This is a genomic window from Xanthomonas fragariae (genome assembly GCF_017603965.1).
In the GTDB taxonomy this organism is placed as follows: Bacteria; Pseudomonadota; Gammaproteobacteria; order Xanthomonadales; family Xanthomonadaceae; genus Xanthomonas; species Xanthomonas fragariae_A.
The window spans coordinates 2,183,457-2,241,127 of the sequence record NZ_CP071955.1; the positions used below are offsets into that span (position 1 = coordinate 2,183,457).

Genomic DNA, 57,671 nt, shown 5'->3' on the forward strand with positions numbered 1-57,671 from the left:
TGGCCTTGAGCACCAATACACGCACCGGATCGCCCAGACGAAACGCGCGGCCACGGCGCTCGCCGCTGAGTGTCTTGCGGATCGGATCGAACTGATAGTAGTCCTGCGGCAACTGAGTGACATGCACCAGGCCGTTGACCTTGGACTGAGTCAGCTCCACGAACAGACCGAATCCGGTTACGCCGCTGATCACGCCATCGAACTGGCCGCCGACATGCTTTTCCATCCACGCGGCGCGATAGCGCTCGTCGACTTCGCGCTCGGCTTCGTCGGCACGCCGCCCGCGCTCGGAACACTGCAGCGACAATGCCGCCATCTGGCGCGGGGTGTAGATGAACTTCTCCGGGCTGGCCCCAGTCAACGCATGCTTGATGGCACGATGCACAAGCAGATCTGGATAACGCCGGATCGGCGAGGTGAAGTGCGCATACGCCTCCAACGCCAGACCGAAGTGGCCGTTATTGTCGGGCGAATACACCGCTAGGCTCTGGCTGCGCAGCAGCACCGATTCCAGCAGCGCCGCGTCGGGACGCGCACGCACCTTCTTCAGCAGCTTGGTGTAGTCGCCGGGGCGCACCTTGCTCCACGCAGGCAGGCTCAGCTGGAATTCCTTGAGGAATTCCAGCAGGTCTTCGAACTTGCTCTCCGGCGGCCGCTCATGCACGCGGTACGGTGCAGGCACATGCATGCTCAGCAGATAGCGCGCCGCCTCGACGTTGGCGGCGATCATGCATTCTTCGATCAGCTTGTGCGCATCGTTGCGCACCAGCATGCCGGCCTGGGTGACCTCACCGGTGTTGTCGAGCACGAAGCGCACTTCGGAGGTTTCGAACTCGATCGCGCCGCGATGCGTGCGTGCCTTCGACAGCACGTTGTAAAGCTGATGCAGACGCTGTACCTGCGGCAACAATGGGCCGATGAATGCCTTGGTATCGGCGTCGTCTTCGCCGACCGCCTTCCAGACCTGGGTGTAGGTCAGCCGTGCATACGAATTCATCACCGCTTCGTAAAAGCGCGAGCCGGTCACTTCGCCATCGCGTCCCACCTGCATGTCGCAGACGAAGCACATGCGATCGACCTTGGGCATCAGCGAGCAGATACCGTTGGACAATGTCTCCGGCAGCATCGGCACCACAAAACCCGGGAAATACACCGAGGTGGCACGCTTTTGTGCTTCGTCGTCCAGCGGCGTCCCCGGGCGCACATAGTTGGACACGTCGGCAATCGCCACCACCAGACGGAAGCCGTCGGCGTTGGGTTCGCAATACACCGCGTCGTCGAAATCCTTGGCGTCTTCGCCATCGATGGTGACCAGCGGCATCTGCCGCAGATCCACGCGCCCGCCGATCATGCCGGGCTCGACTACCAACGGCACGGCGGCCGCTTCGTCCAGCACTTTCTGCGGAAATTCGTGCGGCAGCTCATGGCCGTGGATGGCCATTTCCACCACCAGCGACGGGGTCAGCTTGTCGCCGAGTACCGCGATGATCTTGCCGATAGCCGGGCGACGCGCGTCCGGTGGCGCGATCAGCTCGCAAACCACCAATTGGCCTTCGCGTGCTTCGCCGATGCCGTCCGGTGCGATCTGCACGTTGCGCTGCACACGCTTGTCGTCCGGGTCAACGTAGGCCACACCGTGCTCATAGAAAAAGCGCCCGATCATGCGCGACATGCGGCGCTCGAGCACACGCGCAATTGCGCCTTCGCGACGGCCGCGGCGGTCGATGCCGGTGACGTTGGCAAGTGCACGATCGCCATGCATGACCTTGCGCATTTCGAACGGCGGCAGGAACAGATCGTCACCACCTTCGTCCGGCTTGAGGAACCCGAAGCCCTCCGGATTGGCGATCACCACACCGGCAATCAAACTGGTCTGCTGCACCGGCGCATAGCCGCCGCGGCGGTTCTGCACCAGCTGCGCTTCACGCACCATCGCAGCCAGGCGCTTGCCCAGCGCATCGATGCGGTCGCTCAGATTCAATTGCTCGGCAATTTCCTCGGCGGTCTGCGGGCCATCGCAGGCTTCGAGCAACTGCAGAATGGCTTCACGGCTTGCGATCGGCTCGGCGTAACGCAATGCCTCGCTGTTAGCGTGCGGATCTTTGAATTGCGCAGCAGCGGGCTGCAACCCTTCCGGCGGAGGTGCAGGCGGACCGCTCTTGCGCGGATGCGGTGCGCGTGGCGCTGGCGGCAGCGGCGGTATTGCCGCAAGCTCCGGCGAGGCGGCTTTTAAAGCTTTTTCGGCAGCGCGTTTGTTCGCGGACTTGGTCGACGCGCCAGCGGCGGCACGGACCAGAAAGTCCGGCATCCAGCCCGGCAACTTCTGTTTCTCGGCGGTGGTGGACTCGCCCAGGCTGGTGGACGTGCGGCGACTGGGCCGATCGGAATCTGGAATATTTTTCTTTGTCATTGCTCCCATGGTAACCCTTGCAGCAGCGACATGGGCAGCAAGGCCTGCTCAACCGTTGACAATCGCCGGCCGCAACCCGTTGACAAGCCCGCCAGGAGCCTGCAAGATTTGCGGTTCACCTGCCCAGGTGGCGGAATTGGTAGACGCACTAGCTTCAGGTGCTAGCGGGGGTAACTTCGTGGAGGTTCGAGTCCTCTCCTGGGCACCAGCTTAAACAGACCTCCAAGCGATCGGGGGTCTTCTTGATTTCTGGGGTCTGAAATAGTTGGGCTGCATGTGTCGCCGGTCTGCTGGAGCGGCCTGATCGACCAAGAAGGCAAAGATTCGATTCCGGCTTCAACGTAAGCGCTATGGCGAGCGCCTCATGGTGGCGGGCATACCAATGGTAGGAATCCCGCTCCAGCCAATCGACCGGCAGCAGCGAGGTCGCAAAATCCCGGCCTAGTTCGGCGACCGGCTTGGCCGGCGGTTCGCCCAGCAAGCGTGCCAAGGTCGGCTCGACCGCTTCGGCCAGCATGCGTTGGCCTTGAGTGTCCGCATGCAAGGCGCCGGCTGGTGGGCGGAATCGGGTGTCGTAGAACAATCGGTGCGCAGCTTGCCGTCGCCCAAAAAGACCGACCCGACATCCAGATAGCTCACGCACGGGTTGTCGCCGTAACGCACCGCCAAGCCCTGGTTGATCTGCGCATCGCGGCGCGACTTTCGGTAGCCCACCGATTATGGTCTGCCTCTGTGCGCGGCCACAAGCGGCGGCGGTGTGCGCCGATAAGCGCATCGTACATGTGTCAATACCGCGCGCCGCCCTGGCCCCTTTGTGAGCGAGCACTTCGACGCTGATCGATTTCGGCAGGCGATCAGCCGATCACTGGATCGTCCACAACAGGTGCCTCACACCATCAAGCAGCACGCTCCAGCAACACCACCTCCGCAGGTGCGCTGGAACATGCGCATTCAACGCAGACCGGTCTCGCCACGCGCAATCACCAACCGCTGGATTTCCGACGTCCCTTCATAAATCTCGGTGATCTTGGCATCGCGGAAATAGCGCTCCAGCGGCATTTCCTTCGAGTAGCCCATGCCGCCGTGGATTTGCACCGCCTGATGAGTAATCCACATCGCCGCTTCCGAGGCAGTGAGCTTGGCCACCGCCGCTTCGGTACCGAACTTCTGCCCCTGACCCTTCAACCAAGCCGCGCGCAGCGTCAGCAGCAACGCTGCGTCCAGCTTGCACTTCATGTCGGCGATCTTGGCCTGGGTCATCTGAAAAGTGCCGATCGCCGCACCGAAGGCCTTGCGCTCCTTCACGTAGGACAATGTGGCCTCGTACGCAGCACGCGCGATCCCCACCGCCTGCGAGGCAATGCCGATACGTCCAGCATCCAGCACGCTCATTGCGGTCTTGAAACCCTCGCCTTCCACGCCCAGTACCTCATCGGGCTGGGCGATGTAATCGGCAAACTCGATTTCGCAGGTGGCCGAGGCACGGATGCCCAGCTTGGGCTCGGTCTTGCCGCGGTGAAAACCGGCGCGGTCGGTGTCGACCATAAACGCAGTGATGCCGCGCGTGCCCTTGTCCGGCTCTGTCACCGCAAACAACACGATGTACCTGGCCACCGGGCCGGAGGTGATCCAGCTCTTCTTGCCGTTGATCACGAAGCTGGCGTCGGCCTGTTTCACCGCGCGGCAACGCATGGCCGACGCATCCGAACCGGACTGCGGCTCGGTCAGGGCGAATGCGCCGATATGCGTGCCTTCGGCAATCGCGCGCACGTACAACTGCTTCTGCGCCTCGCTGCCGTTTTTGAGAATGCCGGTGCAGAAAAGCGAGTTGTTGACCGACACGATGGTGGAGTGCGCGCCATCGGCAGCGGCGATCTCGATCATCGCCAGCGCGTAGCTGATCGGGTCCATACCGGCGCCACCGTACTCAGCCGGTACTTCGATGCCCATCAGGCCGTTTCCGCCGAGTAGGCGAATGTTCTCCAGCGGAAATTCGCCACTGCGGTCGAACTGCTCGGCGCTGGGAGCAATCTTTTCCTGCGCGATGCGGCGCGCCACATCCTGGATCATCAATTGTTCTTCGGTAAAGCTGAAATCCACGGCGCACCTCTCCAGGCTTGAGCTGAGCCTCATTGTAACGCCAACCATTCGCATGCGTATGCAGTTGACCGCACCTGCTGCCGGGTCGAAAATATCTCCATATCGCGATATAGAGATATTCATGGATCTGGAAGACTGGTCGGCCCGCCTGAAAGTGTTTGCCGACGCCACCCGAGTCCGCCTGCTGACCTTGCTGGAGCAGGAAGAACTCACCGTGGCCGAGCTGTCGGCCATCACCCGTCTGGCCCAGCCACGCGTGTCCACGCATCTGGCCAAGCTCAAGGAAGCCGGACTGGTGCGCGATCGTCGCGCAGGCGTGTCGGCCTATTACCGGTTCGACGAAGTGTCGCAGGACCCGGCCCAGCGTGCCTTGTGGCTGGCGCTGAGCACCGGCAGCGACGACCCACTGCTGCGCCAGGACGCCGAGCGCGTGGCCGCGGTGCTGGCCAATCGCGCCGCCGACCAGAACTGGGCCGATTCGGTCGCCGGCGACATGGAGCGGCATTACTCCCCGGGCCGCACCTGGGAAGCGCTGGCGCGCACTGCCCTACCCTTGCTGGAAACCGGCGACGTGCTCGACATCGCCTCCGGCGACGGCGTGCTGGCGGAACTGGTGGCACCGCACGCCACCCGCTACATCTGCATCGATACCAGCGCGCGCGTTGTTGCCGCCGCCAGCGAGCGCTTGCGCAAGCTGCGCAATGTGGAAGTGCGCGAAGGCGATATGCATGCGTTGCCGTTCCCGGATACCAGCTTCGACTTGGTGGTGCTGATGCACGCGCTCACCTACGCGGCCAAACCAGCGCAGGCGGTGGCCGAATCCGCGCGCGTGCTGCGCCCCGGCGGCCGGCTGCTGTTGTGCAGCCTGGCCAAACACGAACATCGCGCGGCCGTGCATGCCTATGGCCACGTCAATCTCGGCTTTGCGGCCAAGGAATTGCGCAAGTTCGCCGAGAAAGCCGGGCTGGACGTGTCCAGCCTGGAGACGGTGACGCGCGAAAAGCGTCCACCGCATTTCGAAGTGATCTCGTTGATTGCGATGAAGCCGGCAATCGCAAATCCAGATGCGGGATTGGATGAAAGCAAGCGCATTGCCTCGCAGAGAACCCGATCATGACGCCTGCACAACTCCCTAATGCCCACTCTCCGATCTCATTCTCATTACCTTGGCTACATCCCGAGCGCGCTGCCGAGCTCAACGCTGCGCTGCGCGAACGCATCCTTATCATCGATGGCGCGATGGGAACCATGATCCAGCGCCACGATCTGCAGGAGCCCGATTACCGCGGCACCCGGTTTGCCGACGGCTACGACAGCGCGCATGTGCACGGCCCCGGTTGCGATCACGCGCATGCCCCGGAAGGCCACGATCTCAAGGGCAACAACGACCTGTTATTGCTGTCGCGCCCGGAGATCATCGCCGGCATCCATCGCGCCTATCTGGATGCAGGTGCCGATCTGCTGGAAACCAACACTTTCAATGCGACCTCGGTGAGCCAGGCCGACTATCATCTGGAACACTTGGTCTACGAATTGAATAAGGCCGGCGCACAGGTCGCGCGTGCGTGTTGCGATGAAGTCCAAGTGCTGACACCGCACAAGCCGCGCTTTGTGATTGGTGTGCTAGGTCCCACCAGCCGCACCGCCTCGATCAGCCCCGACGTCAACGACCCCGGTTACCGCAACACCAGTTTCGATGCCTTGCGCGAAACCTATCGCGAAGCCATCGACGGTTTGATCGACGGCGGCGCGGATACGCTAATGGTGGAAACCATCTTCGATACGCTCAACGCCAAGGCTGCGTTGTATGCGATCGAAGAAGTGTTCCAAGCGCGCGGCGGACGTTTGCCGGTGATGATCTCCGGCACTATCACCGATGCGTCCGGTCGTACCTTGTCCGGCCAGACTGCCGAAGCATTCTATGCATCGGTGGCACATGGACGGCCGTTATCGGTAGGCCTGAACTGCGCACTCGGCGCGAAGGATCTGCGCCCGCACGTGGAGACGCTGTCGCAGATTGCCGACGCCTACATCAGCGCGCATCCAAACGCCGGCCTGCCGAATGCATTCGGCCAGTACGACGAGACGCCGGAAGAAATGGCTGAAACCCTGCGCGAATTCGCCCAAGCCGGCTTGCTCAATTTGGTGGGCGGTTGCTGCGGCACATCGCCCGACCACATCCGCGCGATCGCCGAAGCGGTGGCCGATCTGCCGCCGCGGCAGTTGCCTGGTTTGCAGGAGGAGCTGGCGGCGTGATGCAGCACGCGCGCCAGCGTCGGCCTTGCGGGCATCTTCTCGCGCACGCCGGAGAAAAAAACGACGCGACGCCGCTTGTAGCAGGCGCGCAGCGCCGGATAAGGGCCAGCCGGCAGCGCCGATCACTCTCTGTCCCGCTGCGCGCGCGGCAGTCTTCCTGTTTGGGCATTACATGAGTACACCCCGCTACACTCGCCTGTCCGGCCTGGAACCACTGGTCATCACCCCGGACCTGTTGTTCGTCAACGTCGGCGAGCGCACCAACGTCACCGGCAGCGCGCAGTTTCGCAAGCTGATCAAGGAAGAACGCTACGAAGAAGCGGTGGACGTGGCCCGCCAGCAGGTCGCCAGTGGTGCGCAGATTCTGGACGTCAATATGGACGAGGGCCTGATCGATTCCGAAAAGGCGATGACGCGCTTTCTCAATCTGATCATGTCCGAGCCGGACATTGCGCGCATTCCGGTAATGGTGGATTCGTCCAAATGGAGCGTGATCGAAGCCGGCTTGAAGTGTCTGCAAGGCAAGAGCGTGGTCAATTCGATCTCGCTCAAGGAAGGCAAGGCGCTGTTTATCGAACAGGCGCGCAAGGTGTTGCGCTACGGTGCCGCCGCGGTGGTGATGGCCTTCGATGAAGTGGGCCAGGCCGATACCTGCGCGCGCAAGGTCGAGATCTGCACGCGCGCCTACAAGGTGCTGACCGAGCAAGTGGGCTTTCCGCCGGAAGACATCATCTTCGACCCGAATATCTTTGCCGTTGCCACTGGCATCGAGGAGCACGACAACTACGCTGTGGACTTCATCGAAGCCACGCGCGAGATCAAGCGCACGCTGCCGCATTGCCATATTTCCGGCGGCGTTTCCAACGTGTCGTTCTCGTTCCGCGGCAACGAGATGGTGCGCCAGGCGATCCATTCGGTATTCCTGTTCCACGCGATCAAGGCCGGCATGGACATGGGCATCGTCAACGCCGGCGGCATGCCGATCTACGACGAGCTGGACCCGGAACTGCGCGAACGTGTGGAGGATGTGATCCTCAACCGCCGCAAGGACGGCACCGAACGGCTGCTGGAAATCGCCGAGCGCTACAAGGGCAGCAAGGGCGCGGCGAAAGTCGAAGACCTGGCCTGGCGCGAGAAGCCGGTGCGTGCGCGGCTGGCGCATGCGCTGGTGCACGGCATCGATGCGTTCGTGGAAACCGACACCGAAGAAGCGCGGCAACAATCCACACGCCCGCTGGATGTGATCGAAGGCCCGCTGATGGATGGCATGAACGTGGTCGGCGACCTGTTCGGCGCCGGCAAGATGTTCCTGCCGCAGGTGGTCAAATCCGCGCGCGTGATGAAAAAAGCCGTGGCGTATCTGCTCCCCTTTATCGAGGCGGAAAAACTGCGCACCGGCGATGTCGGCAAGTCCAACGGCAAGATCATCATGGCCACCGTCAAGGGCGATGTGCACGACATCGGCAAGAACATCGTCGGCGTGGTGTTGGCATGCAACAACTTCGACGTGGTGGATCTGGGCGTGATGGTACCGGCGCAGGTGATCCTGGACCGTGCGCGTGCGGAAAATGCGGATTTGATTGGTCTTTCCGGCCTGATCACGCCGTCGCTGGAAGAAATGTCGCATGTGGCGCGCGAAATGCAGCGGCAAGGTTTCGAGATTCCGTTGTTGATCGGTGGTGCCACGACCTCGCGAGCGCACACCGCGTTGAAGATCGACCCGCATTACACCGCGCCGACCGTGTGGGTGAAGGACGCCTCGCGTGCGGTGGGCGTTGCGCAATCGCTGATTTCGCGCGACCTGCGCCAGGCCTTCGTCGCCGCCAATAATGCCGACTACGCGGAGATTCGCGCGCGCCACCGCAATCGCGGCGATGCAAAGCGACTGGTGTCGTTGGAGAAAGCACGTGCGCAACGTTTCGATGGCGATTGGGACACCTACACCCCGCCCACTCCGCGTCAGCCAGGCGTGCACGTGTTCGACGATTACCCGCTGCAGGAGTTGATCGAGCTGATCGACTGGACCCCGTTCTTTCAGGCTTGGGAACTTGCCGGCAAGTTCCCGGCAATCCTCAGCGATGAAGTGGTCGGCACGCAGGCGAGTGAGTTGTATCGCGATGCGCGACGCATGCTCAAGCGCATCGTCGAAGAGAAGTGGCTCACCGCCAAAGCAGTGTTCGGGCTGTGGCCGGCGAATAGTGTCGGTGATGATGTGGAGCTGTTGACCGAGCCTGCGGAATCGGGAATCGGGAATCGGGAATCGCAACGCAGTACGCAAGCGCTCGACCATTCCCGATTCTCCACTCCCCATTCCCTGCATTTCTTACGCCAGCAAGTCGACAAACCCATCGACCGCCCCGACTTCTGCCTGGCCGACTTCATCGCGCCCAAGAGCTGTGGTAAGCAGGACTGGATCGGCGCGTTTGCGGTCACCGCCGGCATCGGCATCGACCCGCATGTTGTCCGTTTCGAAGCAGCGCACGACGACTACAACTCCATCCTGCTCAAGGCGCTGGCCGACCGCTTGGCCGAAGCCTTGGCAGAGCGCCTGCACCAACGCGTGCGTACCGACTTCTGGGGTTATGTCGACGACGAAAGCCTCGACAACGAAGCGCTGATCTCCGAGCGCTATCGTGGTATCCGTCCGGCGCCGGGTTATCCCGCCTGCCCCGAGCACAGCGAGAAGCGCACATTGTTCGATTTGCTCGATGCCGAGCGCCACACCACGATGACGCTAACCGAAAGTTTCGCGATGCTGCCCACCGCAGCGGTGTCCGGTTATTACTTCAGCCATCCCAAGAGCCAGTATTTCGTGGTCGGGCGATTGGGCAAGGAACAGGTTGCCGACTACGCAAAACGCAAGGGCATCACGCTGGCATTGGCCGAACGTTGGCTGGCATCGAATCTGGACTACGACCCGGAATAATCAATCGGCTGCAGTGCGCAGACTCGCTGGTACGCGAGCCTGCCATTGATGCGCCACCCTTCCGATGCGCTGACTGCCTTTGGGACGACCGGGGGCACCGGCAAGACACCAACACAAGCGTATCCATCAACGCCTTGCAGGCATTGCGACGGTCGCTAGCAAGCTGCAAGATAACGAGCAAATTGCGTCCGTGTACGCTGACGAAAGATCGCCGAGCATAACTCGGCGATCTCAACTCCAAAGTCATCACACCTCGCCGAGCTCATCGCATTACGCAGCCGGCCGCAACACGTTCAAGACTTCGTGGCACGCGCCCATGGTGTGGTAGTCGGTCTTGCCGGCCGGGCTTTTCTCATCGCTGTACTTGCGGTTGTCTGCATCCAGGATGCGATACCAAGCGCCATAGCGGTGGTCGATCATGTGCTTCCAGGCATAACCCCAAAGCTTGTCGTACCAGTGCCAATAACGCGCTTCGCCGCTGCGCTGCGCCAATAACGCGGCAGCGGCCAGCGACTCTGCCTGCACCCAGAAATACTTATCGTCATCGCAGACATTGCCGTCAGGGTCGAAACCGTAATAGAGCCCGCCACGCTGCGCATCCCATGAACGCTCCACTGCCACATCGAACAGATGCTGCGCTGTCGGCAGCAACCAATCTGCCGGTGCGTAGCGATCCAGCAGCATCAGCAGCTTGGCCCATTCGGTCTGATGGCCCGGCTGGAAACCCCACGGGCGGAACAGATGCTTGGGATTGTCGCGATTGTAGTCCCAGTCGATGTTCCATTGCAGATCGTAGTGCTCCCATACCAGGCCATCGGCCTTGGCCGCCTGACGCCGGGTCATGTTGTCGGCCAGCAACAACGCGCGGTCGAGATAACGCTGCTCACCGCTCGCTTCGTACGCAGCAATCATCGCCTCGCACATGTGCATGTTGGCGTTCTGGCCGCGGTAGCTGGTGAAGTTGAACTGCGCATCGGCTTCGTCGCGATACAGGCCGAATTCCGGCTCCCAGAAGTGCTTTTCCAGCAGTTGCCAGGTTTCGTCCATCCACGTGGGTGCTTCATCGACGCCTGCTTTCAATCCGCACGAATACGCCAGCAGCACGAACGCAACGCCGTAGCAATGATTCATAGCGTCTTCGACCACGCCATCGCGCAAGGTCCACGCATAGCCGCCGGTGGCCGCGTTGCGATGCACGTTACGCAGATAATCCAGGCCGTGACGCACCGCTTCTAAGTACTCGGCATCGCCGAATTCGCTGTACGCCATCGCGTAGTTGAAGACGAAGCGCGTGCTGCTGACCAAATGCCGGTGCCCGGCGTCGTAGATGGAGCCGTCATCGCGGAAATACTGGAAAAATCCGCCTTTCAGGTCGATCGCGCGCGGATGGTAGAACGCCATGGTGTCGGCGATATGCTGGCGCACTACATCAGCCGAGCGGAAATCGGGTGCGGGGGTCGCAGGCAGACGATTCATGATTGTTCCTGGATCAAAGAATGGACCTCATCAACGCTCGGCATCGCGGCGAACGCGCCCTTGCGCGTCACCGCCAACGCACCGACTGCAGCGGCGAAACGAATCACCTCGGTGATCGCGACCGGATCGGCACTCAATTGCTCAAGCGTGGATGCGCGCGCAGCCAGCTGATACAGCAAACCGCCAACGAATGCATCGCCAGCTCCGGTACTATCGCGCACCTGCACGCGGAATGCCGGCACCTGGCCGGAATCGGTGCGCGTCTGCCAATGCACCGGCCCGCCACCATCGGTGACCAGCAACCAGCTGGCCTTGCCCTGCCACAGCTTTTGCGTGACCGCGCTGGCATCGCCATTGAGTGTGCCAGCCAGGTAATCAAGCTCCTCACGCGAAAGCTTGACCACATCGGCCAACGCCAACGCATCCCAGAGCAACAATGCGGGGTTCACGTCCTGCGGCCACAGCATCGGGCGCAGATTCAAATCCAGGCTGACGATGGCGCCAGAGGCGCGCGCGCGGCGCATGCCATCGAGCGTGCACTGCGCAATCTTCGGCTCGGTCATGCTGTTGGAGCACACATGCAGCACGGCTGCCTGCGCAAAACCATCCGCCGCGAAATGCTCGGGGCGGAACAATAGATCCGCTGCCGGCGGGCGATAGAAGCTGAAGCTGCGCTCGCCCGCCTCGTCCAACGCAACGAAGGCCAGTGCGGTCTTGGCCTGATCTGTGCGCACGATGCCGTCAGTGACGACCCCGGCCTGTTGCAGGCTCTGCAGCAGGAAATCGCCAAACATGTCGCGCCCGAGCATGCCGACAAAATGCGCCGCGCCACCCAATCGCGCCACAGCAACGGCGACATTGGCCGGTGCACCGCCAGCGTATTGCGCGAAGGTGCGCGCCTCGTCCAGACCAGCCGACGACAACGCCAGCATGTCGATCAAGGCCTCGCCAAAACACACGACCTGATTCTTGGCTGCATTCATGCGCGTGCCTCCGCCAGTGCGCCGCGCAGACGCGAGCCCCAGATACCGTAGAAAACGATGTACAGATAGCACAGCAGCGGCAGTACGAACGATCCATGCAGGCCGACGTTGTCGGCAAGCAGACCCTGCACGTACGGCACGATGGCGCCGCCGACGATGGCCATGATCAACAGACTGGAAGCGCGGTCGGTCAACGGGCCGAGGCGCTCGATGCCCAGGGCGAAAATGGTCGGGAACATGATCGAATTGAACAGGCCGATCGCCACCAGTGCGTACACGGCCAGCATGCCGCCGCTGGCCATGGTCAGGCCCAACAGCAGCGAATTGATCGCAGCGAACACCGACAGCAGCACGCGTGGCGACAATTTAGCCAGCAACGCCGAGCCGATGAAGCGACCGATCATCGCCAGCGTCCAGTATGCCGACACGTAATTGGTCGCCTCGCGTTCGGTAAAACCACCGATCTGCGGCAACGAGAAGTAATTGACCATCAGGCTGCCGATCGCCACTTCCGCACCGACATAGAAAAAGATCGCAAGCACACCAAAGCGCACATGCGGGTGGCGCAACGCATCGAGTAATGAATGCTTGCTCTCGTCTCTGTGCGCGTTTGCGTCGATCAGTGCAGGCAGACGGAACAGAAACACGACGATCGCCAACAGGAACAGTACGATGCCCAGGCCGATATACGGACCCTGCACTGCCTGCGCTTCCTGCACGCGATAGGCAAGCTGCTTGGCTTCCGGCAGCACCTTGAGCTGATCGCCGCTCATCACGGCGTTGGAAAGGATCAGCCAGCCACCGAACAGCGGCGCGATCGCGGTCCCCAGTGAATTGAGCGCCTGCGCCAGGGTCAAGCGGCTGGACGCGCTACGCTCCGACCCCAGCAGCGCGACATACGGGTTGGCCGCCACCTGCAAGATGGTGATGCCGGTGGCGAGTACGAACAACGCACCGAGGAATGCGCCGTAAATACGCAATTCCGCTGCAGGCCAGAAGCCCAGTGCGCCGACCGCAGCAACTGCCAAACCGACAACGATGCCTTGCTTGTAGCCCAACCTGGCCACCAACCACCCGGCCGGCAAAGACATCAGAAAGTACGCGCCGAAAAAAGTGAACTGCACCAGCATCGCCTGCGCGAAGTTGAGTTCGAACACGGCCTTCAAATGTGGAATCAGAATGTCGTTGAGGGAGGTAAGAAAGCCCCACATGAAAAAGATTGTGGTGACGACCGACAACGCGACACCGTTGTTGACGGGCGCCTTGTGGCCGCTGGGCACAGCGGATTGCGTGGAAAGGGAAACCATTAGGAGTTGCCTGGTCAGCGGCCTGAGGCCTTGGTGGGGGAATGGGCGGTAGAATCGATCGGGGGACGAAGCGGACGCAGTGTTGTTGGCGCATAGGCGCTGCTCGCACGCATCTTCAATTCGACGGCAGCGGTCAAACGCCGAGAATCAAGCTCAGGGCTGCCGATCCGCTGCAGCACCAATTGTGCGGCTTGCCCGCCACGCGCACGCGGGTCGGCGGCAAGCGTGGTCAATGCGGGAGTGAACAAGGCAGCCTCGGCGATGTCGTCGAAGCCGGTCACCGCAAAATCACGGCCGGGGACAATCCCGTGCATCGCCAGCGCGGCCATCAACCCCAGCGCAACGCTGTCGTTGTAGCAAACCGCGGCAGTAGCATCCTGCGCGGCGCTGTCGAGCATGCGCGCAGCACACAGTGCGGCGTCCTGACGATTGGGCGCCGATTCAACGTAATGCACGGCCAGCCCTGCATCCGTCATCGCACGTGCATAGCCGGCCCGACGCTGGCGGCAGGAACTGGATTCGGCATGTCCGCCGAAAAAAACGATGCGCCGGTGACCTTGCGCGATCAAATGCTCGCCAGCCAGCAATGCGCCCTGCGCGTTGTCTAGCGCCAACAGATCCCAAGACGCGCCCTCTACTTCGCGGTTGAACAACACCACGTTGCGCTGGCGCCCGAGTGCCTGCGTCAGCGCATGCGCCTGGCTGCCTTCGGCCGGCGACAAGATGATCCCCGCCGGCGTGTGTTCCATCAGCGAGCTCAGCACCGCCTGCTGACGCTCGGTGGATTCGCCGGTGCTGCCGAGCAAGGTCACATAACCGGCCGCGCCCAGTGCTTCGTCCACGCCAGCGGCAAATTCGGCGAAGAACGGGTTGGACAGATCGTTGATGACCAACGCAATGCTGGAAGACGTACGGCGGCGCAGATTGGCTGCGGCACGGTTGTAAACGTAATTCTGCCGATCCAGTTCGGCCTCCACGCGCGCGCGCGTGGTCGCATGCACCAGCGGGCTGCCACGCAGCACCAAGGACACCGTCGCGCGGGAGACGCCGATCGCTCCGGCGATATCGCGCAACGTCACCGCACCGCGACGCACGCGACGCGCATCGGCATCATCCGGAACATCTAGCGTCGGTTTGGCATGCGTCACGTTGTAGGCGTTGCGGGAGAAGACATGCGCATGCATCCGGCGTTGATTGCATCGATCCAATTAAGCCTTTTCCGGGCAATCAATGCATGCGGCAGTGCAACATACCGAAGGCCCGCCATGAGCCATCAACGCCTAGGGCAATACTGTAACTAGGCGCCATCGACTCCAACCGCAGACACGTCACTGAAACGCGATAGACAAACCGATCCCACCTTGCCAATCGGGACTTTCCGACGTTAGTCCGCGCAACACCGAGACATCCAGTTGCATCGCATGCGGAAGCTGCCAGGCGCCGCCAGCGCCAGCGGCGCGCGAATGCTCGCTACCGGTGTCCAAGCCCGCTTCCACATAGCTGCTGAAATGCTCGCCGGAAAAGAACGTGTAGTTGGGCGAAAACGTCCAGGTGTGGCCGTCATCGTTGCGTGCATAGTTGACGTACACCGCCAACGCGCGCTCCTGGGCAAGGTCCCAGGATGCGGTCACTCCTAGTTCGCGCGCGTAGCCATTGCTGAAAGCCGGGCTGCCGGTCGGCACGCTGTAGCTACCGAGCGCGGCCCAATGGAAACTGTCCGAGCGCGATGGCAATGCCACCTTCAGTCCGACATGGCTGTCGCCACCGCTGCGTACACGCGCAGCACCATGCCGCCAATTGTAGCTATCGCTCCCTACCTGCAGCTCGACGTTCTGGAACACGCCCAGACGCAGCAACGTATCGGCGGTGTATTGGGTGGTCTGCTGTCCATCGCTGCGATCGGTGCTCGCGTCCGGCAAGCCCTGCTCCCAGGCAAACGCGCCAGGCTGCAGGACGTCGGCGGCAAATGGAATGCCGGGGCGATCGAACGCCGGCACCTCTTCCGACTGCGCAGCGGCCTGCTGACTCACAACGCACAACGCGAGCATGGCTGGGACCAACGCCATGGAGCGAGGTGCGTGTAAACGCCAAACGTTCTGCGCGGCGAACGCTACCGACGTAGCGGCGCAGGACTTCAACACTTTCGACGACATGGACATACGCGGCACCATCGCGGCAGGGAGGGAACGACAACGCAACAGACCGTAAGCCAGACCGCGTCGAGCAGTGGCGTCACTCTGATTACTTGCTGATGCTTGAAAAAATCGGTACTTGAACACTTGGCTGACCATGTCGCGGGCAGTCGACATGGCATAATTCTGTGTTACCAGACCAGATCGTCGGGCACCTGATACTGAGGGTCTGCATACGGGTCGTCGCCTGCAGGCGCGTTCGGGTCCACCTTCAATGCCACCGATGGTGCGAACACCGCTTCGGCTTCGGCCAGCACCTCGGCGGTAACCAACAGATAGCGACCTTTGAGTTGCAGCACACCCAGTTCGCCTGCATTGAGCGCCTTGAGCTGATCGGCGGTCACGTAGATGCGCTTGATCTTGCCGCCGTAAGGGAAATGCCGGGCGATATCTGCATCGGCATGATTCAAGCCCTTGTCCTTGAGCAGCTCTTCGAGCTTGGCCTTAGCTTCGCGACGCAGGCGTGCTTCTTCCTGCTTGACGCGCTCGGCTTCGATGCGCTCGTCTTTTTCGCGCTGCGCACGGATCGCATAGGCCTTGGCCAGATCGATGTCTTCGCGCGTGCGGGCCGGCTTGGGACCGCGCCGGTCAGCAGTGGAATGTGGCGGACGCGTCGACGTTGCAGGCTTGCCGTCGTTGCCACGATCATGCCGGCCATCGTTTTTGCGCTCGCTCCTGCCATCGGTCGCCGCAGCGGCATGTGGCCGCTGCGGCCCCCTGCGCTGGCCCGGCTTGTTGCCATGCGGACGCGCGGCAGGCCGTGCGTCGGTTTTGCGTTCGGGCTTGGATGCGGACTTGAAGCCCAAACCAAGCAACTGGTCACGTAAGGTATCGCTCATGGCGGCGGCAATCTGCAATCAATAGTGCGGAGGCGGCGGTTCATCCGCTGCATCGGCAAACAACGTTGAGCGCACCTTGCCCAGATCCTCAAGCAGGTGGCGGATCAATTCGGCATTGCGGGCGCCCGTCAAACGGGCGTCCGCAAGCGCTTCACTCAGTTCATTCAGCGCCTGCTCCTGAAAGGAGAGGCGCGTTTCCAGTTCCACCAACCGCGCGTCCAGTTCCTGGTCGCGCGGCGAGAGTCGCTCATGCATGCAACGAACGGCCTCGTCCGATGGCGTAGTAAGCCAGACCTGCGGCTTCGATTTCCTGCGGGTCATACAGGTTGCGACCGTCGAACACGACGTCGTCCTTCAATGCCTGCTTGATCTTGCCGAAATCCGGGCTACGGAACTGCTTCCACTCGGTCACCACGACCAGTGCATCGGCACCTTCCAGTGCTGCAAATGCGTCGTCGCAGAAAGTCAGATCGTCGCGCTCGCCGAAGATGCGCTTGGCTTCATGCGTGGCTTCCGGATCGTAAGCACGCACAGTGGCACCGGCATCCCACAACTGCGCCATCACACGCCGGCTGGACGCTGCACGCATATCGTCGGTATTGGGCTTGAACGCCAAGCCCCATACCGCGAAGATTTTGCCCGCGATGCTGCCGGTACCTTCGGCGCCGTAGTGACGCTGGACCAGTTCGAACAAGTGCCCCTTCTGCGCGTTGTTGACGCTTTCCACCGCGTTGAGCAGGGTCGGCTCCATGCCGTATTGCTCGGCGGTCTTGGCCAATGCCTGCACATCTTTCGGGAAGCACGAGCCGCCGTAACCGGCACCTGGATAGATGAAGTGCCAGCCGATGCGCGGATCCGAGCCGATACCGTTGCGCACGTGCTCGACGTCCGCACCGACACGCTCGGCAATGTTTGCGATCTCGTTCATGAAGCTGATCTTGGTCGCCAGCATCGCGTTGGCCGCGTACTTGGTCAGCTCGGCCGAACGCACATCCATCTCGACGATACGATCACGGTTGCGATTGAACGGCGCGTACAGACGACGCATGCGTGCAATGGCTGCCGGCTTCTTGGCTCCGATCACGATGCGATCCGGACGCATGCAGTCTGCCACCGCGTCGCCTTCCTTGAGGAACTCAGGGTTGGAGACGACGTCGAACTCGTGATCCACGCCGCGCGCATCCAACTCTTCCTGGATTGCAACGCGCACCTTGTCGGCGGTACCGACCGGCACGGTGGATTTGTTGACGATCACAGACGGACCTTCGATGTGGCGACCCACGGTACGCGCAACAGCCAGCACGTACTGCAGGTCGGCACTACCGTCTTCATCCGGCGGCGTGCCCACGGCGATAAAGGTGATTTCGCCGTGCGCAATCGCCTCGGCAGCATCGCTGGTGAAGCGCAACCGGCCAGAGGCATGATTGGCTTTCACCATCGGCTCCAAGCCGGGTTCATAGATGGGAATCACCCCACGATTGAGACCATCAACTTTCGCCTGGTCGATATCCACGCAGATGACGTGATGACCTACTTCGGCAAGACAAGTACCGGTGACAAGACCAACATAGCCGGTACCAAAGATCGCAACTCGCATGGGTGGTGGTACTCCTGTGGGGGATCAGGGAAGGATAGCCATCAGTTCGACATCGAACGTCAACGTTGCATCTGGTCCGATCGGCCCCCCCTGCGAGCCGTTCGGGCCATAGGCCAAGTTGGATGGAATCCAGAAACGATATTTCGAACCGACCGGCATCAACGCGACGCCCTCGGTCCATCCGGGAATGACTTGATCCAGACCGAACTCGGCCGGCTGACCGCGCTGATAGGAACTGTCGAACACCTGCCCGTTGAGCAGCTTGCCTTCGTAGTTCACGCGCACTTTGTTGGTGCGCATCGGGCGCTCGCCGCTGCCCTGACGCAGCACCATGTACTGCAGGCCCGACGCGGTGGTGATCACACCCTTCTCGGACTTGTTCTTGGCGAGGAAGGCGTTGCCTTCTTCGCGATTCTTGGCACCGGCAGCGCCCTGTTTGGCAGAGGCAAACGCCTGCATGGTGGCCGCAGCTTCCTGCTGGGTCAGACGCGTGGTGCCCTTGGCGAATACGGTACGCACCGCTTCCATCAGGATCGACAGATCGATCTCATCCTTGATGCCGGCCAACGACGGGCCGATAGCGCGATCGCCGAGCATCAGGCCAACATTTTCCTTGGATGGCGCGGCTGGCGCGCTGTCCGGCGCCATGCCAGGTACCTGCTGGCCGTTACGCGCCGCCATTGCCATCCGCAGCCCGGTATCGGTGGCCTGGGTCTGCTCTTCCGACAACAGCGGCTTACCGCCCTTGAATGCATTCTCGATGGCGCGTTGCATGGCGCTCAGATCGATGTCCTGTGCAATCGGCTCGAACGAGCGCGCTACGTCCATACCGATGGCGTAGCTCACGTTGTCGCGCGTGCTTTTTTCAGACGATGCGTTCAAAACCGGCTTCTCCTTGGTGGCCGCTGCGGCCGGTTGCTGCGCCATCGCCGGCAGCGATGTCGACATTGCTACCATCAGTAGCGACGCCGCCGCGCCGCGCTTTCCCATCTTCATTCGATGCACTTCCCGAGAGTGATAAAGACGCGCCCCCGACGGCGCTGAATGCGCATTGTCGCATGCGCGCGCGGCAATGCGAGAACCGCGCTCAGCGCGACGGGGCTTTGAGTTCGCGTTCGATTGCCGCCAGCACGCTCGGATCGTCCGGTTTGATCTTGCTGGGGAACTGCGCCACCACTCGTCCATCGCGACCAATCAAATATTTGTGGAAGTTCCAACCCGGTGCCACAGCCGTGGCTTGCGTCAACCGCTGATACAGCGGCGTTGCTTCCGTACCAAGCACATGCACCTTCTCAAACATCGGGAACTTGACACCATAGGTCAGCGTGCAGAATTCCTGAATCTGCTTTTCAGATCCGGGTTCCTGTCCTTGGAAATCGTTCGACGGGAAGCCCAGCACCACAAAACCGCGGCTGCCGAAGCGCTGGTTGAGCGCCTCCAGCCCCTCGTACTGCGGGGTGTAGCCGCACTTGCTGGCGGTATTGACCACCATCACGACCTTGCCGCCGTAGGTGCGGTTCAGGTTGATTGGCGCCTTGCCTGCCAGCGGCCGATAGTCAAGATCCAGCAACGGGCTGCCGGCAGCTGCCGCCGACGCAGAAAAAAATCCAGCGAATACAACAACTAGCAAACGCTTGAGCAACATGAGCAATGCCCTTCGATAGGTTCAGACCACCCGCCGTTGCGGGGTGCCATCAGTGGGGTACGACAGACAGTTGACTGCCCGCACATCGGTGTTGTAGTGTAATACAACACTAGGAATCCAACGCAGGAGAAGCATGAACAGCCCACGCTTCACGCGACCAGTTCCGCTGCTGCCGTTCGGCAGCACCCCGTTTGCCATTGGTTGCCTGGGAGCTGCTTCCAGCCAAGTGACGAAGTCCGGCGCCAATTATGGCGTGTCGGAGGCGGTTACGTGTTGGAGGCGGTTACGGAAAACGAGACAACTCTCTCCGACGCACGCACCTGGGCTGGCCTGCATCTGCGCGCTTTGCTGTCGATGCCCTACTTCTCCTTGCCCGCAGGTTCTGCGCCCAGGGAGCTGACAATGAACGACATTCAATGGAGCGACGGCGCTCCCATCTACCGCCAACTCAAGGAACGGGTCATTGCCATGATGCTCGACGGAATCTTCAAGCCTGGCGACGCCCTGCCCTCGGTACGGCAAGTGGCGGCCGACTATCAACTTAACCCCATCACCGTCTCGCGCGCTTATCAGGAATTGGCCGACGAAAACCTGGTGGAGAAACGGCGCGGCCTGGGCATGTTCATGACCCCGGAAGCGGCACAGAAATTGCGCAGCAGCGAACGCGAGCGTTTCTTGAACGAAGAATGGCCCGCGGTGCTGGAACGCATCCAGCGTCTTGGCTTGTCCATCGACGATCTGTTACCGCAGGGAAAAACATCATGACCGCCGTCTCCTCCGACCATGTGGTCGACGCACGTGGCCTGCGCAAGGCTTACAAGCATCGGCTCGCGCTGGACAACACCAGCTTCACCATTGCCGCCGGCCGCATCGTTGGATTGATCGGCCCCAACGGCGCTGGCAAGACCACTGCGCTGAAGGCGGTGCTGGGGTTGACCGATTTCGACGGCGATCTGCATGTGCTGGGCATGGATCCGCGTATCGAGCGCAACGTACTGATGAACCAGGTCTGCTTCATTGCCGATGTTGCGATACTGCCGCGCTGGCTGCGGGTTGGCGAGGCGATCGATTTCGTTGCTGGCGTGCATCCGCGCTTCGATCGCGCCAAGTGCGAGCGCTTTCTGGCCAACACGCAGCTCAACCGCAAATTGCGGGTGCGCGAATTGTCCAAAGGAATGATCGTGCAGCTGCACCTGGCGCTGGTGATGGCGATAGACGCACGCATCCTGGTGCTGGACGAACCGACTCTGGGCCTGGACATCCTCTATCGCAAGCAGTTCTACCAGCGCCTGCTGGAGGATTACTTCGACGAGCAGAAGACCATCATCGTCACCACTCACCAGGTCGAAGAGATCGAACACGTCCTCACCGATGTAATGTTCATCCGCGAAGGCCGCATCGTGCTGACCACCGACATGGAGGGCGTGGCCGAGCGCTACACCGAAGTCTTGGTCAGTGCCGAACATCTCGATGCGGCCCGGGAATTGAAACCGACCGACGAGCGCAGCCTGCCGTTCGGCAAGACCGTGATGCTGTTCGATGGCGTGCCGAAAGAGCAGCTCGCCCCTTTCGGCGAAACCCGCAATCCCGGCTTAGCCGACCTTTTCGTTGCGGTCATGAAGGGGACCTACGCATGAATGCAATGACCAACCAAGCATCTCGCGCACGCATTTTCGCCTGGCTGCTCAAACGCGAATATTGGGAACACCGTGGCGGCTTCGTGTGGGCACAGATCATCACCGGCGGTATCGCGGTGTTCTTCGCGCTGCTGGGCGCGGTCATCGGTGCGATCACCGCCCGCCGCAACACGCTCGGCAACAGCATGGCGATGTCGGACATGACCGAATACACGCACACTCTGGGCCAGGTCGGTGACAGCTTGCTGCTCGGCGGCATCGGCATCGCCTCGGTGGTGCTGGCGTTTGTGGTGTTCTTCTACGCACTCGGCAGCCTGTACGACGACCGCCGCGACCGCAGCGTGCTGTTTTGGAAATCGCTGCCGGTATCCGACGTGCAGACAGTGTTGTCCAAGGCCGTGTGGGCGCTGCTGCTGGCGCCGTTGATCGCCATCGTGATCGGTGCGGCGGTTGGGCTGGCGCTGTGGTTGATCGCGATCGGTGGTGCATTGATCGCCGGTGTTCCCGCCCCGTGGGCGATGGCGACCCATTCGCACCCGTTCTCGCTGCTGTGGTTGTTGCTGAAAACCGTGCCGATGAGTTTGCTGTGGGCATTGCCGACCATCGGCTGGCTGATGTTCTGCTCGGCCTGGGCCAACAGCAAGCCGTTCCTGTGGGCGGCGCTGTTTCCGCTGCTGGCCTGCGTGATGCTGAGCATTGTCTCGGCGATGCCGGGCGTGTCGCTGCCGATAGGCTGGATCTGGTACATAGTCGGCTATCGGGGCCTGCTCAGCGCCCTGCCCGGCAGCTGGTCGCCGCTTGCCGTCAGCGGCAATCTGGACAGCAGTAGCATGCGACACCCCAGCGATCTGGTGCAGTGGGCGCTGCTGCACATCGACAGCGCGCAGGTCTACGGCAGCCCGGATATCTGGATCGGTGCCGCAATCGGTATCGCGCTGATTGCCGCGTCCATCTATCTGCGTCGTCGGCGCTTTGACGCCTGAGGACACACCATGGTCCTGCAATTGAGTTTGGCCATCCTGTTCGCATTTCAGATGGGCGACAACATCCGAGCCAAGGCAAAAACCTTCAAGCAGAAAACCAGGCAAATCTGCGATCGAGCGGGAAGGCAGCGCACAGCACAGGATGCGACCGTGCAACTGTTGCAGGCATTTGCACCGCACTCAATCCTCACGGAGCACGACGTCGACGATTGCCGTAAATAAGAGCGGCCGTTATCGCAATTGCGCAGCCGCTGATCGCTATTGGATGAATCGCATGATCACGATGGTTCCGGCGCCCCATCGCGTACCGGAGACTGGCGTGCGGCATTTTGCCTGCCATTTCACATACCGCCCGCCCCAGCCACTAGACCGGGGCGGGATTACACTAATGCGCTCCCCTCGACCCTTCGACCCCATGAACAAGTTCGTGATGCTCTGCATGGCGCTAGTGCTGTGCACCCTTGCCGCCTGTGGCGACCAGTCGTCCCGGCGCGCCGAACGTGGCAAGCCACGCGTCGCGATCACCACCCAAGCGGTGATGATCCGCCGCCCACCGGCTGCCAATGCGGAAATCACTCCGGACGGCACGCTAAAAATCGACGATATCGCGTTGCCGCAGAAAGAGCCGACACGCGCCAAGTTGCAGTTGCTGTTCGGGCATCTGCAGATACTGCGTCAGCAGGCCGTCAACGAGGCTGACCCGGACCCGGAATACAAATCGATCAAGCTGATAGCCACGCCGGAGATTCAGAAGCTCAGCGGCGAATTGCTGGATGAAATCCCATCGTTGCAACCGTATCGCGAGAGCTTCAGCAACGTGCAGGCCGAGCGGCATTGACCAGCGAGCGAAGCTGCGCGGAAACCGAAGTTTCGTGCAAAACCAGCTAGGAGCACGCTTGTGCGCGATGAAGCGGTATTGATAACGGCCCGTAGCGCACCAGTGCGCTCCTACAAAAGCAGTGATCAGCCACCCCCTCCACCGCCGCCGCTCGCCTGGATCCCACCACGGGTCAACGCGGCCGGATCCAGCAACCGCCGCAGATCGGCCTCGCTGAGCCCGCTGTCCTCCTTGGCCACGTCCAGCACCGCACGCTGCTCTTTATAGGCACGCTTGGCGATTGCAGCAGCCTTTTCGTAGCCGATGATCGGGTTCAGCGCGGTAACCAGAATCGGATTGCGATCCAATGCCTCGCGTACGCGCTCCTGACGCACCCTCAAGCCGGCAATTGCGGTATCTGCCAGCAGGCGCGAGACATTGCTCAGCAGGGTGATCGAATCCAGCAGGTTGTAGGCAATCAGCGGCAGCGTCACGTTCAACTGAAAGTTACCGGTCTGCCCGGCCACGGTGATTGCGGTGTGGTGGCCGATCACCTGCGCGCACGCCATCACGGTTGCTTCTGGAATCACCGGGTTGACCTTGCCTGGCATGATCGAACTGCCCGGCTGCAACGCCGGCAATTCGATCTCGCCCAAGCCCGCCAACGGACCGGCATTCATCCAGCGCAAGTCATTTGCGATTTTGATCAGCGCAACTGCCAGCGCATTGAGTTGGCCGGACAATTCCACTGCATCGTCCTGCGCGGCCAAGCCTTCGAACTTGTTTTCCGCACTTTCGAACTTGCCCCCGCTCAAGCTCGACAAAGCCTTTGCCACCTTGCCGCCGAAGCGTGGATCGGCATTGATGCCGGTACCGATCGCAGTACCGCCCAGTGGCAACCGCCGCAAGCGCTTGAGCGCGTCGTCGATGCGATCCTGCGCCGAACTCAGCTGCGCCGACCACGTACCGAACTCCTGCCCAAATGTCAGCGGCATCGCATCCATCAGATGGGTGCGACCTGTCTTGACCACCTTGTCTAGGCTCTTGGCACGCTTGTCGATGGTCTTGCGCAGATGCTTGAGCGCCGGTTGCAACTGTTTGTGCACCGCGAGCAAGGCAGACACGCGGATGGCAGTCGGCACCACATCGTTGGAACTCTGCCCGAGATTGACGTGATCGTTGGGATGCACTGCATCCTTGCCGGCGCGCGTGGCCAGCGTTGCGATCACCTCGTTGGCATTCATGTTGGACGAGGTGCCCGAACCGGTCTGATAGACATCGACCGGAAACTGCGCATCGTGCGTACCGTCAGCCACCTGCAAGGCGGCGTCCTGCACCGTCTTGCTGATCGATTTCGGCAACAACCCAAGCTCGGCATTGACGCGGGCCGCAGCAGCCTTGATCAACCCCAGTGCGCAGATAAACCCACGCGGCATCGGTTGGCCGGACACCGGGAAATTCTGCACGGCACGCTGGGTCTGCGCGCCCCACAACGCATCGGCAGGCACCTGCAATTCGCCCATGCTGTCGTGTTCGGTCCTGAAACGTTCACTCATCTGCACTCTCCGCACATTGTTGGTCCGTGGCGATGGATGGCTGGCAACGGGCGTACCCTACGCTGGCAAGGACGCCTACGATACTCGCTCGCGACGTTGCAACCATGTCGTTGCAAGCCGTGGGCTAGATTCACACTCGATCCATATGAGGCACCACGCTGCGATGAGCGACGACCCTGAACTGTAAAACGCACCGCTTGCGTTTTTCTTTGCTACATACCGCAACGCCGCACACGCGCATTCTGCAACGGCTGCCCGAAGAAGGCGAAACCCTCGAACTGGATGGCCACGCACTGAGCGTGCGCCGCATCAAGGCGATCACAGTCCGCCAAGTGGGCGAAGCGAGCGCCGGGGCAGCGTAGAATACGCACCCCGCCAGCTTCCCAGTGCCCTGCCCATGTCGGATTCCGCCCTGCTCGCCCTGTCTCCGCTCGACGGCCGCTACGCCTCCAAGGTGGATGCGCTGCGCCCGATTTTTTCCGAATACGGACTGATCAAGGCACGGGTCAAGGTCGAGATCGAATGGCTGCTGGCACTGGCAGCCGAGCCGGGCATCGTCGAGTTGGCACCGTTCTCGGCCGCCTCCACGCAGACCCTACGCCGGCTGGGCGACGACTTCAGCGTGACCCATGCCGCGCGGGTCAAGGAGATCGAGCGCACCACCAACCATGACGTCAAAGCGGTGGAGTACTTCATCAAGGAGCAGCTCAAAGACGATGCGGAACTGGGTCCGGCGCTGGAATTCGTGCATTTCGCCTGCACCAGTGAGGACATCAACAACCTCAGCTACGGCCTGATGCTGGAACAGGCCCGACACGAGGTGTTGCTGCCGACGCTGGACGGGGTCACTGCCTCGCTGCGCACCCTTGCCCATGCGCAAGCGGCCCAGCCGATGCTGTCGCGCACGCACGGCCAAACCGCCTCGCCGACCACCCTGGGCAAGGAACTCGCCAACGTGGTCGCGCGGCTGCAACGCCAGCGCAAGCAGATCGCCGCGGTCGAGCTCACCGGCAAGGTCAATGGCGCGGTCGGTAACTACAACGCGCACCTGGTGTCGTATCCGGAGCTGGACTGGGCGGCGTTCGCGCAGCGCTTCGTCGAAAGCCTGGGCCTGGTGTTCAACCCGTATACCACCCAGATCGAGCCGCATGACAACGTGGCCGAAATCGGCGACGCCACCCGCCGCGCCAACACCATCCTGATCGACCTGTCGCGCGACATCTGGGGCTATATCTCGCTGGGCTACTTCAGGCAGAAGCTCAAAGAAGGCGAAGTCGGTTCCTCGACCATGCCACACAAGGTCAACCCGATCGACTTCGAAAACGCCGAAGGCAATTTCGGCATCGCCAATGCGCTGTTCGAGCATTTTTCCGCCAAGTTGCCCATCAGCCGCTGGCAGCGCGACCTCACCGACTCCACGGTGCTGCGCGCGCTGGGCACCGCGTTCGGCCACACCCAGGTCGCACTGGATTCACTGACCAAGGGTCTGGGCAAGCTGACCGTCAACCCCGAACGTCTGGACGCCGATCTGGATGCGGCATGGGAAGTGCTGGCCGAGGCCGTGCAGACGGTGATGCGCCGTCATGGCCTGCCCAATCCGTACGAGCAATTGAAAGCGTTGACGCGCGGCCAGGGCATTAGTGCAGCGTCGATGCAGGCCTTCGTGGAAAGCCTGCAGTTGCCGGAAGCCGACAAGCAGCGCCTGCGTGCGCTGACCCCGAGCACTTACACCGGTCTGGCCGAGCAACTGGCGCGCGGCATTTAATCGGCCCGCATCACTGCAAACCACACCATCGTGCTGTATCCAGCTGTCAGGAGACTGGCATGGCGTTGCGCCCACTGCTGTATATGTCACTCATCGCGCTGACGGCTTGCGGAAAAAAGGCCGCTCCAAAGTCCGGCAATGCGACCCCGCAAGCGCCGGCCACCGCGAGCGCGCCGGTCGCATCGGTGCCATCGGTGCCATCGGTGCCCAGCATGGACTGCGCAACCCCAGTCAGCAGCAGTGGCGAGCGGCCAACGCTGATGGCCACCTCGACCAGCGGTAAGGTCAGCTGCGACGGACATAACGTCGATCTGACCGGGCAGAACGCCAATCTGGTGTTCAAAGGCGACTGCGGCACCATCGCCGTGCTCGGCCAGCATGCGATCGTGCAGATCGAGCGCGCCGAAGCAGTGCGCATGGTCGGCAACGATGCACAGGTCACATTGACTAGTCGTCCCTGAAAAATCCCCTTCAAGCGCCAAGTGGCGTCGGTGACAGCGGCACGGCGCTAAATGACGACCATCCCATCGCCCGTATCCAGGCACGCAAAAACGCGATCCAGCGCAGCAGCCAGCGCCTGCACGCCATCGACCTCGCGCCCGCGATCGCCCAGGTCCACGATCGCCACCGTCGGTTCTACGCTCACATCCTGCAGCAAACCGCGTGTCTGCTCCAGCTATTCGGCCAAGGTGTCGCCGTCGTACGGATTGCCAGGAAAACTGCGCGCGCCCACGACCAATCCCTTGCAGGCGGTGACCGCAATGCCGACCTTGACGCCGAATGCGTACGCTTGACGCGCCTTGCCCTTGCCGATGTATTCCACTTCCCGGGCATGCGAAGAACTGCCAGTACGGATTTTCCAGCCAGCGGTCGCACACCGCTTCATCGGACAGGTCATAAGCGTGTTTGAGGTAGAGCAAACCGGCGATCAGGCGCACCGGCAGCGCGGGACGACCGCCACCGGCTGGCGTGGCCGGGAAATGTGGCAAAAGCGCCTGCTCCAACGCCGCCCACGGCATGCGGTGGCTCAATTACACCAACGGATGACGCAAATCGATCTGATTCTCCAGGCGCGAACGAAACAATTCGTCGGCGGGTCTGTCTTCGGCAGCAGGACGCCGTGTACGCATGGACGGAAATTGCAAAAAAACCAGCCCTCAGCGTCGCGAAAACTGGTAGTTCTGGCACGCCGGTGCAGACATCAAGGCCTTGCGGTGGTTGGGTGGTTGGGTGGTTGGGGTTTTTCAGGGGCGAAGAATCAGCCGGTTGAAGCGCCATTTTTATCTGGCAACCTCATATCTTAAGAAAAGAAATCGGATTTTGTGAGTACACGTATGTCGGCTGAACTACTAGTGCGGCCCCGCGCTGGACCGCACGATGCCGGGAACTCTTGCCGTATCATCAGCTCGATAGATGTATTTCACAGGCGTTTTATTGAAGGGTAAGCCGCTTGCCGAGCGTCCCATCGTTGCTTCATACACGTTTCCTTTCTCATAAAATTCGTATATATCACCGCTTGATTCCAGTCGAATCTGGTTACTGAAATTGGTTTTGTAGAAATAGTTTGATTCGGAAACGACAATACTGCCGCTACCCACCTGCAAAGCGTTATACTGCTGCTTTCCATAGCTGCGACCATTGGAAGCTGTACGCGTACCATTGGGTAAGGTGCTATTGTCGAAGTAGTTATTGTATAAGTGGACCCAGCCGCGAAGGAGAGGGCGCCCCGCCAGATTCGGACCAAACCAGTTGTGATGCAGCGTCACGTGTAACTTTTTGTCGCCATATACGTACGAGTCCTGCTTACTGTAACCAACAAGTATCGCCAAACGCTCATTTGCGAGGTCGTGATAATCTTGGTTAACCCAATTCCATACTGGGTCCGGGTTCATGTTGACCCAGCCGTTGCTAAAGTAGAAATGATTGTATGACATCGTGATGTAATCAGATGACAAGCTGACTGATAACAGGTCATCGCTCATGTCGTAGAAATCACAGTGATCGATCCAAGCATTAGATATACGCCGCAATGATACGCCCACGTAGTTGATGCCAGTATTGTTGGACGTCCCTTTGACTTGGTCAGGCAAGGCTTGCAAGTCCCTGATATTGCCAAAGAATGAGATGTTTCTGATCACCACGTTTTGAATGTTTGTCCCGGTTGGCAGTTTCTCTCCGCTAAATTTCAATTGGATATTTTGCAAGGCCGCGCCACCGCCTGCAGCACCCTCGATTGTTATGTTGTTCCATTCATCGCTAGAGAAATTCAGGGTGGTTAGTTTTGGGCCGCCGTAGATCGTTCCACTGATGATGATATGGTGGTTTTTTGCATTGAATGCCGCTTGCAGCTCTGCGAGAGTTGTCACTGTAGTCGCAGTTTCGCTAGATACAGACGCAGAAGAAAACCCCCCGGACCCAGCTTTGGCGATACCTATCTGTGCGATAAAAATTGCAAGAAACAGCGAGACAGTATGGAAATACAAATATGTACCTTTTTGGCTGCAGCCTGCACGCTGTTCGATTAAGTCGAACAGCGTGCAGGTGTTCTAGGAATAACGAACGGCTATCGATCAAGATGATAAATTATACGTCGCAGCGATTTGCATGCCTACTTGATGGCCGCTGCCGTTTGATACAGGTTACGGATTGCTGACGTCCACTGAGGACCGAACGAAGCATGAGTGAACTGCTTATAGGCAAATGAGGTCATGCCAACTTCGACGTCCTGCACGGGATCCTCGTCCGTCGAAATCCAAGGTGAGCCGCTGACTCCGGAGCGTGCCTCCCATTCGAGGCCCTCAATAGCATAGTCCTTGTTCATCCATGGGTTCGGCTCTGCGGTGCTGGTCACACTGACGGGCGTGTTCGCATTGGCACCAGGGTCGGTATTGTAGCCTGTTACCCGATATTCGTTGTCGTCTTCCTGACCGACAAAGCGAACGCCAGATGCTCCGACAGTATTCGATAAAGTGGCGCCGGATGACTTCATTATCATGGGGGCCTGCACTTGGAAGAACGCCGTATCGTAGTCGACGGCTCGCCCTACGACCCAGTCATTATCGGCCGTGATGGTCGTTGCAGGCCACACGCCATAGGGGGCGGTACCGTTGTAGGCTGGCACGAACACCAAGTCCGACACGAACTTACTTGGTAGTGCAGAGACGCATCGCCCGGAAGTGGCTACGACGTTCCCGGAGTCGGAGACGACCGCGTTGCCAGTGCATCGCTGGTCTATGCCGTTCGCCCGAAAGAAGACCACGCCGAGGTGAGCGGCGGGGGGGAATCCTGGAACCGGCACGGATGGATCGGTCTTCGGCGTAGGCACCGCTCCTTTCATCACCTTCAACTCTGCGCCCCGGTTTTCGCCACGGACCAATGCCGAATTATGCAACTCTGGCGGGTCGCCGTCGACCGGATTGGCATCCACGAACGATGCGGAAACTGCAGCTTGCATCCGTGCGGGCGTCCAGTAGACGGTACTCTCTTGTCGCTGGGCACTTGGAACGACGTGCTGCACGATGGTGCCAGCGGATAGGTTGATCGACTTGGCGCTTGCAGAAACGTCGGTAATCGCAGGGATGATAAGGATTGCGCAGTAAGCGCGCAGAATCGTGGTTCGCGGCAAATGTGCCATGCGTCTTTAACCTATTATATTTGTGCTAGAGCAAACGCTCTGGATGGATTGATGCAATGTAGAGCGGCTAACAAACAAAACAACTGAGCCGCCGCCAGACGGCGCGCGACCGGTGCTTGGAACGGCATGTACCACGCGTACATTCAGGTTCCTCCGCGCCATCCGCACACACGTGACGACTGCTCGCTACGTTGTGTTAGCCGCTCTTAGTTTATCAACTACCAAAATTGGCTTAAATAAATAACCCTATGAGTTTCCTTGAAAATATAAATGGCATTAAATATTAGCGCAAATTTTTTCAGCAATTTAGTGGGCTAGAGAATTATTGCGTTAAAAAACGAAGCCTGCTGAGCACCAATGAACGGCTCAGAATTGATAAATCGTTCTGATTAGCACGCTACTTCAGCGGGGAAGAGCGACACATAGCGCAAGCGACGTTCGGGCCATGGCGTGATCCGCTCTGCGGCCACCAGCCGCCGCAGCATCAGGGTGGCCAGATCGAGCAGCGCTTCACCATGCAATGGCTAGCGACGTCACGATTGTTTAGAGGCTCGGTGGTCTCAAGATTCAAGTGCAACACGTGATTTGAAAGTTGCCAGTTCATGCTCCATCGCCTCGCTCGGCGTTTTCCATCCCAACGTCTCGCGTGGACGGGTGTTCATCAGTAATGCGATGTGATTGAGGTACTCCTGACTGACGGTGGACAGATCCGCACCCTTGGGCAAGAACTGGCGAAGTAGGCCATTGGTGTTTTCGTTGCTTCCGCGCTGCCAAGGCGCGTGTGGATCGGCAAACCACACATTGATGTTCAGTCCCTGCATCAGCTCGGCATAACACGTCAGTTCGGTCCCGCGATCATAGGTCAAGCTCGTTCGCATCGAAGCGGGAAGCCTTTTCATCTGGCGGGTAAACCCTTCCAGCGCATCGGCAGCCGTGCAGCCGTCCATTCGGCACAGCACCACAAAGCGCGTCTTGCGCTCCACCAACGTGCCAACGCAGGAACGATTGAACGCGCCCTTGATCAGATCGCCTTCCCAATGACCTGGAATCAGGCGCTGTCGCACGTCTTCGGGCCGGTGCACGATGCGTAGTTCCTCCGGCACCCAGGTGCGTTTGGCAGCGGTCGTACGCCGCAATCCCCGAGTAGGCTTGCCCTGGCGTAAAGCCTCCACCAGCTCCTTTTTCAGGCCACCGCGCGGGTGCGCATAGATCGTTGCGTAGATGGTTTCGTGGCTGACGCGCTGGGCAGAATCATCCGGATGCATGATCAAGAGCTTGGCAGCAATCTGCTGGGGCGACCAGCGCCACAGCACAAGATGATCACGCACCAGCTGGAACAAATCCGTCCCCGGGGTCAGCCTACGCCGCCGAACACTGCGCTGACGCCGCGCTTTGTAACGCCTGGCCGCATCTGCCGCACAGTAGCTCGTGGCGCCCTGCCTGACCAGCTCCCTGCTCAATGTCGATGGGCTTCTGCACAGAAGTCTGGAGATCGAGCGCAAGCTTTGACCACGCCGTGTTTCGATTTGCAGCACCGCGCGCTCTTCTGCACTCAGATGGAGATAGCTTTTTGACATGTGAACACCTTACTTGCTATGAGGGTGTTGCACTTGGAAGTTGAGTCTAAGCTCTGCCCAGCTAAAATTCCGTGATTTTAGAGACAACACGGGTTGGCACTCCGTCGACGTCAATTTCCCTGCCCACGTCGTCACGATACGCGTTGACGATCACCCCCTTGAGTACACGACTCTTCGACTCCGCAACACTCTGAAGCGGTGTGCGAGCGTTGGCTGGAAAATCCGTACTGGCAGTTCTTCACCGGCGAGGTGGTGTTCCAGACACGCTTGCCGTGCGATGCCAGCTCGCTGACGCGCTGGCGGCAGCGCCTGGGGGAGGCCGGGATGGAAGAGTTGCTGGCGCACACCATCAATGCCGCGCATGCGATGCAAGCGGTGGATGCGCGCGAATGGCCATCCTTGAGCGTCGTGCAGCAGTTACAGCTGGCCATTGGTGCTTGAAAGGGACTTTTCAGGGACGACTACTGCAACACACGTCGGCAAGGCATTGCGCAGCGGGTTGGGCGACAATAGGCCACTTCGCCGGACGCACCGCGCCGGCCTTCCTAGCCGGACCCGTGACGCAATGAAAAAAACCTTAGCCCAAAAGACCGCAGCCAAAAAAGGCGCCCCCCTGCCCTTGGAGATCCATGCCACGCGCGACCAGCCGCTGGGCATGCCGGTCGAGCGCTTCCTGCGCAATTACTGGCACAAGCACCCGCTGCTGATCCGCAATGCATTCCCGGATTTCCAGTCGCCGCTGCAGCCTGAAGACCTGGCCGGCCTGGCTTGCGAGGACGGCGTGCTGGCGCGACTGATCAGCCACGACCGCGCCAAAGACAACTGGAACGTACGCACCGGCCCGTTCCAGGAAACCGATTTCCCCGGCCTGCCGGACCACGATTGGACCTTGTTGGTACAGGACGTGGATAAATGGGATACAGATGTGCGCGCATTGCTGGAGCAGTTCCGCTTCCTGCCGCGCTGGCGTATCGACGACATCATGATCAGCTTCGCCGCCACAGGCGGCTCGGTCGGCGCGCATGTCGATCATTACGACGTGTTCCTGCTGCAGGGCCAGGGCCACCGCCGCTGGCAGGTCGATGCGCGTGCGCAATTGGGCCGCAAGGCCGCGCCGCTGGCATTCCGCGACGATGTCGAGCTCAAGCTGCTGCGCGCGTTCAAGCCCACCCACGATTGGCTACTGGGCCCGGGTGACATGCTGTATTTGCCGCCGCTGGTGCCGCACCACGGCGTGGCCGAAGACGCCTGCCTGACCTTCTCGATCGGCACCCGCGCGCCGTCCTCGACCGAGTTGATTGGCGACTATCTGGACACTTTGATCGCCGACGCAGACGAGGCCGTGCGCTACCACGACGAAGACCTCAAAGCGCCGGCCGATCCGTACGAGATCGACGTTACTGCGATGAACCGCGTGGTCGAAGCGCTCAACGCGCTGCGCATGAACGACCCGGATCGCCTGGGCGACTGGTTCGGCCGCTTCATAACCGCCTACCGCGCCTCCGGCGACGTGGTGCCGGCAGCGGAGCCGATTCCGCGCGAAGCGGTCGAACAAGCGCTTGAAGAAGGCGTGCTGCTGCATCGCCATCGGTGGTCGCGACTGGCTTGGCGTCGTGCCAAGCGAGGTGCCACTTTGTTCTGCAGCGGCCTGGAATTTGCGCTATCGACCAAGGACGCGTCCCGCCTGGCAGCGGCCGAAGAGGTCGACGGCGCGTTATACGCCCAGTTGTCGGCGCGGGGCCGCGAGGTGGTGCTGGAGTTGCTGGCGCAAGGCCACTACCAGCGCGCCCATGAGGAGGCGGACGACGACAGCGAGCACATCGAGGACCAAGCAAACGCACAGAGCCTGTCGGCCGACCACGACGAGGCCGACGCCGCGACCGACACACCGGATACGGACGAGGAGATCGACGCCGAGACTGACGTCGAGGAGGTGCCGGACGCGGCGGACAACCCTGCCGAAGCAGGCGACGCCGAGCAAGGCGATCATCACGCAGATCAGGACGATGACAGCGACGTCGCCGACGACGAGGCATCAGACGACAGCGATGAGGCTCCCAAACGCGTATGACTCCCCATGCCAGGACGCAGATCGTCTCGCTGCACCCGGCCTCCGACGCTGCGGTCCTGCGTGCGCTGCGCCTGGCCTGCAGCACCGACACCGCTGGCAACACCGGCGATGCCGAGTGGGATGCACTGGACCCGCTAAGCTTGCAGTTGGCCGCGCGCAGCGAGGACGGCCAGCTGATCGCCTCGGTGCGGCTGACCCCAGATCGCCGCATCGACAAACTCGGCGTCCTGCCCAACTGGCGCCGCTGCGGCTTGGCCGACCAACTGCTTGCAGCCGCCATCGACAACGCCCGACAACGCGGCTGGCCCAGCCTGCAGACCCGCGTCACCGCAAACGCCGAGGCCGTGTTCGCACGCCTCGGTTTCTTGCCCGATACCGCTTCCGAATTTCACACTGAGCGCGATTGGGGCGATCCACTTGGCCCCCCGCTGCACCGTCGGCTCGACGGCCCAATGGCGGTAGAGGACCTGAGCGCGGCCGTGGCCGCCACCACAGGGCTGCTGTGCGCCGCACGCCGCCAGGTGCTGATCTATACCCGCACATTGGATCCGCCGTTGTTCGACAGCGCCGCAGTGCTCGATGCGTTACGCCGCTTTGCCACCGACCGCCACGACAAACGCGTGCGTGTACTGGTGCAGGACACCGCAGGCGCGAGCGCCAATAGCAGCGCGATGCTGCGCCTAGCGCAGCGTTTACCCAGCGTGTTTCGCTTCCGTGCGGTCAGCGATCCGGTCGATACCAACCATGCGTCGGCCTATGTCGTGGGCGATGACGCCTACTATTTTCGTCCAATAGGTCATCGCTTCGACGACGGCGAAACCTGGCTGTCCGGCGCGGCGCGCAGTCGCCAGCTGGAGCGTGCATTCACGCAGATATGGGAGCGCAGCGCGCTTTGGAGCGAACCACGCGCACTCGGTATCTGACACCGTAGCTCACTTCGCACATGGGCGTGACGCCAATTGGTCTACTCAGCCGGTCAGCTCGCAGACGCCCGCTAACTGGCGCAAGGGGGTATACTTTTTCGAGATTTGATACCGACCGATAGGGCATCTCGCCCTGCCGCTTCCGCACAATGATCCCCACAGCAGACCCGACTTACCATCGTGGATAATCTCCTAAAGCAGTTCGCGCAGTCATCGCAGCTCGCCGGCGGCAACGCCGCCTATATCGAGGATCTGTACGAACAGTACCTCGTCGCCCCAGACAGTGTCGATCCTAAGTGGAAGAGCTATTTCGATGGCTTCAAAGGTCGGGAGGCTGGTGATGTACCGCATTCGGCGGCTATTGCCCACATACTCACTGCCTCCAGGCAAGCAGCCAATGCCGGGACCGGCGCTGGCGCCAGTGACGAGCGCGAGCGCAATGTCGGCCGTCTGATCACTGCCTATCGCGCACGCGGTCATCTCGGCGCGCAGCTCGACCCGCTCGGTCTGACTCCGCCGGTCAATCCGCCCGATCTGGATCTACCGTTCCACAGCCTGTCGCAAGCGGATCTGGACAGCGAGTTCAGTACCGGCGGTGTCGGTGGTCAACCACGGATGAAGCTAAAAGATCTGCTGGCTCGCCTAAAAGCGACCTATGCCAGCACCATCGGCGCAGAGTTCATGCATATTCAGGAATTCGCCCAGCGCCAATGGATCTACAAGCGCCTGGAAGATGCCGGCGGTAAGATCGCCAGCGACGCGGCCAGCCGCAAGCGCACGCTGGAGCGGCTCACCGCCGCCGAAGGCCTGGAGCGCTACCTGCATACCAAGTACGTCGGTCAAAAACGCTTCTCGCTGGAAGGCGGCGATGCGTTGATCCCGATGATGGACGAGATCATTCGCCAGTCCGGCAACGATCAGGTCAAGGACATCGTGATCGGCATGGCTCACCGCGGCCGCCTCAACGTGCTGGTCAATACCCTGGGCAAGAACCCGCGCAAGCTGTTCGACGAGTTTGAAGGCAAGTTCGAGCACGCCCACGACGACCGCGCGCACACCGGCGACGTCAAGTACCACATGGGCTTCTCGGCCGACATCGCCGTCGGTCGCGACAAGCAGGTGCATCTGGCGCTGGCGTTCAACCCGTCGCACCTGGAAATCGTCGACCCGGTCGTGGTCGGCAGCGTGCGTTCGCGTCAGGAACGTTTCGGCGATGCAGAGCGCAAGACCGTGCTGCCGATCCTGATCCACGGCGATGCCGCATTCGCTGGCCAGGGCGTGGTGATGGAGCTGTTCCAGATGTCGCAGGCGCGTGGTTTCGCGGTTGGCGGCACCGTGCACATCGTGGTGAACAATCAGATCGGCTTCACCACCAGCGCCCGCGACGACGCCCGTTCCACGCTGTATTGCACCGACGTTGCCAAGATGATCGGCGCGCCGGTTTTCCACGTGAACGGCGACGACCCGGATGCGGTGATGTTCGTGTCCAAGCTGGCCTACGAATTTCGCCAGAAGTTCAAGAAAGATGTGGTCATCGACCTGGTCTGCTACCGCCGTTGGGGCCATAACGAGGCCGATGAACCGGCAGCGACCCAACCGGTGATGTATCAGACCATCCGCAAGCACAAGACCACCCGCGAGCTCTATGCAGCCAAGCTGGAAAGCGACGGCGTGCTGAGTGCTGATGAGGCTAGGGCGCTGGTCGACGGCTACCGCAACAAGCTCGATTCGGGCCAATACACCACCGAATTGGCCACGCGCAAGCCGGACGAATTCGCCATCGATTGGTCCAGGTATCTGATCGGCACCCCTGCCAATCCGGTCGACACGCGCGTCAAGCGCGATCAACTGGACCGTCTGGCCAGGCTGATCACCACAATCCCGGAAGGCGTCGAGCTGCATGCACGCGTGGCCAAGATCTACGAGGACCGCGTCAAGATGGCCGCCGGCAATCAGCTGGGCGACTGGGGCTTTGCCGAAAACCTGGCCTACGCCACCTTGCTTGCCGAAGGCCACAAACTGCGTCTGGTTGGTCAGGACGCCGGCCGTGGCACGTTCTTCCACCGTCACGCGATCCTGCACGACCAGAAGACCGACAGCTATTACCTGCCGCTGCGCCAGCTGGTGCAGAACCCGGAAGACGCCACCGTGATCGATTCGCTGCTCAGCGAAGAAGCGGTGGTGGGCTTTGAATACGGCTACTCCACCACCGACCCGAATGCGCTGTGCATCTGGGAAGCGCAGTTCGGCGACTTCGCCAATGGTGCGCAGGTGGTGATAGACCAGTTCATCGCCGCTGGTGAAGCCAAGTGGGGCCGCATCGCGGGCCTGTCGCTGTTCCTGCCGCACGGCTACGAAGGCCAGGGCCCAGAGCACAGCTCCGCACGTCTGGAGCGCTTCCTGCAGCTGTGCGCGCTGGAAAACATGCTGGTGTGCGTGCCGACGACCCCGGCGCAGTGCTTCCACATGATCCGTCGTCAGATGCGCATGACGACCCGCAAGCCGCTGGTAGTGATGACGCCGAAGTCGCTGTTGCGCCACAAGCTGGCGGTGTCGAGCCTGGAAGAACTGGCCGACGGTGAGTTCCAGCATCTGATCCCAGATGCCAAGGCCGATGCCGGCAAGGTCAGGCGGGTGGTGCTGTGCTCGGGCAAGGTCTATTACGACCTGCTCGAAGATCAGACCAAGCGTGGCCAGGACGACGTTGCCATCCTGCGTGCGGAGCAGCTGTATCCGTTCCCGCGTGCGCAGTTGGCCGCCGAACTCAAGGCTTATGCCAATGCCACCGATGTGGTGTGGTGTCAGGAAGAGCCGCAGAATCAGGGCGCTTGGTACCAGATACGCCACCATCTGAACTCCTGCCTGTCCAGCGGTCAGAGCCTGCACTACGCCGGCCGTGCCCGTTCGCCCTCGCCGGCTGCCGGCCATATGGCTGACCACATCACTGAACAGCAGAAGCTGGTCGCCGATGCGCTACTTAATCCGTTCAACGACCAAGTCGCTGAATAACTCCTCTTCCCAAAAAACGAACACCCTAGGACGCCCCCCGAATGGCCACCGAAGTCAAAGTTCCGGTACTGCCCGAATCCGTTTCCGACGCCACCATCGCCAGCTGGCACAAGAAGGCGGGGGAAGCGGTCAAACGCGACGAGAATCTGGTCGACCTGGAAACCGACAAGGTCGTGTTGGAAGTTCCTTCGCCGGTCGACGGCGTACTGAAGGAAATCAAGTTCGAAGCCGGCAGCACGGTCACCAGCAACCAGATCCTGGCGATCATCGAAGAAGGCGCTGTGGCTGCTGCACCTGCCGAAGCGAAGAAGGCTGATGCACCGGCGCCTGCCGCTGCTGCGCCAGCCGCGGCTCCAGCACCGGCTGGCGCCGCTACGCCGACCGCTTCCAAGTCGTCGGCCGATGCCCTACCCCCGGGTGCGCGCTTCTCCGCGATCACCCAGGGCGTGGATCCATCGCAGGTCGAAGGCACCGGCCGTCGTGGCGCAGTGACCAAGGAAGACATCGTCGCCTTTGCCAAAAATGGCGGCGTCGGCAGGGCTAGCGGTGCACGTCCTGAAGAGCGCGTGGCGATGACCCGCGTGCGCAAGCGCATCGCCGAGCGTCTGATGCAGTCGAAGAACTCGACTGCAATGCTGACCACCTTCAACGAGGTCAACCTTGCCAAGGTTTCAGCTGCGCGCAAGGAACTGCAGGAGGAGTTCCAGAAGGCGCACGGCATCAAGCTCGGCTTCATGAGCTTCTTCGTCAAGGCAGCCGCCAACGCATTGCAGCGCTTCCCGCTGGTCAACGCTTCGATCGATGGCGACGACATCATCTATCACGGCTACAGCGACATCTCCATCGCCGTATCGACCGAGAAGGGCTTGGTCACACCAGTGCTGCGTAACGTTGAGCGCCAGTCGTTCGCCGAGATCGAGCAAGGCATCGCCGAGTACGCCAGGAAGGCGCGCGACGGCAAGCTGAGCCTGGAAGAACTGCAGGGCGGCACCTTTACCGTGACCAACGGCGGCACTTTCGGCTCGCTGCTTTCCACCCCGATCATCAACCCGCCGCAAAGCGCCATCCTGGGCATGCACGCCATCAAGGAGCGCCCGATCGCCGAGAGTGGCCAGGTAGTGATCGCACCGATGATGTATCTGGCGCTGTCCTATGACCACCGCATCATCGACGGTAAGGATTCAGTGCAGTTCCTGGTCGACATCAAGAATCAGCTGGAAAACCCGGGCCGGATGTTGTTCGGTCTGTGATGAAAGCCGGGATTGGTGATTCGGGATTGCGGATTGGCGAGAGCGACCCGGTCCCGAGGCATCCTGCTTTTCAAGAATCCCCAATTCCTAATCTCGTGAGCGAAGAATGAGCGAACAAGAACAATTCGACGTCGTCGTCATCGGTGCCGGTCCGGCCGGTTATCACGCAGCGATTCGCGCGTCCCAGCTGGGCATGAAAGTTGCCTGCATCGACTCGGCAATCGGCAAGGACGGCAAGCCCGCCCTGGGCGGTACCTGCCTGCGCGTGGGTTGCATTCCCTCCAAGGCATTGCTGGATTCCTCGCGCCAGTTCTGGAACATGGGCCACCTGTTCGGCGACCACGGCATAAGCTTCAACGACGCCAAGATGGACGTGCCCACCATGATCGGCCGCAAGGACAAGATCGTGAAGCAGTTCACCGGCGGCATCGCGATGCTGTTCAAGGCGAACAAGATCACCCCGTACTACGGCTTCGGCCAGCTGTTGCCGGGCAACATCGTCAAGGTCGCCCAGCACGAAGGCGGCGCGATCGAGCTCAAGGGCACCAACGTGATCCTGGCACCGGGCTCGGAGTCGATCGAGTTGCCGTTTGCCAGGTTCGATGGCGACACCATCGTCGACAACGTCGGCGGCCTGGATTTCACCGCCGTTCCCAAGCGTCTGGCGGTGATCGGCGCCGGCGTGATCGGGCTGGAACTAGGTAGCGTGTGGAAGCGCCTGGGCGCCGAGGTCACCATCCTCGAAGCGTTGCCGGATTTCTTGTCGCTCGTCGATGCAGAAGTGGCCAAGACTGCGCTGAAGGAATTCAAGAAGCAGGGCCTGGACATCAAGCTCGGCGCCAAGGTTAGCAAGACTGAGATCACCGGCAGCGGCGATGCCAAGCAGGTGGTGGTGAGCTACACCGACGCCGCCGGCGAGCAGACCTTCACGGTGGACAAGCTGCTGGTCGCTGTGGGCCGCAAGGCGGCAACCAAAAATGTGCTGGCCGAGGGCACCGGTGTCAAGCTCAGCGAGCGTGGCCAGATCGAAGTGGACGCGCATTGCCACACCGGTGTCGACGGCGTGTGGGCGATTGGCGACTGCGTGCGCGGCCCGATGCTGGCGCACAAGGGCTTCGAGGAAGGTATTGCAGTGGCCGAGCTGATCGCCGGTCTGCCGGGTCATGTCAACTTCGATACCATTCCGTGGGTCATCTACACCGAGCCTGAGATTGCCTGGGTCGGCAAGACCGAGCAGCAGTTGAAGGCCGAAGGCGTCGCCTACAAGGCCGGTAGCTTCCCGTTCGCAGCGATCGGGCGCGCCGTGGCAATGGGCGAGCCAGCCGGCTTGGTCAAGGTCATCGCCGATGCCGAAACCGATCGCGTGTTGGGCATGCATCTGGTCGGCGTTGGTGTTTCCGAGCTGGTGCACGAAGGCGTACTGACGATGGAGTTCAACGGCTCCGCCGACGACCTGGCTCGCATCTGTCACGCGCACCCGACTTTATCCGAAGCGATCCATGATGCCGCCATGGCGGTGAGCAAGCGCGCGATTCACAAGGCTAACTGACCGGGATTGATGGATTCGGGATTGGGAATTAGCAACGGCGGTTCCCGGTCTCGGGCGATGGCACGACGCCGGGTGAAAACCCGGCGTTATGTTTTTAAAGCCTTGTAATGCTCAGCCCACAAGCGCCATCTCTGCCGACAGCAACGCGTGCAATCAGCTGTGCAATCACCGCGGCACCACCCTGGGTTTTACGAATCCCCACTCCCAACTCCCATGAAATCCATCTGCGTCTACTGCGGCTCCAATGCCGGCAACAAACCCGCCTATGCGCAGCGTGCCACTGTGCTCGGGCAGCGCATCGCCAAGCAGGGCTTGCGGCTGGTCTATGGTGGCGGCAACATCGGGCTGATGGGCACCGTGGCCAATGCGGTACTGGCTGCCGGTGGCGAAGTCACCGGAGTAATTCCGCAGCAGTTGGCCGATTGGGAAGTGGCGCATCGTGGGCTGACCACGCTGGAAATCGTCGGCTCCATGCACGAGCGCAAGATGCGCATGTTTGAGCTGTCCGATGCCTTCGTCGCCCTGCCCGGCGGTTTCGGCACGATGGAAGAGATCTTCGAGATGCTGACCTGGCGTCAGCTCGGCATAGGTAACAAACCGTGCGCGTTTCTGGATATCGAAGGCTTTTACGCCCCGCTGCTCGGCATGATCGATCGCATGGTGGAAGAGCACTTCCTACATCCAGACCAGCGCACTGACCTGTGGTACGGCGCCGATATCGAGCAGATGCTGGAGTGGATGCAGCACTACACGCCGGCTCAGGCCTCGAAGTGGATCGACGAGAAGCGTCGCTCCACCTTGGTGTAATCCCAGGCGAATAACGCTTACCTGCCCCACCGCGGGGTCACGCGGCATCACGCGTCCTGTAAAGCGCCTACCTCAGCAACCGTACACCGATGCCGACGACAGCGCGACCGTGCGTGCCACAGGCTGTACCTGCACATCGCGCCTGTCGCGCACTCAGCACGCTGCAGCATGCGCCATTTGCCCGCCTACACCGGGTCAATCTGCCAGCTTGCAACGGCAATCACGACGACCGCAGCAATCGGCACCACCGCCTCGCATAGAATGGCGGCGATGTTCGATCCCCTCGCCGCTGAGACGCACCACAGCATGCACCTCAAGCACAGTCACTTTCTGGCCAACGCTGCCGTAGATGACCATTTCGACGCGAACGGTGCCGCATTGCGCGTGCAATTGCCTGCAGATCAGCTCGCCGGCTTGAAAACCCGCCTGTGCGACGCCACTGGCAATTGTGTTTACCTCTCAACACCGGAAGCTGCATGAATCAGCCAGGCGCTGCTAGCCCCAACCCATTGCGGAAGCTTGGCAGCCTGCGCACACTTTGGCCGTTCGTCAAACGCCAGCGCGGTCTGTTCACCGCCTGGCTGATTGCGCTTGCGATTTCATCCAGCGCCACGCTGAGCCTTCCGGCAGCGGTTAAACAGATGATCGACCACGGCTTCTCTGGTGGCTCGCAGATCAACCAGGCATTCGCACTTTTGTTTGCGGTCGCAGTGGTACTGGCACTGGCCACGGCCGCGCGCTTTTACTTTGTCGCATTGCTGGGCGAAAAAGTCGTCGCCGATCTGCGCGGCCGCCTGTATGCGCATCTGATCGGGCTGGATGCCGGCTTTCATGATCGCAGCCGCAGCGGTGAGCTGGTCTCGCGCCTGTCGGCCGATAGCGAACTGCTGCGCGGGGTGATCAGTACCACCATGTCCGTTGCGTTGCGCAGTTCGGTGACCGTGATCGGCAGCATGGTGATGTTGTTCGTCACCAGTCCACGTCTGGCCGGATTCACCCTGATCGGCATTCCGCTTGCTGTGCTGCCGATCGTGCTGGGCGCGCGGCGCCTGCAGAAGATTTCGCGCGCAAGCCAGGATCGCGTAGCCGATGCCAATACGCTGGCAGCCGAAACACTGGGTGCAGTGCGCACCGTGCAGGCGCATGCGCGCGAGCGCTACGAGAGCCAGCGTTTCAACAAGGCGCTGTTCGCAGCGATCGATACGGCGAAACTGCGTATCCGCACCCAGGCCACCGTGACAGCAGTGGCGATCATGCTGATCTTCGGCGCAATCGTCGCTGTGCTGTGGCTGGGCGCGCACGATGTGATCGGTGGGCGCATGACGCCCGGCACGCTAGGCCAGTTCGTGTTGTATGCCTTGATCGGCGGTGGCTCGATCGGTGCGTTGGCCGAGGTGTGGAATGAATTGCAGCGTGCTGCCGGCGGCATGGGCCGGGTCGGCGACTTGCTCGACGAGCAGCCGGCGATCGTGGCGCCAGCCACACCGCAGCCGTTGCCGCAACCGCTACGCGGTGCAATCCAATTCGATCAGGTGGTGTTCCATTATCCGCAGCGTCCCGATGCGCCGGCGCTGGATGGCTTCGACTTGCATGTCAGCCCCGGCGAAACCGTGGCGCTGGTTGGCCCGTCGGGGGCCGGCAAGAGCACGGTGTTGTCGATGCTGCTGCGATTCCACGATCCAATCAGTGGCAAGGTGCGCATCGACGATGTGGATCTGCGCGACACCGACCCGGTGTTGCTGCGAGAACGGATTGCACTGGTGCCGCAGCAACCCACGCTGTTCGCCGCCAGCGCTGCCGACAACATCCGCTACGGGCGGCTGGAAGCGTGCGACGCCGAGGTGGAAGCCGCAGCCGAAGCCGCCGAAGCCGCTATCTTTATCCGCGCCCTGCCCCAAAGCTACGCCAGCGAACTCGGCGAGCGCGGCACCCGTTTGTCCGGCGGCCAGCAGCAGCGTGTGGCGATTGCGCGGGCGCTGCTGAAGGACGCGCCGATCCTGTTGCTGGACGAGGCCACCAGCGCTCTGGACGCGCAGAGCGAGCGCGCTGTGCAGCAGGCGCTGGACCGACTGATGGAGGGGCGTACCACGCTGGTCATCGCGCATCGTCTGGCGACCGTGCTCAAGGCCGACCGCATCGTGGTGATGGATGCCGGCCGCATCGTCGCGCAGGGCACGCACGCGCAACTGATTGCCGAGGGAGGGCTTTATGCAGAACTGGCGCGCTTGCAGTTCATCGATCAATGACGCCCGGCTGACACCCGCCGCCGCCCACACTCAGTGCCTGCCTGATACCAAGCTCGGTTTGATCGCCAATCTACTGCCTGCGGTCGCCGCACAGGAAAATCCTATCCGTCGAATAAGCGCTCCGGCCTTGTTCAATACCTGCAACTGGTCAATGCTTAACTGAACTCATCAACGGAAGTCGAATGGCAGCGAAGCGGATCGGATGGCGGGAAGCGGGAAGCTAGCTGGCGGAAATCGTCGGGCCGGACATGCCCTATGTGCGCCTGGCTATGGTGTATGGCGTGGCGATCAGCCTGCTGTGACTGGCGACACCGATCTCGGTGCAGCTGCTGATCAACAGCGTTGCCAACACCGCACTGCCAAGGCCGCTGTGGACGCTATCGGGCCTGCTGCTGGTCGCCGGCCTGAGCGCGATGCGGGTGTGGATCATGGCGCTGTTCGAGCGCCGGCTGTTTTCGCGCGTGGTGGCCGAGATCACGGTGCGCGCGGTGCATGCGCAAAACCCGTTCTTCGCCGACCAGAACCGCGGCGACATGTTCAACCGCTACTTCGATCTGGTGGTGATGCAGAAAGCCGTGCCCAGCCTGGCGATCGGTGCCTTTACCATCGTGCTGCAATCGGCGGTCGGATTAATCGTCACCCGCTTCTACCCCCGTTCTTTCTTGGCTTCAACGCGCTGCTGCTGGTCATCATTGGCATCTGGATGATCTGGTCGCGAGGCTCGATCCGCACCGCAGTCGATCTGAGCCACGCCAAACACGAGGCCGTGCGTTGGCTGGAAAGTGTCGGCGGCTCGAATGGTTTCTACAAATCCAGCCGTCATCTCAATTTCGCGATGGATCGCTCCGAGGCTGTCACTGCCGCGCATGTGGATCGGCATCGGCGCCATTTCCGTTATAGCTTCACCCAGACGACGGCATTTCTGCTGGTCTATGCGATCGCCAGCGCCGCGTTACTGGCGCTGGGTGGCAACCTGATCCTGCGCGGCGAACTATCGATCGGCCAGCTGGTGGCGGCCGAGCTGATTCTGAGCGCGGTCTTCTACGGCATCTCACAGCTTGGCGGGTATCTGGACGCATTCTACGACCTGGTGGCCAGTTCCGAAGAGCTGTCGCTGCTGTTCGCTATCCCGCAGGAACGCGCTGTGGTGGCGTCAGGAAAGACGCCGGGCAACAGTGCGGTGCGGCTGGATGCCGTGGTGATCGACGGTGCGCGTTTCGACTTTTCGCTGGCTGCCGGCGAACGGTTGGTCATGCTGGCCGACGGCGGCGCGGAGCGACTGCTGGCGATGCTGGGCGGTCGCATTGCGGCCAGGGTGAGGAAGTGCGCGATCCGATCAGGGGCCTGCTGCATCGTTGGCCTCCTGTGTCGACGCGATCAGTTCGGCACGCGTGGCATAGCGCTGCTGCCGCTCTGGCTCCAGGCGGAACCAACCCCATCCAGGGTAATGTCTTTCGGTCTGCCGGTGCACAGCAGCGCGGTGGTTCCGGTCTCTTTCAAACGGCGCAGCATCCTGGTCGGGCGCTCGGCTGGAATCAGGTCGTACAGCTGCGACAGCATCAGCACGTGGCGCTTCAGCACCATCGCCAAGGCAGTGGCGTGGATGTTGTTGATCGGCATCGGCATCGCCGGTGCGATCCTGGCGCTGGCGCCGTGGGTGCAGACCGCCAGCGGCAAGGGCCAAGTGGTGTCGCTCGACCCGGGCGATCGGCAGCAGCAAGTCACCGCCTTCGTTCCAGGCCGTGTCGAGGCCTGGTAGGTGCACGATGGTCGGCATGTCTCGCGCGACGACCCGATCGCGCGCGTCGGCGATCTGGATCCGGACCTGCTCACCCGCCTGGCCAGCGAACGCGCGCAGGTACAGGCCGAAATCGCCGCCATCCAGCAATCGTGTGCGATCGCCAGCATCGACGTGGCACGCAGCAAGCAATTGCTTGCCGAAGGGCTGGCCGGCCACCGCGACTACGAGCTGACCCAGCTCAAGGTCGCCGAAGCCGATGCGAAATTGGCCAAGTCGCGCGCCAAGCTGACCCGTATCGACATCCAATTGAACCGCCAGTCCGCACAGCTGGTGCGTGCACCCCGCGACGGCCGCGTGCAGCAGCTCAACGCCGCCAGCGGCAGCGCTATGGTCTCGCCCGGCACTATGCTCACAGTCATCGCCCCGGAACGGGTGGAGCGCGCGGTAGAGCTGTATATCGACGGCCGTGACGTGCCGCTGATCCGCCCTGGCCACCCAGTGCGGCTGGAGTTCGCAGGCTAGCCAGCAATCCAGTTCAGCGGCTGGCCGTCGGTGGCGCACGGCATGTTCGACGGCCGCGTGCGCGCGATCGACCCCAATGCCGCGCCTGACGGCCTGTTCCGCGTTCTGGTCGAGCCTGCACCGGGCAAGCCGGCTCGACCTGCGCAAGAGTTCGCCCGCCAAGGCGGCAGGGTACGCGGCTGGGTACAGGGCGAGACAGTACGGGTCGGCTACGAACTATGGCGCCAGCTCAACAACTTCCCGCTCGAATTCGGCAGGCGCCCCACCGCGACCGCGCAGGATGAGGGCAAGGCCAAAGCGGCAGCGTCCAAGGCCGAAGACGACGCGAGGGGCAAGAAATGATCGCCGTCTTGTCGTCTTGCTGATCGCGCTTGCGCCAGGCGTGCCGGCCGCCCATACCACTCCGCTGACCCTGGCCGAGGTGCTGCAGTCCTCGGCCCGTACCGCGCGGCAGATTGTCGAATCGCTGGCGAAGGTCCGTCAGGCCCAAGGCAAAGAGATGTCGGCCGATGGCGCATTCGACACTGTGTTCGACATCGACGGCCGCTCGCGCGAGGCTGGCTACTATGACGGCGCCGCGATCGAAAGCAGCGTCAAGCGACCGTTCGATAACAACGGTGGCTATTACTACTTGGTTATCGGTCCTCGCGTGGCGCATTCCCGGTCTATGAAGACAAGTCCTACACCGACCGCGGTGGCGAAGTAAAAGTAGGCGCGCTGTACGCGCTGCTGCGCGACCGCGTGGTCGACGAACGCCGCAGCCGCCGCAGCGTCGCCAGCTCCGACATCAATGTCGCCCAATACGAAGCGGAGATGGTTGCCATCGGCGTGCAGCGGCGCGCGGTGGACGCCTACCAGAGCTGGGTTGCAGCGGGCCTGAAGCTGCACGCATACAACGACCTACTGCAATTGGCCGAGCAACGCCATTTCCCGGCAGGTGACGTTGGGCGCGCGGCCCACCATCCTGCTGACCGAAAACGACCAGAACCTGGTGCGTCGACGCGCGTTGGTGGTGCGCTCGGAACAGGAGTTCGCCAATGCAGCCAATGCCTTGTCGCTATATCTGCGCGACGAAGCCGACATGCCGCTGATCGTCTCCGCCGAGCGCCTTCCGGCCGATACCTCGGCATTGGAGGGCCTAGCCGGCGCCAGCAAAATCACCGCGCCGGTAGAACGCCCCGATTACCGTGCCGTGCTGACCCGAATCGACCAGGCCACCGCGCGGCTGATGCTGGCGCAGAACGATCTGAAACCACGGCTGGATGTGAGTGTCGAAGTCAGCAAGGATCTGGGCGCACCCGGCGTCGGCGGCCCGAACCGCTCGCCAACCGATGCCATCATCGGCTTCCGTTTCAGCGTGCCGCTGGAAAACCGTGCCGCCAAGGGTCGCGTTGCCGAAGCGCGCGCCGAGATCGAAGCAATGGATCAATGCAGCCGTTTCCTGCGCGACCAGATCTCGGTAGAGGTCGAGTCGGTCGTGATCTGGCTCAACGCAGCCGAGCGGCTGGCGAAGATCGCCGACGAAGAACGCAGCTTGGCAGACCGTCTTGCTGCGGCCGAACGACGCCGTTTCGAACTGGGATCTGGCAACTTTTTCCTGGTCAACCAGCGCCAAGAAACCGCCAACGACGCCCGCGTGCGCCTGATCGATGCGCAGGCGCGCAGTGCCTCGGCACACGCCGAACCGGCAGCGGCAACCGCCGACAGGGATGCGCTGCAGCTGAGTCGCTGAGTGGTCAGTGACTGCCTTGCAGAGCAGTAGATGCTGGTTAGCTGAGTGTTGTTAGCTGAGCGTGGTTGGTTGCTCTGGTTATCAGCGACGCCTAAGAGCGGCTAACAAAACGTACCGAGCAGTCGTCAGGCGGGTGCGGACGGCGCGCAGGAACCGGAGTGTACGCCTGATACATGCCGATTCGGAGCACCGGCCGCGCCCGCCTGGCGGTGAGCGCAGTCGTTTTGTTAGCCGCTCTAACTCCAACCCTCGCTCCAAGCGAGCTGTTGTTATCGCGACAAGCAGGTATCACCGCGCAAAATTGCTTAGGGACAGTATTGCCAAGCGCGATACCGATACCGGCTGCACTGGCTGGGTGAACCTGGTTCTTCTGTTTCAGCATGCTGGACCCACTCTCGTCCGATGCAGCACGCACCGATTCTCAATCGGTGCATGACGCATCGAACACGCGCGCGACTGCTGCCGAAGACGCACTGCATGCTGACGAGTTCGACTTGAACCGCCCGAATCGCAGTCCATCCCGCAATGACGCCTGGGTAACACCTGCGCGCACATGCTCGCCTCACCGGCCCGACGCCGGTGGTGGGATCGCTAGCGATCTGCACTGCAACCTTGGATCATTCGGAGGTGCCTATGTCTTTCCGGCAATTTCCCGCGATCGATGCAGATGGCGAGCCTTACGTCATCATCGAATTTCGCGACGAACAGCAACCCCATCCGAACGCGCAGGCCGCGCCACGTTACGAACTTCCAGATGGCCGCCACCTGTTACGGCAAGGCCAGCGCTTTGTTACCGAAGGTGGGGAACTGCGCCTTTCCACGTCCTGAAATGACATTGATCATTTTTTAACCACTCAAAGCACAGCCCTTGCACTGCAAGGACTGTGCTCGGTTATCCACATGCTCGTGCAACTTTCATCCACATCGGGTGTGGATGAATTGGTCAAGGTGCGGCACGATAGTCGATCAATCTGAGCTGGCGGCGCCCGCTTGCAGGTGCGTGACTGCACAACTTCACCGCACGCGCGCGTGCCGACAACCCGGCGTGGTCCACTCCGCAATGCACTCTTTGACACCATCAATCAACCCGGCCAGAACATTCCAGCACCCGCCCGATGCCGCTGCGGTCGATCTCACTTGCCGCCTTCGCCACTGCCGCGCGATTGCTATTGGACTCGAAGCCGATGCGGAAGTGCAGCTCGCCAGCTGGCGTACGCGAGGAATGGATCGACGACAGATTGACCCCGTGCTGCTCGAACACATGCAGCAGCGCGCGTAGCGAACCGGGCTGATCTTCCGGCAGATACACGCTTAGCGCCAGCGGCTCGGTGAGATCGGCTAGCAGGTAACCAACACGCTCATAGGTGTAGTTGCCCGCGGTAAGCGACTCGCGTTGCAGCGCCTGCGCGTTGTCATCCAGGAACTGGCTGCGAAACTGCGCGCGCGCCGCGTCGTCGCCTTGTGCGACAAGTGCGCGCAGCTGCTGCAGTTGCAGCAGCAGCCGATCGAGCATCTCGCCGACATACGGGTTGCCGAACTGGATGTCTTCGTAGATCGACGGATTGAGCGAGAGGATACGCGCAATCATCGCAGTATCCAGCTCGAACGATGCCGAGCGATACGGCATCAGCGCCCGCAGTTCGCCGAGCAGCGGCGCATAATCGCGCAAGGTGCCGGCCTGCACCAGATGGGTGGCATGCACCATCGCCTGCACCAAGGCCATGACGCGGTCGTGGTGCTCGGGCGTGGCGTACACGCATTCGGCTTGCAACGCGGCGCACAGCGTTTGTACCCATTCTGACCAGCGCCGTAAGCGCGCTTCGCAAACCACCATCACCCGACCCTTCAAGGTCGGTGATTTGGGCGGTGAGGTCATCGGGTGCAAACCGACGACCTCTGCCTGGGATGCCAGCATTGCAGCGACCGGTGCCTGTTTGATCGAGGTGACATCCATCCACAACTGCGATGCCGCACGTGGGCCAGCGAGTTCGACATAGCGCTCGATCAACGTTGCGGTATGTCGAATCGGCGCAGAAAAAATCAGCACATCCGCACGCTGCGCCAGCGTGGCCTCGTCCATGCCACCGACATCGGCCGGATCAAAGCCGATCACTTCCAGCTGCATGCACGTGCGCAAAAACTGCGCAAGCCAGCGCCCGTAAGCGCCAGCGATGCCGACAATGCCGACCACCGGCTGCGCCATCATGCCAGGCGCTCGACTGCAAAATGTGGTGCACCTGCGAGCGCGGCCGGCGCAGCAGCCAGCACATCGAACTCCTCGAAACCGGCAGCCAACGTTGCTTCCAATGCGCTATGCACGCCACTGAGCGCGTAACCCACCGCCTGATCGAACGGCATATCGCGCAGCAGGAAACCGATCAGCAGCGCCATCAACACATCGCCGGTACCGGCGACATCCACCGGCAAATGCGGCGTGGCCCAGCGATACACCGCATCATTGCTGACCGCCAAGGTCACCAACTCCCCCGGCGCACCGGCGACGCTGTGCGCGAGTACCCACTGCGGGGCGCGCGCCAGCAAAGCGCGTGCAGCGACGATGGCATCGTCCTGGTCCAGACTCGGCAATCCGGTCAATCGCCCGAGCTCAAAAGCATTGGGCGTGACCAGCCAGGCATGCGGCAACAGTCGCTCGGCGAAGACGCGCTCCAGTCCGGGTTCGACATACGGGCCGGTGTGCGTATCGCCGATCACCGGATCCAGGCAATAACGTAGCTGCGGCGCCTGCGGCAAGGTCTGTTCGAGCCAATCGGCGAAGACTTCGCCATTGGCCAGACTGCCGAAGTAGCCGGACACCAGCATGCGCGCACGCTGCGGCAGGCCGCGTTCGGTGACACCGAGCAACAGATCAGCCAACCAGTCGGCAGGCAGGACGCGGCCGCGCAAGGTCGCATAGAACGGCGCATTGCTCAGTAGCGTGGTCGGCACTTCCGCCACGCGTAGCCCGAACGCACGTAGCGGTGGCACGGCAGCGCTGTTGCCGGCATGGCCATAAACCAATTGCGACTGCACCGAAATCACATCGATCGGCGAAGGACCATCCGGACGCTGACGGCGACCGTGGACGAGGTGGCTATCGGTTGCATCGCTCATGGCGGCGGTCGTGTTGGAAGAGATGGCACCATTATCCGCGCAACGTCGAGAGCATGCTGTAGACACAGCGCACTGTAGAAACTCTACACACTAGAACAGCACGACGTCGAAACAGTGCGATGCCAAAGCAGCACATCGCTGCATTGCCAGGCGCAATGCCAGCACGCAGCTCAACATGAAATGGCCCGGCGCGCAGCTTGCTGCATGCCGGGCCATCGTTGGATCAGGCCGCCTGGATCAAGACGTCATCCGATCCCAGAACCCCTTGACGCCATCGATAAACGTGGCCGACTTGGGCGAATGCTTGCGTGCATCCTCACCGGTGAACGTCGCCTCGAACTGCTGCAGCAGCTCGCGCTGATCGGCAGTCAGATTCACTGGCGTTTCGACCACGACGCGGCAATACAGATCGCCTTCGCCGCGGCTGCGCACCGAACGCACGCCCTTGCCGCGCAGACGGAACAACTTGCCGGTCTGCGTCTCGGCCGGAATGCGGATTTCCGCTTCGCCGCCCAAGGTCGCCACGCGCACGGTGTCGCCAAGTGCCGCCTGCGAAATGCGGATCGGCACTTCGCAATGCAGATCGTCGCCATCGCGCTGGAAGATTGCATGCTCGCGCACGCGCACTTCCACATACAGATCGCCTGGCGGCGTGCCGACCGGGCCGGCCTCGCCTTCGCCCGCCAGACGGATGCGGTCGCCGGTATCCACACCGGCGGGCACCTTGATCGACAGCACCTTGTGTTCTTCCACGCGACCGGCACCGTGGCACGTCTTGCAAGGATTCTGGAGCAACGTGCCGCGCCCATCGCAATGCGGGCAGCTCTGCTGCATCGCAAAGATGCCGCGTTGAATACGTACTTGGCCACGTCCATGGCAGGTGCCGCACACGTCGACCTTACCGTCTTCCGAACCACTACCGTGGCAGGGTTCGCACTCGATCAGAGTCGGAATTTCGATGCGTCGCTCGATGCCGGCGACGGCTTCTTCCAGATCCAGCTCCAACACGTAACCGACGTCGGCGCCACGGCGCGCGGCGCGCGGACCGGCGGCGCCACCGCCGAAAATATTGCCGAAGATATCGCCGAAGATATCTCCCATATCCGGGCCACCCGGCCCACCATCACCACCGCCACCCATGCCGTGCTCGAACGCAGCGTGACCATGCGTATCGTAGGCGCGGCGCTTGTGGCCGTCCGACAATACTTCATAGGCTTGTTTGCACTCCTTGAACATCGCCTCGGCAGCAGCGTCGCCCGGATTGCGGTCCGGATGATGCTTCATCGCACAGCGCCGATACGCCTTCTTCAGCTCATCGTCGCTGGCGCCACGGGCCACGCCCAGCACTTCGTAGTAATCGCGTTTGCTCATAAGCGGGGATTTTGGATTTCGTGATTCGTTTAAAACGCGAAAGCGAACAGCGCGCGCTGATCCGCCTTGGCGACGCGACGCGTAGAGGACATCGGGCGGAGACGCACACGCACAAAAGCGTGCGAATCCCCGCTCACGACTCCCAAATCACGGCTTACTTCTTGTCGTCCTTGACCTCGGTGAACTCGGCGTCCACCACGTCATCGGCTGCCTTGGAGGCCTGCGCGTTGCCACTGGCTGTATCTGCAGCGCCGCCCTGTTCTGCTGCCGCAGCCGCTGCGTACAACGCCTGACCGGCCTCTTCCAGAGTCTTGCTGCGGGCTTGGATCTGCGCCTTGTCATCGCCCTTCATGGCGGTTTCCAGATCCGACAACGCCGCTTCCACCTTGCCGATCACGTCGCCGCCGACCTTGCTGCCATGCTCGGTGATTGCGGTGCGGGTGGCGTGGATCAGGCCATCGGCCTGGTTGCGGGTCTGCACCAGCTCCTGGAACTTCTTGTCTTCTTCGCGATTGGCCTCCGCGTCGGCGACCATGCGCTGGATTTCTTGATCCGACAGACCAGAACCTGCCTTGATTTCGACCTTCTGTTCCTTGTTGGTCTTCTTGTCCTTGGCCGACACATGCAAGATGCCGTTGGCGTCGATGTCGAAGGACACCTCTACCTGCGGCATGCCACGCGGCGCCGGCTCGATTCCGGACAGATCGAACTTGGCCAGCGACTTGTTGAAGCGGGCCTGCTCGCGCTCACCCTGCAACACGTGCACGGTTACGGCCGACTGGTTGTCCTCGGCAGTGGAGAAGGTCTGCGACGCCTTGGTCGGGATGGTGGTGTTCTTTTCGATAATCTTGGTGAACACGCCGCCCATGGTCTCGATACCCAGCGACAGCGGGGTCACGTCCAGCAGCAGAACGTCCTTGACGTCGCCGGCCAGCACGCCGCCCTGGATCGCAGCGCCGACAGCCACGGCTTCGTCCGGGTTGACGTCCTTACGCGGTTCCTTACCGAAGAAATCGGCGACCGCCCGCTGCACCTTCGGCATGCGGGTCATACCGCCGACCAGAATCACTTCGTCGATGTCGCTGCCGCGCAGGCCGGCATCGTTCAACGCGGTGCGGCACGGATCGATCGACTTCTTGACCAGATCTTCCACCAGCGCTTCAAGCTTGGCACGGGTCACCTTGATGTTGAGGTGCTTCGGGCCCGACGCATCGGCGGTGACGTACGGCAGATTGACTTCGGTCTGCTGGCTGGTCGACAGCTCGATCTTGGCGCGCTCTGCAGCGTCCTTTAGGCGCTGCAGAGCCAACGGATCCTTACGCAGATCGATACCCTGATCCTTGTTGAATTCGTCGACCAGATACTCGATGACGCGGTTGTCGAAGTCTTCGCCGCCCAGGAAGGTGTCGCCGTTGGTGGCCAGCACTTCGAACTGCTTCTCGCCGTCGACTTCGGCAATTTCGATGATCGACACGTCGAAGGTGCCGCCGCCCAAGTCGTACACCGCAATCTTGCGGTCGCCGCCGTTCTTGTCCAGGCCATAGGCCAGGGCCGCAGCAGTCGGCTCATTGATGATGCGCTTGACGTCCAGACCAGCGATGCGGCCGGCGTCCTTGGTGGCCTGACGCTGGCTATCGTTGAAGTACGCCGGCACCGTGATCACGGCTTCGGTGACCTTCTCGCCCAGAAAATCCTCGGCGGTCTTCTTCATCTTTTCCAGCACGCGCGCAGAAATTTCCTGCGGCGCCATGCGCTTGGCATCGCTGGTCTGCACCCATGCATCGCCGTTGTCGTGCGCCAGAATGCCGTACGGCACGTGCGAGATGTCCTTCTGCACTTCGGCGTCGGTGAACTTGCGGCCGATCAGGCGCTTCACCGCATAGAAGGTGTTTTTCGGGTTGGTCACCGCCTGGCGCTTGGCCGAGGCACCGACCAGCACCTCACCGTCCTTGGTGTAGGCGACGATCGAAGGCGTGGTGCGATCGCCTTCGGAGTTTTCGATGACGCGGGCTTTGCCGCCTTCCATGATCGACACGCACGAGTTCGTGGTGCCGAGGTCAATACCGATGATCTTACCCATGGATACGCTCCTGATGATTCTGTAGCTGTGTCCGGCAACGCCGGGCCTGGCTGAGATGTGGGGGTGGTGCGCAGGTGTTCAAGCCACCTGTGCGAATCTGGGTTCCGTGCGAGCGCCTGGCAGTTCAGCCAGGCGCTGCCGCTCAGTCGTGTCTGGCCACGACCACCAGGGCCGGGCGCAGCAGACGATCGTTGAGCAGATAGCCTTTCTGGAACACCTGCACGATATGGCCCGGTGCAATGCCCTCGGCCTCGCCCTGGCTGATCGCCTGGTGATGCTCCGGGTTGAACGGCTGGCCAACCGGATCGAGCAGGGTCAGGCCGTTATCGGCAGCGACCTTGAGCAGCTGCTTGTAGGTCATGTCCAGGCCATCGCGCAGCGGACTGGGCTGGGTACCGGCAGCAGTCAGGCCCGCGTCAAGGCTATCGAACACCGGCAGCAGCTCGCCTAACAGCTTCTCGTTGGCGAACTTGCGCGCGTTGTCGACATCGCGCGCAATGCGCTTGCGCTGGTTTTCCAGATCGGCGCGCTCGCGCAGGGCCTCGGCCTTGACCAGCGCGATCTCGCTGCGCAGCGACTCGATCTCGGCCTTGAGCGGATCGGCCTCGGGTGGGTTCTTTGACAAGTCTTCGGAGTCGAATTCCGGGTGGTCTTGGTTCATATACAGTTCCCGGGCAAGCGGAACGCCCGCCCCAATGTCACCCCGTATATGGGCGCTCGCGCGCGTTTCAAGCAAAACGATCACGCAGATCGATCCCGGTTATCGCGTGCCGGGCGGCTCCATGGCCGCGCCGAGCACCTGGGCGGCGGTCTCCACCAGCGGAATCACCCGGTCGTAGGCCATGCGTTTGGGTCCGATTACCCCCAGCACGCCCAGCACTTGGCCATTGGCGGTATACGGCGCGGTGACCAGCGAGACATCGTCCAACGACACCATGCCGGTTTCCTCGCCGATGAAGATGCGCACGCCCGGCGCCTGAATGGTGCGTTCGAGCAGCTGCAGAATCTCGCGCTTGCTGGCGAAGGTCTCGAACAGCTCGCGCAGCCGGTCCAGGTCCGACAGGTCCTGCACACCCATCAGCCGGGTCTGCCCGGCCATCACCATGTCGTCGGCCTCGGCGGGCACCAGCGCCTCGCTGGCCAGATCCACGCTATGCGCAAGCAACTGTTCCATCTCGTTCTTGGCCATGCGCAGCTCGCGCAGCAGCGAGGCGCGGATGTCCGACAGCGCGCGCCCGGCGAATTGCGCATTGAGATAATTGGCCACCCGCTCCAATTCGGCAGGCTCGTACGCGCGGCGCGGCTCGATCACCCGGTTCTGCACTTCGTTGTCGGCAAACACCAGGATCGCCAGCACCCGCCGTGCGTCTAGTGAAACGAAGTCGATATGCCGAAACGCGAACTGCTCGCGCCGCGGCGCACTGACCACGCCGACGAAATGGCTCATCGCCGACAACATCTGCGAGGCGCTGCCCAGCAACGACTGCGTGCCGTTGCCGCTGGCCAGCTCTGCGCGCAGGCGGCGCACTTCTTCTTCGCCCGGCGGCTGCATCTGCATCAAGCTGTCGACGAACACTCGGTAGCCATGCGCGGTGGGCACTCGCCCGGCCGAGGTATGCGGGGAGCTGAGCAGCCCCACGTCTTCCAGATCGGCCAGAATATTGCGGATGGTCGCCGGGCTGACGTCCAACCCCGCATGCTGGGCCAACGTTTTGGAGCCCACCGGCTCGCCATCGCGGATGTAGCGCGCGATCAAGGTGCGCAGCAACTGGCGAGCGCGGGGGTCGAGCATTGGGGACTGGGACGCGCGCATGGGATCATCCGGTGAGACTGGGCATAGATAATGTCTGGCCCCGGGGATGACAAGCGTCCGATTCCCCGCCTGCGCTATCCCACCCTAAGCTTCCCCATAGCGTTCACACTCGACCCCATGCTCAGACACCTTTCGATCAAGGATTTCGCCGTTGTTCGCGCCACCGAACTCGAATTCGGGCCAGGCATGACCGTGGTGTCGGGCGAAACCGGCGCAGGCAAGTCGCTGATGGTGGACGCACTTGGCTTTCTGTCCGGCTTGCGCGCCGATAGCGGCGTGGTCCGCCATGGCGCCGACCGCGCCGAGCTGTCGGCCGAATTCCAGTTGCCGGCCGCGCATCCAGGCCTGAGCTGGCTGACTGACAACGAACTGGACGACGACGCGCAATGCCAGCTGCGCCGGATCATCCGCGCCGATGGCGGCTCGCGGGCCTGGATCAACGGCCGTCCGGTCACCTCGTCGCAACTGGCAGAGCTGGCATCGCGACTGGTGGAGATCCACGGTCAGCACGAGCACCAGGCATTGATGGCCCGTCACAGCCAGCTCGCCCTGCTCGACGCCTACGCCCGTAACAGCGCACAACGCGACCAGGTGCGGCAAGCCAGCCAACGCTGGCAGGCGTTGCTGGACGAGCGCGATGCGCTGTCGGCGCAAGGCGATGTTTCCGATCGCATCGGTTTTCTGGAACATCAGCTCGGCGAACTGGAGCGCGAAGACCTCGACCCGACCGCCATCGCAGCGCTGGACGTCAACCATCGTCGTCAAGCGCATGCCACCTCACTGATCGCTGCCTGCGACAGCGTCGCCCAGCAACTCAACGGCGACGACGGCGCCTCGGCGCTTGGCCTGTTGCAAGACAGCCGCCACGACCTGGCCCGCGTCGCCGAGCACGAACCGCGGCTGGGCGACGTCGAGGCACTGCTGGAAAGCGCCGTGATCCAGATCGAAGAAGCGCTGGCCCTGCTCGACCGCGTGCGCGACGACCTGGAGGCCGACCCGGTCCAGTTCGAGGCCATGGAACGCCGACTCGGCCGCCTGCACGACTTGGCGCGCAAGCACCGCGTCGCCCCGCAAGAACTGGCCTCGCACCGCGACCATCTGAGCGCCGAGGTCGAGAGCCTGCGCGGCGCCGACGAACGCTTGCAGCAACTCGACAAGTCTATCGATACCGCCACCGGCGCGTGGCGCAGCGCCGCCGGCGCCCTCAGTGACAGCCGCAAGACCGCTGCCGAAGCACTCTCGGCCGCTACTACCACGCTGATCGGCGAGCTGGGCATGGGCGGCGGGCAGTTCCTGATCCAGTTGCTGCCGCAGGAAACACTGCGGCCGGACCCGAACGGCGCCGAGCGGGTGGAATTCCTCGTCGCCACCAATGCTGGGCAGCCGCCGCGCGCATTGCGAAAAGTCGCCTCCGGTGGCGAGCTGTCGCGGATTTCGTTGGCGATCGAGGTGGCCGCGCTCGGCTTGGACAGCGTGCCTACCATGGTGTTCGACGAAGTCGATTCCGGCATCGGCGGCGCAGTGGCCGACATCGTCGGGCAGAAGCTGCGCGCCCTGGGCGAACAGCGCCAGGTGTTGTGCGTGACCCATTTGCCGCAGGTCGCCGCCAAGGGCAATTCCCACTACCGGGTAAGCAAGGCACCGGTGGACGGCATGACGCAGAGCGCGGTCGAACTGCTCGGCCCGCAGGCCCGCCAAGAAGAACTGGCACGCATGCTGGGCGGCGTGGAAGTCAGCAAAGAGGCC

41 protein-coding genes, 1 tRNA gene, 2 other RNA genes and 9 pseudogenes (2 of these 53 cut by a window edge) are annotated in these 57,671 nt (G+C 61.8%); 27 read left to right on the forward strand and 26 right to left on the reverse strand.

Annotation, left to right across the window (positions count from 1 at the left end; all coding sequences use genetic code 11):
- Positions 1 to 2,410, reverse strand: partial view of a ribonuclease R gene (rnr, locus tag J5I97_RS10270; RefSeq protein ID WP_208586375.1) — the 5' portion only. 113 nt of this gene lie to the left of the window's left edge; the window shows 2,410 of its 2,523 coding nt (coding positions 1-2,410); it begins with the start codon at positions 2,408 to 2,410; the stop codon falls past the left edge of the window.
- A gap of 121 nt (positions 2,411 to 2,531) precedes the next feature.
- On the opposite strand from rnr, the gene J5I97_RS10275 reads away from it, so the two are divergent.
- A tRNA-Leu gene (locus J5I97_RS10275) sits at positions 2,532 to 2,618 on the forward strand.
- Positions 2,619 to 2,738: 120 nt separating this feature from the next.
- Here J5I97_RS10275 and J5I97_RS19955 read toward each other — a convergent pair.
- A pseudogene (locus J5I97_RS19955) lies at positions 2,739 to 3,115 on the reverse strand (acetylhydrolase); the annotation flags it as partial.
- A gap of 246 nt (positions 3,116 to 3,361) precedes the next feature.
- Positions 3,362 to 4,543, reverse strand: a complete 1,182-nt coding sequence (locus J5I97_RS10280; RefSeq protein WP_208586376.1) for an acyl-CoA dehydrogenase family protein — start codon at positions 4,541 to 4,543, stop codon at positions 3,362 to 3,364.
- An 88-nt stretch (positions 4,544 to 4,631) separates the two neighbouring features.
- On the opposite strand from J5I97_RS10280, the gene J5I97_RS10285 reads away from it, so the two are divergent.
- The 3 genes from J5I97_RS10285 to metH all read left to right on the forward strand — a co-directional run bounded on the left by J5I97_RS10285 (position 4,632) and on the right by metH (position 9,692).
- Positions 4,632 to 5,627: an ArsR/SmtB family transcription factor gene (locus J5I97_RS10285; protein ID WP_208591671.1), complete on the forward strand. Its 996-nt coding sequence runs from the start codon at positions 4,632 to 4,634 to the stop codon at positions 5,625 to 5,627.
- Positions 5,624 to 6,766, forward strand: coding sequence for a homocysteine S-methyltransferase family protein (locus J5I97_RS10290; protein WP_208586377.1), 1,143 nt, complete (start codon positions 5,624 to 5,626; stop codon positions 6,764 to 6,766). The genes J5I97_RS10285 and J5I97_RS10290 overlap by 4 nt, the downstream gene beginning before the upstream one ends.
- A 172-nt stretch (positions 6,767 to 6,938) precedes the next feature.
- Positions 6,939 to 9,692 (forward strand): methionine synthase, encoded by a 2,754-nt coding sequence (gene metH / locus J5I97_RS10295; RefSeq protein ID WP_208586378.1) that lies wholly within the window; start codon positions 6,939 to 6,941, stop codon positions 9,690 to 9,692.
- Between the two features lie 270 nt (positions 9,693 to 9,962).
- On the opposite strand, the gene J5I97_RS10300 is transcribed toward metH, so the two are convergent.
- The 10 genes from J5I97_RS10300 to J5I97_RS10345 form a co-directional block, all read right to left on the reverse strand.
- On the reverse strand, positions 9,963 to 11,168 hold the full coding sequence (locus J5I97_RS10300) for an AGE family epimerase/isomerase (protein WP_208586379.1): 1,206 nt from the start codon (positions 11,166 to 11,168) through the stop codon (positions 9,963 to 9,965).
- Complete coding sequence (locus tag J5I97_RS10305; protein WP_208586380.1) at positions 11,165 to 12,151, reverse strand: carbohydrate kinase family protein; 987 nt, start codon at positions 12,149 to 12,151, stop codon at positions 11,165 to 11,167. The genes J5I97_RS10300 and J5I97_RS10305 overlap by 4 nt, the downstream gene beginning before the upstream one ends.
- Positions 12,148 to 13,458 (reverse strand): L-fucose:H+ symporter permease, encoded by a 1,311-nt coding sequence (gene fucP / locus J5I97_RS10310; RefSeq protein WP_208586381.1) that lies wholly within the window; start codon positions 13,456 to 13,458, stop codon positions 12,148 to 12,150. Before fucP ends, J5I97_RS10305 begins: the two co-directional genes overlap by 4 nt.
- A 14-nt stretch (positions 13,459 to 13,472) precedes the next feature.
- Entirely contained in the window at positions 13,473 to 14,642 is a 1,170-nt protein-coding gene (locus tag J5I97_RS10315; RefSeq protein WP_208586382.1) for a LacI family DNA-binding transcriptional regulator, read from the reverse strand.
- A gap of 144 nt (positions 14,643 to 14,786) precedes the next feature.
- A complete protein-coding gene (locus J5I97_RS10320) occupies positions 14,787 to 15,506 on the reverse strand; it encodes a transporter (protein WP_371885823.1) in 720 nt (239 codons plus the stop codon).
- A gap of 275 nt (positions 15,507 to 15,781) precedes the next feature.
- Positions 15,782 to 16,489, reverse strand: coding sequence for a DUF2058 domain-containing protein (locus tag J5I97_RS10325; RefSeq protein ID WP_345776676.1), 708 nt, complete (start codon positions 16,487 to 16,489; stop codon positions 15,782 to 15,784).
- A gap of 18 nt (positions 16,490 to 16,507) precedes the next feature.
- The gene (locus tag J5I97_RS10330) at positions 16,508 to 16,744 is read right to left on the reverse strand and encodes a SlyX family protein (RefSeq protein ID WP_002804408.1); all 237 of its coding nucleotides are present in this window, start codon (positions 16,742 to 16,744) and stop codon (positions 16,508 to 16,510) included.
- On the reverse strand, positions 16,737 to 18,086 hold the full coding sequence (locus tag J5I97_RS10335; RefSeq protein WP_208586387.1) for a UDP-glucose dehydrogenase family protein: 1,350 nt from the start codon (positions 18,084 to 18,086) through the stop codon (positions 16,737 to 16,739). Before J5I97_RS10335 ends, J5I97_RS10330 begins: the two co-directional genes overlap by 8 nt.
- A gap of 24 nt (positions 18,087 to 18,110) precedes the next feature.
- Positions 18,111 to 19,034 (reverse strand): FKBP-type peptidyl-prolyl cis-trans isomerase, encoded by a 924-nt coding sequence (locus tag J5I97_RS10340; RefSeq protein WP_371885822.1) that lies wholly within the window; start codon positions 19,032 to 19,034, stop codon positions 18,111 to 18,113.
- Positions 19,035 to 19,173: 139 nt separating this feature from the next.
- On the reverse strand, positions 19,174 to 19,731 hold the full coding sequence (locus J5I97_RS10345; RefSeq protein ID WP_208586390.1) for a glutathione peroxidase: 558 nt from the start codon (positions 19,729 to 19,731) through the stop codon (positions 19,174 to 19,176).
- Between the two features lie 402 nt (positions 19,732 to 20,133).
- Here J5I97_RS10345 and J5I97_RS10355 point away from each other — a divergent pair, with 402 nt between their 5' ends.
- The 5 genes and pseudogenes from J5I97_RS10355 (at position 20,134) to J5I97_RS10375 (ending at position 23,189) form a co-directional block, all read left to right on the forward strand.
- On the forward strand, positions 20,134 to 20,496 hold the full coding sequence (locus tag J5I97_RS10355; protein ID WP_208591673.1) for a GntR family transcriptional regulator: 363 nt from the start codon (positions 20,134 to 20,136) through the stop codon (positions 20,494 to 20,496).
- Positions 20,493 to 21,368 carry an ABC transporter ATP-binding protein gene (locus J5I97_RS10360; RefSeq protein ID WP_208586392.1) on the forward strand — a complete coding sequence of 292 codons (876 nt, stop codon included), beginning with the start codon at positions 20,493 to 20,495 and terminating at the stop codon, positions 21,366 to 21,368. The genes J5I97_RS10355 and J5I97_RS10360 overlap by 4 nt, the downstream gene beginning before the upstream one ends.
- On the forward strand, positions 21,365 to 22,351 hold the full coding sequence (locus J5I97_RS10365) for an ABC transporter permease (protein WP_208586394.1): 987 nt from the start codon (positions 21,365 to 21,367) through the stop codon (positions 22,349 to 22,351). Before J5I97_RS10360 ends, J5I97_RS10365 begins: the two co-directional genes overlap by 4 nt.
- A gap of 48 nt (positions 22,352 to 22,399) precedes the next feature.
- Positions 22,400 to 22,573, forward strand: a pseudogene (locus J5I97_RS10370) (DUF2884 family protein); the annotation flags it as partial.
- Positions 22,574 to 22,766: 193 nt separating this feature from the next.
- Complete coding sequence (locus J5I97_RS10375) at positions 22,767 to 23,189, forward strand: hypothetical protein (protein WP_208586398.1); 423 nt, start codon at positions 22,767 to 22,769, stop codon at positions 23,187 to 23,189.
- Positions 23,190 to 23,314: 125 nt separating this feature from the next.
- On the opposite strand, the gene J5I97_RS10380 is transcribed toward J5I97_RS10375, so the two are convergent.
- Positions 23,315 to 24,724, reverse strand: a complete 1,410-nt coding sequence (locus J5I97_RS10380; protein WP_208586400.1) for a class II fumarate hydratase — start codon at positions 24,722 to 24,724, stop codon at positions 23,315 to 23,317.
- A gap of 197 nt (positions 24,725 to 24,921) precedes the next feature.
- Here J5I97_RS10380 and J5I97_RS10385 point away from each other — a divergent pair, with 197 nt between their 5' ends.
- Genes J5I97_RS10385 through J5I97_RS10395 form a run of 3 tightly spaced genes read left to right on the forward strand, consistent with a single transcriptional unit; the run spans position 24,922 to position 26,950 of the window.
- Entirely contained in the window at positions 24,922 to 25,086 is a 165-nt protein-coding gene (locus J5I97_RS10385; RefSeq protein WP_208591839.1) for a hypothetical protein, read from the forward strand.
- 35 nt (positions 25,087 to 25,121) lie between these two features.
- Positions 25,122 to 26,489, forward strand: a complete 1,368-nt coding sequence (purB, locus tag J5I97_RS10390) for an adenylosuccinate lyase (protein WP_208586402.1) — start codon at positions 25,122 to 25,124, stop codon at positions 26,487 to 26,489.
- A 59-nt stretch (positions 26,490 to 26,548) separates the two neighbouring features.
- Entirely contained in the window at positions 26,549 to 26,950 is a 402-nt protein-coding gene (locus J5I97_RS10395; protein WP_238135507.1) for a DUF3060 domain-containing protein, read from the forward strand.
- A gap of 110 nt (positions 26,951 to 27,060) precedes the next feature.
- Here the strand turns inward: J5I97_RS10395 and J5I97_RS10400 are convergent.
- The 3 genes and pseudogenes from J5I97_RS10400 to J5I97_RS10410 form a co-directional block, all read right to left on the reverse strand.
- Positions 27,061 to 27,619: pseudogene (locus J5I97_RS10400) on the reverse strand (transposase); the annotation flags it as partial.
- A 219-nt stretch (positions 27,620 to 27,838) separates the two neighbouring features.
- Positions 27,839 to 28,855 (reverse strand): pectate lyase, encoded by a 1,017-nt coding sequence (locus tag J5I97_RS10405; protein ID WP_371885824.1) that lies wholly within the window; start codon positions 28,853 to 28,855, stop codon positions 27,839 to 27,841.
- Positions 28,856 to 29,097: 242 nt separating this feature from the next.
- Positions 29,098 to 29,943, reverse strand: a complete 846-nt coding sequence (locus J5I97_RS10410; RefSeq protein ID WP_371885825.1) for a trypsin-like serine peptidase — start codon at positions 29,941 to 29,943, stop codon at positions 29,098 to 29,100.
- A 306-nt stretch (positions 29,944 to 30,249) separates the two neighbouring features.
- Between J5I97_RS10410 and J5I97_RS10415 the strand changes: the two genes are divergently transcribed.
- Positions 30,250 to 30,325: non-coding RNA, sX9 sRNA (locus J5I97_RS10415), on the forward strand.
- A 358-nt stretch (positions 30,326 to 30,683) separates the two neighbouring features.
- Here the strand turns inward: J5I97_RS10415 and J5I97_RS10420 are convergent.
- Complete coding sequence (locus J5I97_RS10420) at positions 30,684 to 31,700, reverse strand: IS30 family transposase (RefSeq protein ID WP_208586408.1); 1,017 nt, start codon at positions 31,698 to 31,700, stop codon at positions 30,684 to 30,686.
- A 192-nt stretch (positions 31,701 to 31,892) separates the two neighbouring features.
- Here J5I97_RS10420 and J5I97_RS10425 point away from each other — a divergent pair.
- From J5I97_RS10425 to J5I97_RS10470, 10 genes and pseudogenes are all read left to right on the forward strand, one after another.
- A pseudogene (locus tag J5I97_RS10425) lies at positions 31,893 to 32,090 on the forward strand (transposase); the annotation flags it as partial.
- Positions 32,091 to 32,265: 175 nt separating this feature from the next.
- Positions 32,266 to 33,771, forward strand: coding sequence for a JmjC domain-containing protein (locus tag J5I97_RS10430; RefSeq protein ID WP_208586410.1), 1,506 nt, complete (start codon positions 32,266 to 32,268; stop codon positions 33,769 to 33,771).
- Entirely contained in the window at positions 33,768 to 34,694 is a 927-nt protein-coding gene (locus J5I97_RS10435) for a GNAT family N-acetyltransferase (protein WP_208586412.1), read from the forward strand. The genes J5I97_RS10430 and J5I97_RS10435 overlap by 4 nt, the downstream gene beginning before the upstream one ends.
- A 180-nt stretch (positions 34,695 to 34,874) precedes the next feature.
- Positions 34,875 to 37,703 (forward strand): 2-oxoglutarate dehydrogenase E1 component, encoded by a 2,829-nt coding sequence (locus J5I97_RS10440; RefSeq protein ID WP_208586413.1) that lies wholly within the window; start codon positions 34,875 to 34,877, stop codon positions 37,701 to 37,703.
- 41 nt (positions 37,704 to 37,744) lie between these two features.
- The gene (gene sucB / locus J5I97_RS10445; protein ID WP_208586415.1) at positions 37,745 to 38,953 is read left to right on the forward strand and encodes a dihydrolipoyllysine-residue succinyltransferase; all 1,209 of its coding nucleotides are present in this window, start codon (positions 37,745 to 37,747) and stop codon (positions 38,951 to 38,953) included.
- A gap of 106 nt (positions 38,954 to 39,059) precedes the next feature.
- A complete protein-coding gene (gene lpdA, locus J5I97_RS10450) occupies positions 39,060 to 40,502 on the forward strand; it encodes a dihydrolipoyl dehydrogenase (RefSeq protein WP_208586417.1) in 1,443 nt (480 codons plus the stop codon).
- Positions 40,503 to 40,715: 213 nt separating this feature from the next.
- Positions 40,716 to 41,309 carry a TIGR00730 family Rossman fold protein gene (locus tag J5I97_RS10455; protein WP_208586419.1) on the forward strand — a complete coding sequence of 198 codons (594 nt, stop codon included), beginning with the start codon at positions 40,716 to 40,718 and terminating at the stop codon, positions 41,307 to 41,309.
- A gap of 345 nt (positions 41,310 to 41,654) precedes the next feature.
- Positions 41,655 to 41,789, forward strand: a pseudogene (locus tag J5I97_RS19960) (IMPACT family protein); the annotation flags it as partial.
- Positions 41,786 to 43,555, forward strand: a complete 1,770-nt coding sequence (locus J5I97_RS10465; RefSeq protein ID WP_208586421.1) for an ABC transporter transmembrane domain-containing protein — start codon at positions 41,786 to 41,788, stop codon at positions 43,553 to 43,555. The pseudogene J5I97_RS19960 and the gene J5I97_RS10465, both read left to right, overlap by 4 nt.
- Before the next feature lie 224 nt (positions 43,556 to 43,779).
- Positions 43,780 to 44,900, forward strand: a pseudogene (locus tag J5I97_RS10470) (ABC transporter ATP-binding protein); the annotation flags it as partial.
- On the opposite strand, the pseudogene J5I97_RS10475 reads toward J5I97_RS10470, so the two are convergent.
- A pseudogene (locus J5I97_RS10475) lies at positions 44,892 to 45,124 on the reverse strand (ABC transporter ATP-binding protein); the annotation flags it as partial. The pseudogenes J5I97_RS10470 and J5I97_RS10475 overlap by 9 nt on opposite strands.
- Before the next feature lie 34 nt (positions 45,125 to 45,158).
- On the opposite strand from J5I97_RS10475, the pseudogene J5I97_RS10480 reads away from it, so the two are divergent.
- Positions 45,159 to 46,160: pseudogene (locus J5I97_RS10480) on the forward strand (efflux RND transporter periplasmic adaptor subunit).
- Positions 46,161 to 46,176: 16 nt separating this feature from the next.
- Positions 46,177 to 47,550 (forward strand): annotated as a pseudogene (locus J5I97_RS10490) (TolC family protein).
- Positions 47,551 to 47,649: 99 nt separating this feature from the next.
- Here J5I97_RS10490 and J5I97_RS10495 read toward each other — a convergent pair.
- Positions 47,650 to 47,725, reverse strand: a non-coding RNA gene (locus tag J5I97_RS10495) — sX9 sRNA.
- Between the two features lie 458 nt (positions 47,726 to 48,183).
- Between J5I97_RS10495 and J5I97_RS10500 the strand changes: the two genes are divergently transcribed.
- Positions 48,184 to 48,378, forward strand: a complete 195-nt coding sequence (locus J5I97_RS10500) for a hypothetical protein (protein WP_208586425.1) — start codon at positions 48,184 to 48,186, stop codon at positions 48,376 to 48,378.
- Between the two features lie 250 nt (positions 48,379 to 48,628).
- On the opposite strand, the gene J5I97_RS10505 is transcribed toward J5I97_RS10500, so the two are convergent.
- The 6 genes from J5I97_RS10505 to hrcA all read right to left on the reverse strand — a co-directional run bounded on the left by J5I97_RS10505 (position 48,629) and on the right by hrcA (position 55,904).
- Entirely contained in the window at positions 48,629 to 49,756 is a 1,128-nt protein-coding gene (locus J5I97_RS10505; protein WP_208586426.1) for a prephenate dehydrogenase, read from the reverse strand.
- Positions 49,753 to 50,661, reverse strand: a complete 909-nt coding sequence (gene pdxY / locus J5I97_RS10510; protein WP_208586427.1) for a pyridoxal kinase — start codon at positions 50,659 to 50,661, stop codon at positions 49,753 to 49,755. Before pdxY ends, J5I97_RS10505 begins: the two co-directional genes overlap by 4 nt.
- Positions 50,662 to 50,898: 237 nt before the next feature.
- Positions 50,899 to 52,032: a molecular chaperone DnaJ gene (dnaJ, locus tag J5I97_RS10515; RefSeq protein ID WP_208586428.1), complete on the reverse strand. Its 1,134-nt coding sequence runs from the start codon at positions 52,030 to 52,032 to the stop codon at positions 50,899 to 50,901.
- A gap of 154 nt (positions 52,033 to 52,186) precedes the next feature.
- Positions 52,187 to 54,112, reverse strand: coding sequence for a molecular chaperone DnaK (gene dnaK, locus J5I97_RS10520; protein ID WP_208586429.1), 1,926 nt, complete (start codon positions 54,110 to 54,112; stop codon positions 52,187 to 52,189).
- 142 nt (positions 54,113 to 54,254) lie between these two features.
- Positions 54,255 to 54,773, reverse strand: a complete 519-nt coding sequence (grpE, locus tag J5I97_RS10525) for a nucleotide exchange factor GrpE (RefSeq protein ID WP_208586430.1) — start codon at positions 54,771 to 54,773, stop codon at positions 54,255 to 54,257.
- 99 nt (positions 54,774 to 54,872) lie between these two features.
- Positions 54,873 to 55,904 (reverse strand): heat-inducible transcriptional repressor HrcA, encoded by a 1,032-nt coding sequence (gene hrcA, locus J5I97_RS10530; protein WP_208591676.1) that lies wholly within the window; start codon positions 55,902 to 55,904, stop codon positions 54,873 to 54,875.
- Between the two features lie 138 nt (positions 55,905 to 56,042).
- Between hrcA and recN the strand changes: the two genes are divergently transcribed.
- Positions 56,043 to 57,671, forward strand: partial view of a DNA repair protein RecN gene (gene recN / locus J5I97_RS10535; RefSeq protein ID WP_208586431.1) — the 5' portion only. The gene runs 36 nt beyond the window's last position; 1,629 of the gene's 1,665 nt are visible here — the first part of the coding sequence; the start codon lies at positions 56,043 to 56,045; its stop codon lies beyond the right edge, outside the window.

Bases quoted from the DNA above. Each gene is read 5' to 3' on its own strand.
- J5I97_RS10280 (WP_208586376.1), bottom strand. From the start codon at position 4,543: ATGAGGCTCAGCTCAAGCCTGGAGAGGTGCGCCGTGGATTTCAGCTTT.
- J5I97_RS10285 (WP_208591671.1), top strand. From the start codon at position 4,632: ATGGATCTGGAAGACTGGTCGGCCCGCCTGAAAGTGTTTGCCGACGCC.
- J5I97_RS10290 (WP_208586377.1), top strand. From the start codon at position 5,624: ATGACGCCTGCACAACTCCCTAATGCCCACTCTCCGATCTCATTCTCA.
- metH (WP_208586378.1), top strand. From the start codon at position 6,939: ATGAGTACACCCCGCTACACTCGCCTGTCCGGCCTGGAACCACTGGTC.
- J5I97_RS10300 (WP_208586379.1), bottom strand. From the start codon at position 11,168: ATGAATCGTCTGCCTGCGACCCCCGCACCCGATTTCCGCTCGGCTGAT.
- J5I97_RS10305 (WP_208586380.1), bottom strand. From the start codon at position 12,151: ATGAATGCAGCCAAGAATCAGGTCGTGTGTTTTGGCGAGGCCTTGATC.
- fucP (WP_208586381.1), bottom strand. From the start codon at position 13,458: ATGGTTTCCCTTTCCACGCAATCCGCTGTGCCCAGCGGCCACAAGGCG.
- J5I97_RS10315 (WP_208586382.1), bottom strand. From the start codon at position 14,642: ATGCATGCGCATGTCTTCTCCCGCAACGCCTACAACGTGACGCATGCC.
- J5I97_RS10320 (WP_371885823.1), bottom strand. From the start codon at position 15,506: ATGCTCGCGTTGTGCGTTGTGAGTCAGCAGGCCGCTGCGCAGTCGGAA.
- J5I97_RS10325 (WP_345776676.1), bottom strand. From the start codon at position 16,489: ATGAGCGATACCTTACGTGACCAGTTGCTTGGTTTGGGCTTCAAGTCC.
- J5I97_RS10330 (WP_002804408.1), bottom strand. From the start codon at position 16,744: ATGCATGAGCGACTCTCGCCGCGCGACCAGGAACTGGACGCGCGGTTG.
- J5I97_RS10335 (WP_208586387.1), bottom strand. From the start codon at position 18,086: ATGCGAGTTGCGATCTTTGGTACCGGCTATGTTGGTCTTGTCACCGGT.
- J5I97_RS10340 (WP_371885822.1), bottom strand. From the start codon at position 19,034: ATGTCGACATCGCTGCCGGCGATGGCGCAGCAACCGGCCGCAGCGGCC.
- J5I97_RS10345 (WP_208586390.1), bottom strand. From the start codon at position 19,731: ATGTTGCTCAAGCGTTTGCTAGTTGTTGTATTCGCTGGATTTTTTTCT.
- J5I97_RS10355 (WP_208591673.1), top strand. From the start codon at position 20,134: ATGAACGACATTCAATGGAGCGACGGCGCTCCCATCTACCGCCAACTC.
- J5I97_RS10360 (WP_208586392.1), top strand. From the start codon at position 20,493: ATGACCGCCGTCTCCTCCGACCATGTGGTCGACGCACGTGGCCTGCGC.
- J5I97_RS10365 (WP_208586394.1), top strand. From the start codon at position 21,365: ATGAATGCAATGACCAACCAAGCATCTCGCGCACGCATTTTCGCCTGG.
- J5I97_RS10375 (WP_208586398.1), top strand. From the start codon at position 22,767: ATGAACAAGTTCGTGATGCTCTGCATGGCGCTAGTGCTGTGCACCCTT.
- J5I97_RS10380 (WP_208586400.1), bottom strand. From the start codon at position 24,724: ATGAGTGAACGTTTCAGGACCGAACACGACAGCATGGGCGAATTGCAG.
- purB (WP_208586402.1), top strand. From the start codon at position 25,122: ATGTCGGATTCCGCCCTGCTCGCCCTGTCTCCGCTCGACGGCCGCTAC.
- J5I97_RS10395 (WP_238135507.1), top strand. From the start codon at position 26,549: ATGGCGTTGCGCCCACTGCTGTATATGTCACTCATCGCGCTGACGGCT.
- J5I97_RS10410 (WP_371885825.1), bottom strand. From the start codon at position 29,943: ATGCAAGCTGCAGTTTCCGCATCGTTCGTGGATGCCAATCCGGTCGAC.
- J5I97_RS10420 (WP_208586408.1), bottom strand. From the start codon at position 31,700: ATGTCAAAAAGCTATCTCCATCTGAGTGCAGAAGAGCGCGCGGTGCTG.
- J5I97_RS10430 (WP_208586410.1), top strand. From the start codon at position 32,266: ATGAAAAAAACCTTAGCCCAAAAGACCGCAGCCAAAAAAGGCGCCCCC.
- J5I97_RS10435 (WP_208586412.1), top strand. From the start codon at position 33,768: ATGACTCCCCATGCCAGGACGCAGATCGTCTCGCTGCACCCGGCCTCC.
- sucB (WP_208586415.1), top strand. From the start codon at position 37,745: ATGGCCACCGAAGTCAAAGTTCCGGTACTGCCCGAATCCGTTTCCGAC.
- lpdA (WP_208586417.1), top strand. From the start codon at position 39,060: ATGAGCGAACAAGAACAATTCGACGTCGTCGTCATCGGTGCCGGTCCG.
- J5I97_RS10455 (WP_208586419.1), top strand. From the start codon at position 40,716: ATGAAATCCATCTGCGTCTACTGCGGCTCCAATGCCGGCAACAAACCC.
- J5I97_RS10465 (WP_208586421.1), top strand. From the start codon at position 41,786: ATGAATCAGCCAGGCGCTGCTAGCCCCAACCCATTGCGGAAGCTTGGC.
- J5I97_RS10500 (WP_208586425.1), top strand. From the start codon at position 48,184: ATGTCTTTCCGGCAATTTCCCGCGATCGATGCAGATGGCGAGCCTTAC.
- J5I97_RS10505 (WP_208586426.1), bottom strand. From the start codon at position 49,756: ATGATGGCGCAGCCGGTGGTCGGCATTGTCGGCATCGCTGGCGCTTAC.
- pdxY (WP_208586427.1), bottom strand. From the start codon at position 50,661: ATGAGCGATGCAACCGATAGCCACCTCGTCCACGGTCGCCGTCAGCGT.
- dnaJ (WP_208586428.1), bottom strand. From the start codon at position 52,032: ATGAGCAAACGCGATTACTACGAAGTGCTGGGCGTGGCCCGTGGCGCC.
- dnaK (WP_208586429.1), bottom strand. From the start codon at position 54,112: ATGGGTAAGATCATCGGTATTGACCTCGGCACCACGAACTCGTGCGTG.
- grpE (WP_208586430.1), bottom strand. From the start codon at position 54,773: ATGAACCAAGACCACCCGGAATTCGACTCCGAAGACTTGTCAAAGAAC.
- hrcA (WP_208591676.1), bottom strand. From the start codon at position 55,904: ATGCTCGACCCCCGCGCTCGCCAGTTGCTGCGCACCTTGATCGCGCGC.